The organism is Dryocola clanedunensis subsp. sulfonylureivorans, assembly GCF_016756775.1.
GTDB lineage: Bacteria > Pseudomonadota > Gammaproteobacteria > Enterobacterales > Enterobacteriaceae > Dryocola > Dryocola clanedunensis.
In genome coordinates, this window is record NZ_JAERMU010000015.1 from 1 (window position 1) to 56,780 (window position 56,780).

The 56,780-nt window shown below is 52.8% G+C and carries 55 protein-coding genes (1 of these 55 running past the window's edge); 30 read left to right on the forward strand and 25 right to left on the reverse strand.

Annotated features, from left to right (window positions below; translation table 11 throughout):
• Positions 1 to 251: 251 nt before the first annotated feature.
• The 4 genes from HYQ67_RS15795 to tusA form a co-directional block, all read right to left on the reverse strand.
• Complete coding sequence (locus HYQ67_RS15795) at positions 252 to 1,538, reverse strand: TRAP transporter large permease (RefSeq protein WP_202304957.1); 1,287 nt, start codon at positions 1,536 to 1,538, stop codon at positions 252 to 254.
• 17 nt (positions 1,539 to 1,555) lie between these two features.
• On the reverse strand, positions 1,556 to 2,065 hold the full coding sequence (locus tag HYQ67_RS15800) for a TRAP transporter small permease (RefSeq protein WP_202304958.1): 510 nt from the start codon (positions 2,063 to 2,065) through the stop codon (positions 1,556 to 1,558).
• A 31-nt stretch (positions 2,066 to 2,096) separates the two neighbouring features.
• Positions 2,097 to 3,080: a TRAP transporter substrate-binding protein gene (locus tag HYQ67_RS15805; RefSeq protein ID WP_202304959.1), complete on the reverse strand. Its 984-nt coding sequence runs from the start codon at positions 3,078 to 3,080 to the stop codon at positions 2,097 to 2,099.
• A 194-nt stretch (positions 3,081 to 3,274) separates the two neighbouring features.
• The gene (gene tusA / locus HYQ67_RS15810; protein WP_202304960.1) at positions 3,275 to 3,520 is read right to left on the reverse strand and encodes a sulfurtransferase TusA; all 246 of its coding nucleotides are present in this window, start codon (positions 3,518 to 3,520) and stop codon (positions 3,275 to 3,277) included.
• Between the two features lie 188 nt (positions 3,521 to 3,708).
• Between tusA and HYQ67_RS15815 the strand changes: the two genes are divergently transcribed.
• The 3 genes from HYQ67_RS15815 (at position 3,709) to HYQ67_RS15825 (ending at position 6,207) form a co-directional block, all read left to right on the forward strand.
• Positions 3,709 to 4,374, forward strand: coding sequence for a 7-cyano-7-deazaguanine/7-aminomethyl-7-deazaguanine transporter (locus HYQ67_RS15815; RefSeq protein WP_202304961.1), 666 nt, complete (start codon positions 3,709 to 3,711; stop codon positions 4,372 to 4,374).
• Positions 4,375 to 4,447: 73 nt separating this feature from the next.
• Complete coding sequence (locus HYQ67_RS15820) at positions 4,448 to 5,005, forward strand: DcrB family lipoprotein (RefSeq protein ID WP_202304968.1); 558 nt, start codon at positions 4,448 to 4,450, stop codon at positions 5,003 to 5,005.
• 152 nt (positions 5,006 to 5,157) lie between these two features.
• Positions 5,158 to 6,207, forward strand: coding sequence for an AI-2E family transporter (locus HYQ67_RS15825; RefSeq protein ID WP_202305190.1), 1,050 nt, complete (start codon positions 5,158 to 5,160; stop codon positions 6,205 to 6,207).
• 18 nt (positions 6,208 to 6,225) lie between these two features.
• Here the strand turns inward: HYQ67_RS15825 and HYQ67_RS15830 are convergent, their stop codons facing one another.
• Positions 6,226 to 6,729, reverse strand: a complete 504-nt coding sequence (locus HYQ67_RS15830; RefSeq protein WP_202304970.1) for a phenolic acid decarboxylase — start codon at positions 6,727 to 6,729, stop codon at positions 6,226 to 6,228.
• A 99-nt stretch (positions 6,730 to 6,828) separates the two neighbouring features.
• Here HYQ67_RS15830 and HYQ67_RS15835 point away from each other — a divergent pair, with 99 nt between their 5' ends.
• Positions 6,829 to 7,689: a LysR family transcriptional regulator gene (locus HYQ67_RS15835; RefSeq protein WP_202304972.1), complete on the forward strand. Its 861-nt coding sequence runs from the start codon at positions 6,829 to 6,831 to the stop codon at positions 7,687 to 7,689.
• A gap of 1 nt (position 7,690) precedes the next feature.
• On the opposite strand, the gene HYQ67_RS15840 is transcribed toward HYQ67_RS15835, so the two are convergent.
• Positions 7,691 to 8,308: an FMN-binding negative transcriptional regulator gene (locus HYQ67_RS15840; RefSeq protein ID WP_202304974.1), complete on the reverse strand. Its 618-nt coding sequence runs from the start codon at positions 8,306 to 8,308 to the stop codon at positions 7,691 to 7,693.
• A 95-nt stretch (positions 8,309 to 8,403) separates the two neighbouring features.
• On the opposite strand from HYQ67_RS15840, the gene pdxR reads away from it, so the two are divergent.
• The 14 genes from pdxR (at position 8,404) to HYQ67_RS15910 (ending at position 25,099) form a co-directional block, all read left to right on the forward strand.
• Positions 8,404 to 9,888, forward strand: coding sequence for a MocR-like pyridoxine biosynthesis transcription factor PdxR (gene pdxR, locus HYQ67_RS15845; protein WP_202304976.1), 1,485 nt, complete (start codon positions 8,404 to 8,406; stop codon positions 9,886 to 9,888).
• Positions 9,889 to 10,542: 654 nt separating this feature from the next.
• Positions 10,543 to 10,938, forward strand: coding sequence for a winged helix-turn-helix domain-containing protein (locus tag HYQ67_RS15850; RefSeq protein WP_202304978.1), 396 nt, complete (start codon positions 10,543 to 10,545; stop codon positions 10,936 to 10,938).
• A 27-nt stretch (positions 10,939 to 10,965) separates the two neighbouring features.
• On the forward strand, positions 10,966 to 11,520 hold the full coding sequence (locus HYQ67_RS15855; protein WP_202304980.1) for a response regulator transcription factor: 555 nt from the start codon (positions 10,966 to 10,968) through the stop codon (positions 11,518 to 11,520).
• Positions 11,521 to 11,699: 179 nt separating this feature from the next.
• Complete coding sequence (locus tag HYQ67_RS15860; protein ID WP_202304982.1) at positions 11,700 to 12,395, forward strand: DUF1120 domain-containing protein; 696 nt, start codon at positions 11,700 to 11,702, stop codon at positions 12,393 to 12,395.
• 163 nt (positions 12,396 to 12,558) lie between these two features.
• Positions 12,559 to 13,254, forward strand: coding sequence for a DUF1120 domain-containing protein (locus HYQ67_RS15865; RefSeq protein WP_237391282.1), 696 nt, complete (start codon positions 12,559 to 12,561; stop codon positions 13,252 to 13,254).
• A 157-nt stretch (positions 13,255 to 13,411) separates the two neighbouring features.
• Positions 13,412 to 14,116, forward strand: a complete 705-nt coding sequence (locus HYQ67_RS15870; RefSeq protein ID WP_202304984.1) for a DUF1120 domain-containing protein — start codon at positions 13,412 to 13,414, stop codon at positions 14,114 to 14,116.
• Between the two features lie 154 nt (positions 14,117 to 14,270).
• Entirely contained in the window at positions 14,271 to 14,966 is a 696-nt protein-coding gene (locus tag HYQ67_RS15875; RefSeq protein WP_202304986.1) for a DUF1120 domain-containing protein, read from the forward strand.
• Between the two features lie 117 nt (positions 14,967 to 15,083).
• On the forward strand, positions 15,084 to 15,782 hold the full coding sequence (locus HYQ67_RS15880; protein ID WP_202304988.1) for a fimbria/pilus chaperone family protein: 699 nt from the start codon (positions 15,084 to 15,086) through the stop codon (positions 15,780 to 15,782).
• 12 nt (positions 15,783 to 15,794) lie between these two features.
• Positions 15,795 to 18,230 (forward strand): fimbria/pilus outer membrane usher protein, encoded by a 2,436-nt coding sequence (locus HYQ67_RS15885; protein ID WP_348519217.1) that lies wholly within the window; start codon positions 15,795 to 15,797, stop codon positions 18,228 to 18,230.
• A 12-nt stretch (positions 18,231 to 18,242) separates the two neighbouring features.
• The gene (locus HYQ67_RS15890) at positions 18,243 to 18,848 is read left to right on the forward strand and encodes a DUF1120 domain-containing protein (RefSeq protein WP_202304990.1); all 606 of its coding nucleotides are present in this window, start codon (positions 18,243 to 18,245) and stop codon (positions 18,846 to 18,848) included.
• A gap of 73 nt (positions 18,849 to 18,921) precedes the next feature.
• Positions 18,922 to 21,954, forward strand: a complete 3,033-nt coding sequence (locus HYQ67_RS15895; protein WP_202304992.1) for an autotransporter outer membrane beta-barrel domain-containing protein — start codon at positions 18,922 to 18,924, stop codon at positions 21,952 to 21,954.
• Positions 21,955 to 22,394: 440 nt separating this feature from the next.
• Positions 22,395 to 22,865 carry a winged helix-turn-helix domain-containing protein gene (locus tag HYQ67_RS15900; protein WP_202304994.1) on the forward strand — a complete coding sequence of 157 codons (471 nt, stop codon included), beginning with the start codon at positions 22,395 to 22,397 and terminating at the stop codon, positions 22,863 to 22,865.
• A gap of 111 nt (positions 22,866 to 22,976) precedes the next feature.
• Positions 22,977 to 24,380, forward strand: a complete 1,404-nt coding sequence (locus tag HYQ67_RS15905; RefSeq protein WP_202304998.1) for a M24 family metallopeptidase — start codon at positions 22,977 to 22,979, stop codon at positions 24,378 to 24,380.
• Positions 24,377 to 25,099: a substrate-binding domain-containing protein gene (locus HYQ67_RS15910; RefSeq protein WP_202304999.1), complete on the forward strand. Its 723-nt coding sequence runs from the start codon at positions 24,377 to 24,379 to the stop codon at positions 25,097 to 25,099. Before HYQ67_RS15905 ends, HYQ67_RS15910 begins: the two co-directional genes overlap by 4 nt.
• Here HYQ67_RS15910 and HYQ67_RS15915 read toward each other — a convergent pair.
• The 4 genes from HYQ67_RS15915 to HYQ67_RS15930 form a co-directional block, all read right to left on the reverse strand.
• Complete coding sequence (locus tag HYQ67_RS15915) at positions 25,086 to 25,838, reverse strand: ABC transporter ATP-binding protein (RefSeq protein ID WP_202305001.1); 753 nt, start codon at positions 25,836 to 25,838, stop codon at positions 25,086 to 25,088. The genes HYQ67_RS15910 and HYQ67_RS15915 overlap by 14 nt on opposite strands.
• Positions 25,835 to 26,839, reverse strand: a complete 1,005-nt coding sequence (locus HYQ67_RS15920) for a FecCD family ABC transporter permease (RefSeq protein ID WP_202305002.1) — start codon at positions 26,837 to 26,839, stop codon at positions 25,835 to 25,837. The genes HYQ67_RS15915 and HYQ67_RS15920 overlap by 4 nt, the downstream gene beginning before the upstream one ends.
• Complete coding sequence (locus HYQ67_RS15925) at positions 26,826 to 27,881, reverse strand: ABC transporter substrate-binding protein (RefSeq protein ID WP_202305003.1); 1,056 nt, start codon at positions 27,879 to 27,881, stop codon at positions 26,826 to 26,828. Before HYQ67_RS15925 ends, HYQ67_RS15920 begins: the two co-directional genes overlap by 14 nt.
• Positions 27,882 to 27,947: 66 nt before the next feature.
• Positions 27,948 to 29,135 carry an aminoacetone oxidase family FAD-binding enzyme gene (locus HYQ67_RS15930; RefSeq protein ID WP_202305004.1) on the reverse strand — a complete coding sequence of 396 codons (1,188 nt, stop codon included), beginning with the start codon at positions 29,133 to 29,135 and terminating at the stop codon, positions 27,948 to 27,950.
• 229 nt (positions 29,136 to 29,364) lie between these two features.
• Here HYQ67_RS15930 and pitA point away from each other — a divergent pair, with 229 nt between their 5' ends.
• Positions 29,365 to 30,867: an inorganic phosphate transporter PitA gene (gene pitA / locus HYQ67_RS15935; RefSeq protein ID WP_202305008.1), complete on the forward strand. Its 1,503-nt coding sequence runs from the start codon at positions 29,365 to 29,367 to the stop codon at positions 30,865 to 30,867.
• Between the two features lie 138 nt (positions 30,868 to 31,005).
• Here the strand turns inward: pitA and uspB are convergent, their stop codons facing one another.
• The gene (gene uspB, locus HYQ67_RS15940; protein WP_202305010.1) at positions 31,006 to 31,341 is read right to left on the reverse strand and encodes a universal stress protein UspB; all 336 of its coding nucleotides are present in this window, start codon (positions 31,339 to 31,341) and stop codon (positions 31,006 to 31,008) included.
• 344 nt (positions 31,342 to 31,685) lie between these two features.
• Here uspB and uspA point away from each other — a divergent pair, with 344 nt between their 5' ends.
• Complete coding sequence (gene uspA, locus HYQ67_RS15945) at positions 31,686 to 32,123, forward strand: universal stress protein UspA (protein WP_202305012.1); 438 nt, start codon at positions 31,686 to 31,688, stop codon at positions 32,121 to 32,123.
• 87 nt (positions 32,124 to 32,210) lie between these two features.
• On the opposite strand, the gene rsmJ is transcribed toward uspA, so the two are convergent.
• Together rsmJ and prlC are read right to left on the reverse strand one after the other, a co-directional pair.
• A complete protein-coding gene (rsmJ, locus tag HYQ67_RS15950; RefSeq protein WP_202305014.1) occupies positions 32,211 to 32,969 on the reverse strand; it encodes a 16S rRNA (guanine(1516)-N(2))-methyltransferase RsmJ in 759 nt (252 codons plus the stop codon).
• Between the two features lie 25 nt (positions 32,970 to 32,994).
• A complete protein-coding gene (prlC, locus tag HYQ67_RS15955) occupies positions 32,995 to 35,037 on the reverse strand; it encodes an oligopeptidase A (protein WP_202305016.1) in 2,043 nt (680 codons plus the stop codon).
• Positions 35,038 to 35,207: 170 nt separating this feature from the next.
• On the opposite strand from prlC, the gene HYQ67_RS15960 reads away from it, so the two are divergent.
• Positions 35,208 to 36,050, forward strand: a complete 843-nt coding sequence (locus tag HYQ67_RS15960) for a 23S rRNA (adenine(2030)-N(6))-methyltransferase RlmJ (RefSeq protein ID WP_202305018.1) — start codon at positions 35,208 to 35,210, stop codon at positions 36,048 to 36,050.
• Positions 36,051 to 36,059: 9 nt separating this feature from the next.
• Here the strand turns inward: HYQ67_RS15960 and HYQ67_RS15965 are convergent, their stop codons facing one another.
• Positions 36,060 to 36,467, reverse strand: a complete 408-nt coding sequence (locus tag HYQ67_RS15965) for a polymer-forming cytoskeletal protein (RefSeq protein ID WP_202305019.1) — start codon at positions 36,465 to 36,467, stop codon at positions 36,060 to 36,062.
• A gap of 62 nt (positions 36,468 to 36,529) precedes the next feature.
• Complete coding sequence (locus tag HYQ67_RS15970) at positions 36,530 to 36,760, reverse strand: hypothetical protein (protein WP_202305020.1); 231 nt, start codon at positions 36,758 to 36,760, stop codon at positions 36,530 to 36,532.
• Positions 36,761 to 36,980: 220 nt separating this feature from the next.
• Between HYQ67_RS15970 and gorA the strand changes: the two genes are divergently transcribed.
• Together gorA and HYQ67_RS15980 are read left to right on the forward strand one after the other, a co-directional pair.
• The gene (gene gorA / locus HYQ67_RS15975) at positions 36,981 to 38,333 is read left to right on the forward strand and encodes a glutathione-disulfide reductase (protein WP_202305021.1); all 1,353 of its coding nucleotides are present in this window, start codon (positions 36,981 to 36,983) and stop codon (positions 38,331 to 38,333) included.
• Positions 38,334 to 38,503: 170 nt separating this feature from the next.
• A complete protein-coding gene (locus tag HYQ67_RS15980; RefSeq protein ID WP_202305022.1) occupies positions 38,504 to 38,836 on the forward strand; it encodes a glycine zipper family protein in 333 nt (110 codons plus the stop codon).
• A 43-nt stretch (positions 38,837 to 38,879) separates the two neighbouring features.
• Here HYQ67_RS15980 and HYQ67_RS15985 read toward each other — a convergent pair whose 3' ends face one another.
• The 6 genes from HYQ67_RS15985 to HYQ67_RS16010 form a co-directional block, all read right to left on the reverse strand.
• Complete coding sequence (locus HYQ67_RS15985) at positions 38,880 to 39,575, reverse strand: DUF1120 domain-containing protein (protein WP_202305023.1); 696 nt, start codon at positions 39,573 to 39,575, stop codon at positions 38,880 to 38,882.
• 150 nt (positions 39,576 to 39,725) lie between these two features.
• Complete coding sequence (locus HYQ67_RS15990) at positions 39,726 to 40,430, reverse strand: DUF1120 domain-containing protein (RefSeq protein WP_202305024.1); 705 nt, start codon at positions 40,428 to 40,430, stop codon at positions 39,726 to 39,728.
• Positions 40,431 to 40,530: 100 nt separating this feature from the next.
• Positions 40,531 to 41,226 (reverse strand): DUF1120 domain-containing protein, encoded by a 696-nt coding sequence (locus HYQ67_RS15995; protein ID WP_237391284.1) that lies wholly within the window; start codon positions 41,224 to 41,226, stop codon positions 40,531 to 40,533.
• A gap of 162 nt (positions 41,227 to 41,388) precedes the next feature.
• On the reverse strand, positions 41,389 to 42,075 hold the full coding sequence (locus HYQ67_RS16000) for a DUF1120 domain-containing protein (RefSeq protein ID WP_202305025.1): 687 nt from the start codon (positions 42,073 to 42,075) through the stop codon (positions 41,389 to 41,391).
• Between the two features lie 793 nt (positions 42,076 to 42,868).
• Complete coding sequence (locus HYQ67_RS16005) at positions 42,869 to 44,506, reverse strand: STY4199 family HEPN domain-containing protein (protein ID WP_202305026.1); 1,638 nt, start codon at positions 44,504 to 44,506, stop codon at positions 42,869 to 42,871.
• 115 nt (positions 44,507 to 44,621) lie between these two features.
• Complete coding sequence (locus tag HYQ67_RS16010; protein WP_202305028.1) at positions 44,622 to 46,040, reverse strand: aminotransferase-like domain-containing protein; 1,419 nt, start codon at positions 46,038 to 46,040, stop codon at positions 44,622 to 44,624.
• Between the two features lie 175 nt (positions 46,041 to 46,215).
• Between HYQ67_RS16010 and HYQ67_RS16015 the strand changes: the two genes are divergently transcribed.
• From HYQ67_RS16015 to HYQ67_RS16025, 3 genes are all read left to right on the forward strand, one after another.
• On the forward strand, positions 46,216 to 46,389 hold the full coding sequence (locus HYQ67_RS16015; RefSeq protein WP_202305030.1) for a DUF1127 domain-containing protein: 174 nt from the start codon (positions 46,216 to 46,218) through the stop codon (positions 46,387 to 46,389).
• Positions 46,390 to 46,476: 87 nt separating this feature from the next.
• Positions 46,477 to 46,806, forward strand: a complete 330-nt coding sequence (locus HYQ67_RS16020; RefSeq protein WP_202305031.1) for a DHCW motif cupin fold protein — start codon at positions 46,477 to 46,479, stop codon at positions 46,804 to 46,806.
• An 83-nt stretch (positions 46,807 to 46,889) separates the two neighbouring features.
• Positions 46,890 to 47,288 carry a YdeI family stress tolerance OB fold protein gene (locus tag HYQ67_RS16025; protein ID WP_202305033.1) on the forward strand — a complete coding sequence of 133 codons (399 nt, stop codon included), beginning with the start codon at positions 46,890 to 46,892 and terminating at the stop codon, positions 47,286 to 47,288.
• A gap of 216 nt (positions 47,289 to 47,504) precedes the next feature.
• On the opposite strand, the gene HYQ67_RS16030 is transcribed toward HYQ67_RS16025, so the two are convergent.
• Complete coding sequence (locus HYQ67_RS16030; protein ID WP_202305041.1) at positions 47,505 to 48,263, reverse strand: SDR family NAD(P)-dependent oxidoreductase; 759 nt, start codon at positions 48,261 to 48,263, stop codon at positions 47,505 to 47,507.
• Positions 48,264 to 48,382: 119 nt separating this feature from the next.
• On the opposite strand from HYQ67_RS16030, the gene HYQ67_RS16035 reads away from it, so the two are divergent.
• The 3 genes from HYQ67_RS16035 to HYQ67_RS16045 all read left to right on the forward strand — a co-directional run bounded on the left by HYQ67_RS16035 (position 48,383) and on the right by HYQ67_RS16045 (position 52,053).
• A complete protein-coding gene (locus tag HYQ67_RS16035) occupies positions 48,383 to 49,282 on the forward strand; it encodes a LysR substrate-binding domain-containing protein (protein ID WP_202305043.1) in 900 nt (299 codons plus the stop codon).
• A 52-nt stretch (positions 49,283 to 49,334) separates the two neighbouring features.
• Entirely contained in the window at positions 49,335 to 50,396 is a 1,062-nt protein-coding gene (yhjD, locus tag HYQ67_RS16040) for an inner membrane protein YhjD (RefSeq protein WP_431355448.1), read from the forward strand.
• A gap of 331 nt (positions 50,397 to 50,727) precedes the next feature.
• Complete coding sequence (locus tag HYQ67_RS16045) at positions 50,728 to 52,053, forward strand: MFS transporter (protein ID WP_202305056.1); 1,326 nt, start codon at positions 50,728 to 50,730, stop codon at positions 52,051 to 52,053.
• Positions 52,054 to 52,141: 88 nt separating this feature from the next.
• On the opposite strand, the gene HYQ67_RS16050 is transcribed toward HYQ67_RS16045, so the two are convergent.
• Together HYQ67_RS16050 and pdeH are read right to left on the reverse strand one after the other, a co-directional pair.
• Positions 52,142 to 54,208, reverse strand: a complete 2,067-nt coding sequence (locus HYQ67_RS16050; protein WP_202305058.1) for an AsmA family protein — start codon at positions 54,206 to 54,208, stop codon at positions 52,142 to 52,144.
• Between the two features lie 62 nt (positions 54,209 to 54,270).
• The gene (gene pdeH / locus HYQ67_RS16055; RefSeq protein WP_202305197.1) at positions 54,271 to 55,044 is read right to left on the reverse strand and encodes a cyclic-guanylate-specific phosphodiesterase; all 774 of its coding nucleotides are present in this window, start codon (positions 55,042 to 55,044) and stop codon (positions 54,271 to 54,273) included.
• A 222-nt stretch (positions 55,045 to 55,266) separates the two neighbouring features.
• Here pdeH and kdgK point away from each other — a divergent pair, with 222 nt between their 5' ends.
• Complete coding sequence (kdgK, locus tag HYQ67_RS16060; RefSeq protein ID WP_202305060.1) at positions 55,267 to 56,205, forward strand: 2-dehydro-3-deoxygluconokinase; 939 nt, start codon at positions 55,267 to 55,269, stop codon at positions 56,203 to 56,205.
• A 71-nt stretch (positions 56,206 to 56,276) separates the two neighbouring features.
• Here kdgK and HYQ67_RS16065 read toward each other — a convergent pair whose 3' ends face one another.
• On the reverse strand, positions 56,277 to 56,780 hold the 3' end of the coding sequence (locus HYQ67_RS16065; protein ID WP_202305062.1) for a M16 family metallopeptidase. It continues 981 nt past the right edge of the window; only the last 504 of its 1,485 coding nucleotides appear in the window; the start codon falls outside the window, past its right edge; its stop codon occupies positions 56,277 to 56,279.

A 56,780-nucleotide genomic window follows, 5' to 3' on the forward strand; every position in this document is an offset into this window, starting at 1 on the left:
AGAGTGAACATATTTTGTCTCCTTTCACCTGAGCCAACACGTCATTCCAGCCTTGTACATACGAAGTCAGAGCTTCTGGTTACCGTTCGGATTTTGAGTGACGTGAAAGGTGAAACGGAGGGCTTAAGCTACGAAGAAAGATCGGCGTCTTCAGGGCGGATACAAGCTTCCTCCGTTTCGTGTAACCGGTAGCTAACCAGCTACCGGTTCAAGATACAAGGGCGGATAAGCGCCAGCGTCATCCGCCGGGTTTAGTTCATCCCCAACGCATGGGGTAGCCACAGCGACACCCACGGGATGTAGGTCACCATCGCCAGCACCACCAGCAGCATGGCGTAGAACGGCAGCATGGCCTTCACCACCACTTCTATTTTCTGCTTGCTGACCGCGCTTGCCACGAACAGCACCGAACCCACCGGCGGGGTGATTAGCCCGATCCCCAGGTTCACCATCATGATCATCCCGAAATGCACCGGATCGATGCCCAGCGCGTTGGTCACCGGCAGCAATACCGGCGTCAGGATCAGGATGATTGGTGCCATATCCATCAGCGTACCGATCAACAGCAGCATGACGTTGAGATACATGAGGATCACGTACTTGTTGTCGGACAGCGACGTGAAGAACTCCGTGATGCGCGCGGGCAGCTGCATGTAGGTCATCACCGCGCCGAAGGCCGCGGCAAAGCCAATCAAAATCATGACGATCGAGACGGTTTTCACCGTGCGGAACATCAGCTTCGGCAGCTCGTTCCATTTGTAGTCACGGTAGATAAACATGGTGACGAAGAACGCCCAGACGCAGGCCACCGCCGCCGATTCCGTGGCGGTGAACACGCCGGTCAGAATGCCGCCGAGGATAATCACCACGGTCATCAGGCCCCACAGCGCATCAAAGAAGATTTTCAGCGCCTGCTTGAAAGGAATGCGATCGCCCTTCGGGTAGCCACGCTTGTGGGCAAAACCCAGGCACATCACCATCAGGCAGGAACCGAGCAACAATCCAGGCAGCACACCGGCAATAAACAGCGTGGCGATGGAAACCGTGCCCCCAGCCGCCAGCGAATAAATCACCGAGTTGTGGCTGGGCGGGATAAGTATCGCCTGCACCGATCCGCTCGCCGTCACCGCCGCCGCGTATTCCCGCGGATAGCCCTTTTTTTCCATTTCCGGGATCATCACGCTGCCGATGGAGGCGGTATCCGCCACCGAAGAGCCTGAAATCGCCCCAAAGAAGGTCGATGCCACAATGTTCACCAGCGACAGGCCACCGCGAATAAACCCGACGAAGATGTAGGCAAAGTTCACCAGACGGCGGGCAATCCCCCCTTCCGCCATAATTGCCCCTGCCAGAATAAAGAACGGAATCGCCAGCAGCGTGAATTTGTTCACCCCGCTGGTTATCTGGATCATGATTGCCTCAAGCGGTAAATCAATCCACAGCGCGCCGACCATGGCGCTAAGCCCCACGGCAAAGGCGACGGGCATGCCCACCGCCAGCAGCACGGCAAGGGTAGCTAATAATATGAATGCATCCATTTTGGATCCCCTTGCCGTTAACCGTGATTACCCAGCAGTACCACCGGCCGGTTCTCCTGAGAACCAAACAGCAATCGCTCGATAACAAATAACATCAGCAGCACCGCGCCAACCGGCAGCGGCAGGTAGGTTTGACCTGATGTCAGAATGGGAAACTCAGCCACCGGCTGCTCCCACAAATCTGCACACAGGAAATAGCTGTAATAAAACATCACGCCTGAAATCAACAGCATCAGCAGGTCAACAATACGCGCACAAAACGTCTGCGCCGCCGCAGGAAGCCGGTCGGTCAGCATGTTTACCGCGATATGAGAACCTGCGCGGTAGCTCACCGCTGCGCCGATAAACGTAAAGGTCACCATGCAGATAATCGCCACCGGCTCCGGCCAGGATTCCCCACGGTTGAGCACATAGCGTGAGAAAATCCCAATCGGAATAATGATGGTCATGACAAGCAAGGAGAAACCGGCGACGACCATCGCCGCCAGGTAGACTTTATCCATCCAGTTTGAGTAGCTTTGGGACATACGTCCTCCACGAAAGCGTTAGCGGCAGAGGTTACTGGACGTCAGCAATAGCTTTCATCAGTTCCTGATGCTTGTCGCCGTACTGTTTGCGCACCGGCTCGGTCGCCTTCACAAACCAGGCCTTGTCGATTTCATGGAACTGCACGCCGCCCGCTTTCATTTTTTCCAGCGCCTGCTTGTTATAGGCGTTCCACAGCTCACGCTGTTCCATCTGCGCTTCACGAGCGAGCTTGAGGATTTTCTGCTGGTCGTCAGCGCTCAGCTTGTCCCACTTCACTTTCGAGTAAAGCAGCATTTCCGGGGTGATAAAGTGGCCGCTTAAGGTGTAGTTTTTGGCGACCGGCATGTAGTTATGGGCGATGAACGTCGGCGGATTGTTTTCCGCGCCGTCGATAACACCGGTCTGCATACCGCTATAAACTTCGCTTACCCCCATCGCCACGGAGTTAGCCCCCATGTCCTTCAGCGTGGCCAGCGCAACCGGGCTGCCCTGCACGCGGATTTTCATTCCTTTCAGATCTTCCGGTTTAACCACTGGCTTCTTGGTGATGAGGTTGCGTGTGCCGGAGTCCATCCAGCCGAGGAATACCAGGCGGGATTTCGGGTTGGCGGTAAGCTTGTCGCCGATCTGCTTGCCAAGATCGCCGTCGATCACTTTGTGCATATGATCTTCATCGCGGAAGACGTACGGCAGGGTAAAGACCTCAACGTCGGGCAGAATAGCGGCAACCGGGGCCATAGAGACGCGAATCATGTCAATGGCGCCCATCTGCGCCTGCTCGATCATCTGCTTTTCATCGCCAAGCACGCCGCTTGGGAAAACCTTAATCTCCAGCTCGCCGTTGGTCTCTTTTTTCAGTTTTTCGCCCATGTGCTGAACGGCAACCACGTTCGGATACCCTTCCGGGTGGACGTCAGCGGCTTTAATGACTTGCGCGTAGCCCGCCTGCGCAAAGAGCAGCGTCGCGGTGGACAGGCACAGGCCGGCAAAAGCAGGCAGTAAAGTCTTCTTCATCTTGTCGCTCCAGCAGATATTGATAAGGTAGGTAAGAAGTAAAACAATGTTTTAGTTTGACGAATAAAAACTAGACTACGGCGGGAAACGCGGAGGTGAAGCAGTTCACAAAAGCGACAATATCTGAAACTGTAGTTCAGGAATGATGCAAAGAAGGTTCAAAACCCTGCGCTGGCGCACAGGGCTGAAAGAGATTACTGGCCTTTACGCAGCAGATAGCGATAAGGCAATGATTCAATGTGCTGCGCGAGCAATTCATGCTCCATAAAGCGGCAAAAACCGGGGATATCGCGAGTGGTGGCCGGATCGTCGGCGATAACCAGCAGCGTTTCACCCGTCTGCATATTGCGCACGGTTTTGCGCACCATCATTACCGGCTCGGGGCAGCGCAGGCCCAGGGCATCCAGCGTGTGGTCAGGGTTAGCAAACAAATCGGTCATGGTCTGTCTCACATTTTAAAAACCGCGCTAGTTTACGCCTGGTAAATTCCTGCGCAAGGGACGTTAACGATTGCGCTAAAATTAACCATTGCAAAGCGGGGCTAACGCAGTATCATGCCCGCCGTCCAGCTTGCTGGCAGACATTGATTACTGGGTTCCCTCACCCCATTCATTAAAAAGGCTAAAAAATGACGCAGTTCACTTCTTCTCAGCGCATGAAGGCGCTGTTCTGGCTATCGCTATTCCATTTGCTGGTGATCACCTCCAGCAACTATCTGGTGCAGCTTCCCGTTTCGGTGTTTGGCTTCCATACAACCTGGGGCGCGTTCAGCTTCCCGTTCATCTTCCTGGCAACCGACCTGACGGTGCGAATTTTCGGCGCTCCGCTGGCACGCCGCATTATCTTCGCGGTGATGATGCCCGCGCTGATTATCTCCTACGGCATTTCCGCCCTGTTCTATATGGGCAGCTGGCAAGGGTTTGAAGCGCTGACGCACTTTAACCTGTTCGTTGCCCGCATCGCCGCCGCAAGCTTTATGGCCTACGCGCTGGGTCAGATCCTCGACGTACACGTGTTTAACCGCCTGCGCCAGAGCCGCTACTGGTGGCTCGCCCCTACAGCCTCCACGCTGTTTGGTAACGTCAGCGACACGCTCTCCTTCTTTTTCATCGCCTTCTGGCGCAGCCCGGACGCGTTTATGGCCCAGCACTGGGTGGAAATCGCCGTTGTCGATTATTGCTTTAAGGTCTTCATCAGCATCGTGTTCTTCCTGCCGATGTACGGTGTGCTGCTCAATATGCTGATGAAACGTCTGGCGGACAAATCTGAAATGTCATCGTTACAGCCGGGTTGACCGAGACTGAATTATCTTGTGCTAAGATGCTGATATCGGCCTCAATGGCTTGTTAACATTAAAGGAAGATGTCATGCGTAACCTGGTTAAATATGTTGGTATCGGTCTGCTGGTGCTGGGTCTTGCCGCTTGCGACAATAACGACAGTAAAACCCCTGCCGAAGGGGCAGCAGCTGAAAGTAATGCCAGCGGCCAACCGGTAAGCCTGTTAGAGGGCAAACTGAGCTTTGCTCTGCCAGCGGATATGACTGACCAGAGCGGGAAATTGGGCACGCAGACGAACAATATGCATGTCTACTCTGACGCCACCGGTCAGAAAGCGGTGATCGTCATTATGGGCGACAGCAGCCCGGATGACCTGGCCGCGCTGGCAAAACGTCTGGAAGAACAACAGCGTGGCCGTGATCCGCAGCTTCAGGTTGTGACCAATAAATCCATCGAGATTAAAGGCCATACCCTGCAACAGCTCGACACCGTTATCTCTGCAAAAGGCCAGACCGCTTACTCTTCCGTGATTCTGGGCAAGGTAGACGAAAAACTGCTGACCATGCAGATCACCCTTCCGGCTGACGATCAGCAGAAAGCGCAGTCCGCCGCAGAGAACATCATCAATACCATCACCATCAAATAAGCTTTTGCGGGTGTAGCACGGCCTCCGGTTAACCATCGGGGGCCGTTTTTTTTGCCTGAAATCAGGAGATTCAGACACCCCCTCTGCGTGGGATACAAACGAACCGCTACACTATGAAGATCGATAACAGAAAGGAATCCTCCATGCGCACCCTGCCCACCCCGGAAGCAGATAAAGTCGGGCTACACATCCTCTTAAAACTCTCTGCCCTGGTGATTATTCTCGCGGGTATTCACGCGGCGGCAGATATCATCGTCCAGCTGCTGCTGGCGCTGTTTTTTGCCATCGTGCTCAACCCGCTGGTGACCTGGTTTATTCGCCGAGGGGTGAACCGCCCCCTGGCGATTTCCATCGTTGTTTTCGTGATGCTGATAGTGCTCACCATGCTGGTTGGCGTGCTGGCAGCGTCGATGAGCGACTTCATGGATATGCTGCCGAAGTACAACAAAGAGCTGACGCAAAAGGTACTGGAGATTGAAAGGATGGTGCCTTTCATGCATCTGCGCCTGTCGCCGGAACGCATGCTGCAGCGCATGGACTCGGAGAAAGTGATGGCCTTCGCCACCACGATGATGACGGGCTTTTCCGGCGCAATGGCCAGCATCCTGCTGCTGGTGATGACCGTCGTGTTCATGCTTTTTGAAGTGCGCCACGTCCCTTACAAGCTGCGCTTCGCGCTCTCCAATCCGCAAATTCATATCGCTGGTATGCATCGTGCGCTGAAAGGCGTTACGCACTATCTGGCGCTGAAGACGCTGATTAGCCTTTGGACAGGTGTGATCATCTGGGCCGGGCTTGCGCTGCTGGACGTGCAGTTTGCGCTGATGTGGGGCGTGCTGGGCTTTCTGCTTAATTACATCCCGAATATTGGTTCCGTCATTTCCGCTATCCCACCGATGATTCAGGCTTTCCTGTTCAACGGCACCTACGAAATGATCATGGTCGGTGTACTTTTCCTCGTTGTGCACATGGTGCTGGGCAATATCGTGGAGCCGCGCATGATGGGCCGCGGCCTCGGGATGTCCACCTTCGTGGTGTTTCTCTCGCTGCTGTTCTGGGGCTGGCTGCTCGGCCCGGTGGGCATGCTGCTCTCCGTGCCGCTCACCAGCGTCTGTAAGATCCTGATGGAAACCACCAAAGGCGGGGCTAAGCTGGCGATTCTGCTCGGCCCTGGGCGGCCCAGGAGCCGCTTACCGGGTTAATCCCCTCGTCCCTCAGGGTTACAGGCCCTGGGGGAATGTTTTCGGCAGCTCGCTTGCCGGGCAGGCAATCACGCTTTCATTGTTTTCGCCGCAGTCCCGCACGAAGGTAATGGTAGCGAATTCATCAATCACCTCAGTTGGGTAAGCCGGGCCAGCCTCGCGCAGCGCGGCCATCTCATCCAGATGCTCGTTCTGGAAGCAGACGGTTTTTTCAGGGCTGTTGATGACCCAGCGCGGGAAGAAAATGGTGCCGTGGAACAGCCTGTCGGCCAGGTTCACAATCAGGCTCACGTCGGTCCCCGTCGGCTCGGTCCAGGAAATTTTGTAGACGCTTTCGCCGACGCGAACGATGTACGCAAACTGATCTTTCACCCAGCGGTCTGCCACAATGCCGCTGTGGATCCGGTAGTCCAGCGTGGTGCCATTCTTCACGTAAATCTCGTAGTTCCAGCCGTTGTCGTAGGTATAGACAAGATGTTTACCAACGAATCCGCTCAGGTCGTGTTTATCAAATTTGCTCATTTTTGCTCTCCTCTGTTGTGATAAGGAGATCATAGGCCTTCATTTTTTAGATTAATAACGCTATGTTTGCATCAAATTCATCAGATTTTTAGATTAGTCATGCACAAGACAACCCTGGAGCAGTGGGCCCTGCTGGAGAAGGTCGTGGAGCTGGGAAGCTTCGCAAAAGCGGCACAGGCCACGCACCGCAGCCAGTCATCGGTCAGCTATAACCTGGCTTTGCTGCAGGAAAGATTAGGCGTGGCCTTGCTTCAGGCCGCCGGACGCAAGGCGATTTTGACGCCTGCGGGGGAATTGCTCCTCGCCCAGGCCAGGCCGCTGCTTAAGGCGTTTGAGCACGTTGAAACCCGCGCCGCGTCGCTGCAAAACGGGGTAAGAACGCGTCTGGATTTTGTCGTCGACAGCATTTTCCCGCGCGGAAAGCTGTTTGCGATTCTGCGGCAGTTTCAGCAATTGCATCCCCAGACGCAAGTTCACCTCACTGAAATTCTGGAAAATGACGAAACGGCAATTGCGAAGGCGGATGTGATGGTGCTGACGCGCCGCCAGGACATGACCGGGCGCGGCGAATGGCTGATGAACATAGACTTCGTGGCCGTGGCGCATCGCGATCACCCTCTGCACAGCCTGCCCGGCCCCGTCAGCGAGGACGAGCTGGCTCAATACCCGCCGATTCGTATCACCAACCGGGAAGCAAAGCCGCTACAGGATGAGCCAGTAGAGTCCTGGACCTTTTCCACCATCGAGGCCGCCATTGAGGCCATAGCGTATCAAGTCGGCTACGGCTGGCTACCGGAAGAGCGCATCAGCCGCCAGCTCGAAGAAGGCACGCTAAAAATTCTGCAGCTCAGCCACGGCACTCGCCGCGCCACGCCGCTGCACCTGGTGGTCAAAAAGGATATCCTTCCTCTTGATGAGCAGGTGCAGACGCTGCTGCGGCTAATCAAAGAGCAGCCATAGATTAAGGTTTATTCGCCGCCAGCATCGCCTCGCCAATTGCCGCTTCGCCGCGTTGAATCAGCTGTGTAGCGGCACCGGTCCGATCATCAACGCTTTCATTTTGTCCCAGCTTCATTATCCCTTTCAGCTCCGCCACCTCGATTTCAATCCCCACTACGGCTTTTAGCAGGGCGTCGATGTAGTCCTCTGGCGCATCCGACATCTGCCAGGGCTTCTGCATACCTGCTTCATGCTCTGCCGTCAGACGTGCCAGCAGGCCGCGCATATAGCGCTCATCGCCATGGACGACCAGCCGCCCGCGAGCGTGTACGGCCTGGTAGTTCCACGTCGGGACCTGGCGGTGATCCTCATGCTTGCTGGGATACCATTCCGGGGAGATATAACCCTGCGGGCCGTGAAAAATGACCAGCACGTTTTCATGCCCGCCAATATTGCGCCAGACGGGGTTACCGCGGGCAACGTGAGCATGCAGCGACCCAGTTTCATCCAGGTGAAAAGGCAGATGATAAGCATCCGGCCCCTGCGCGTTTTGTATAACCAAAGTTCCCAAAGGATGGGCCGCTATAAAGGCATTCAGGATTTCAGGGCTGGATTCCTGAAAAGGACGTGGTACGTACATGACTGACTCCAGTAACGCTAACAGAAGCATTACTCTACGCCCTAAGTGGTTTACTCTGTAGAACCAGTATTTGAATTATTCAACAGGCCATTATCATGTCCCGGAAAGCCAACGTGTTAGCCATTCCCGCCATCGGCAAGCTTGACCGCAAAGTCGGACAGCTTAGCCAGCAGCTCGCCCAGGCGCTGCGAAATGCCATTCACAAAGGCGAGCTTAAGGCGGGAGATATGCTGCCCTCAACGCGTAGCCTTGCGGCATCGCTGGAACTGGCAAGGGGTACGGTTCTGGAAGCATTCGAACAGCTGGTAGCAGAGGGCTTTCTGGAGTCAAAACGTGGTTCTGGTACGTGCGTGATCTTCTCCCCTCAAACAATTCCTTCACCAAAGGTAGAACCTACAGGCGATATTTTTCTTACTGAGAGTGCCCAGAAATTTGCCCGTGTGGCAGAAAGAATCAAGACGCTCTCTCCACGACCTTTCGCTGTCTCTGTCCCGGTCGGTGACACCGCCCCCGACGATATCTGGCGAAAGCTCGGCAATCGAATTCGTGCCCGTGGGCCGGGTGCCCCCTCAGGCTATGGCGAACCACAAGGAGTCAGACCGTTACGTGAAGCAATTTGCGAGTATGTTCGCAAATCCCGCTCCGTTCACTGCACGCCGGAACAGATCATTATTACTTCCGGCACCCAACAGGGACTTTATCTCGCCACACAAATCCTCCTCGACAGTGGCGACACGGCCTGGGTGGAAGATCCCGGCTACCCCGGAATGACAGATATCTTCGAAACAGCAACGCGCGACAGGAAAATGGTGCGCATTCCGGTAGATGCGGAGGGGCTGGACGTTGAGGCCGGCAAAGTGATCGCCCCCCACGCCAGAGCAGCCTTTGTCACGCCATCGCATCAGTATCCACTCGGCATGCCGCTAAGCATGTCCCGCAGGGCCGCGCTGCTTGCCTGGGCGAAAGCTAACCACGCGTGGATTATTGAGGACGACTACGACAGCGAGATGCGCTACGCCGGGCAGCCCTTCCCGGCCCTGCAGGGGATGGGGCCGGATAACGTGGTCTATCTGGGCACCTTCAGTAAAATCCTTTTTCCCTCGCTGCGGCTGGGCTACGTTATCGTCCCGCAGCCGCTGGTCAGCGCGTTCAACGGCGCGAGGATCCTCATGGATCGCCACCCGCCGAGCGCCGATCAGTACGTGCTGGCGAGCTTTATGAAAGAGGGCCATCTCGACCGTCACCTGCGCAAAATGCGCGGCGTGTACGCCGAAAAACGCCGGGTGCTGATGGAGGCGGTCACGGCGCTGATCTCCTCTGACCTCGCCACGCTACAGCCAACGGATCAGGGCATGCATATGGTGCTCTGGCTCAAGCAAGGGCTGGACGACCGCGAAGTGGTGCGCAAAGGCGTTGCCGCCGGGATCTCCCTGCGGGCCGTTTCCCATATGTATTCGCCGGGAAAAAGCCAGTCGGGCGTGCTGCTGGGGCTGGGAGGCTTCACGGACGAGGAGATTTATGCCGCCGTAGCCAAATTGGGGCAATTATTGGCAACAATGGCCAGAGATTTATCGCTATGAATGAGATGCTTAAAATCTGATGAAATTATTTCACTCATTTTCTAAACATTTTAACTATTACTTACAAACTTGATTCTGGCGTCGACGCGTAACTAAAAATAGTTATAAAATATTAATAACATCATGTTTTTATTATAAAAAACACTCAGTACCTGTTGTTGTATTTGCACTGTGCTTAGCGCAATCTATTGTGATCATCGCCCCAGGATTTATCCTAATCAAATCGACTCATTTCATTTACTTTTTGTTAACAACAATTTAGAGGGATTAGGTGAAATAAGCCATAAACTGGTGGTTCCTGACTCACCATCCCTAAGCAATTATGTTTTAATTTTGTAAATTAATTAATTTCCCAGCCAAAGAGATAGCATTTTCAACTATAAATACCTAAAAAAACACAATTATTGATTGATGATCGAACCACAAACCCTCGCAGTGGATCCTACTAACTAGGAATAATTCTTCAGAATTTTACCACACCCATAAAGATAAATTTAGGATATAACATCAAAATAAGGTTAGGAATATTCTTGCGCGGCTAAAAACCAACTGTATTGCCGCCATTGTTTGAGCAAGCATAGAATAGCTTCATTAGTAAACTAAGATATGAAAAATAACTTACAGGATTAGTGAGTTATATCTGAGGTTAAAAACATGGATAGCGATAACAAGGAATTGTTTGGCTACCTGATCGACAATAAAGTCCTGGTGGACATAAAAAATCATCGGCTAATTTCATTAAGCAGTGAAAAAGCCATCGATGAAAAAAAGATAGTCGGTTTACGTGCGACGATGATGCGTCTTTTGATTTATGTGTTGTCCGCGGAGCCTGAGCGCATTATTTCTAACGATGAAATAATGTTTTACGTTTGGGATAGCTATAAGCTTAGCTCTTCTAACCAGCGCTTATGGCAGGTGATGCAATCTCTGGAAAAAAAACTCATTCAATTTGGGATTGATGAAGAGTTTATTGTACGGGTGAAACCCAGCGGTTATTACATCAAGCACCAAATAGTCACGCCGCTATATTACTTCACTTCATCAATGTGAAAGAGTACAAGACAAAAGGAAAATGTCATGATTATTATTATTTCAGATGATGCTTATTTCGCGCTCGGCGCTGAAGCCATCCTTACATCTACAGGACACAGTGTAAGAGTAGAGGATGTTAATTCTGTAGTAAAGATTGGCCTGAGCAGTTTGCCTGCCGAAAAAGACATCATATTGCTGGCGATAGCCAATCGCAAGCTAGCGGTAACGCTGATGGAACTGGGACAAAAATATCATATCCCATTGGTGTCAATAATAGGTGTGCCTTATAAAGAGAAACAAACCCAGACGCTGGTATCGGGTGTCGCCACCAAGAGCATGCCGTGCCACTATCTGCCAGCAGTATTAGGCACGCCGCAATTAAACAGAAACAGCCATCAGATGAACAAATTAACGCTTCGTGAAATCGAAGTGATGAATTTTTTGGTCAGTGGTGAAAGCATTGATGAAATATCTTCAACGCTGTCCATCAGACCGAAAACCGTCAGCTCTCATAAATGTAGCGCCTTAAAAAAGATGGGTATGAACAGAATGAATAGTCATGCTGTTCTGGCCTATGAGAAATATCGCACATTATTATAAGATCAGTTTCTAACGGGCATGAAAAGACCGTTTAAAAGATAACAGTCATAAACCATGACCAGGCATCCGTGAATCAATTAAAATGCCGCATGATTATATTAATATTTATCTCACGGTTTGTTTGTCTTCATGGCTATGTGCGGCAGAAAACTGATTTTACTTAATATCAGGAATATATAATGCTTATTCGACCAGAAAAGAACGCTTGCACACTGGCTGTTATTGCTTTTATCTCATTTTCTGCAATAGCAACAGATAGCATTGAACTTAAAGTTATTGGTAACATTTCCCCATCAGCCTGTATACCCACGCTCACCAGCGGTGGAGTTGTGGATTATGGCACCATTAACGCGAACACTTTATCTGCTGACTCTTACAATGTGTTGAGCAGTAAGCAGTTGGATCTTTCAATCAGCTGTGATGCTCCAGCTAAGGTCGCGCTGAAATCAATTAATAACCGACCTAATACTGTTGCGGGCGCAACGGAAGGTGCTGGTGGAGCGGCAAGCGCCCCGGTGAACTTATTAGGAAACAGCAGGATGCCGGTCGTTGGGCTGGGCATGGCAGGGGATGCGAAAATAGGAGGTTATACGCTTACCCTCTCAGACTCGCAGGCCGACGGTGAATCCGCAGAGTTGCTCACTCAAACTAAAGGTGAAACAACCTGGATCAGCGACACGAACCAGACGTTATTCAGTGATAGCGCAGAAGTGCTAACCACCTGGGGCGCAGTAAGCACCACGGTTCCCTTTGCTTTTAAGACACTTAGCGCCAGATTAAATGTCCAGGCCTATCTGAATAAAAGTTCAGAACTGGATGTGACTCAACCCATTAATCTGGACGGCATGAGTACGCTTGAACTGTATTACTTGTAGTACCAGGAATTTATCTTACCGGGTAGAGCGGTAAAGATAATAACCGCCTTATGTAAGGCAAAGCGTCATTAACTCAAATGACACTGAGCCTCCTTCAGGGAGCGTTTGCGTTCAAGGTAGAGCGCCGGCCGGAAGAGGTTCATTTACTTTAAAGGAATAAATTATGTTTAAACAGATGCAAAAAACCGTTTGTGCGCTGGCTGTATTAGCTGTGACCGCAACATCCGCTATGGCAGCAGATAGCGTAGACGTCAAAGTCACAGGAACAATTTCTCCTACAGCCTGTACTCCTACCCTGACCAGTGGCGGCGTGGTTGATTACGGCACAATTAAAGCAAACACGCTGTCTGCAGATGCTTATAACGTACTGGCCAGCAAGCAGCTCGACCTGTCCATCAGCTGCGATGCCCCAGCCAAGGTTGCATTGAAGTCTATCAATAACCGTCCAAATACCGTTGCCGGTGCGACTGAAGGGGCTGGCGGTGCGGCGGTAGCGCCAGTGAGCTTGTTAAATGCAAGCAACATGCCGGTTGTGGGCCTGGGTATGGAAGGCGAAGCAAAAATTGGCGGCTATACCATGACCCTGAGCAACTCCAAAGTTGATGGATCCGAGGCAGCCCTGCTTACTCAGAACAGCGGTGAAACAACCTGGAACACCAGCACGAATTCAGCCCTGTTCAGCGACAGCGCCGCTGTTCTGACCAGCTGGGGTGCAGCAAGCACCACCGCACCAGTTGCGTTTGAAACGCTGAACGCGACGCTGAACGTTCAGGCTTATCTGAACAAAGGTTCCGAACTGGACCTGACTAAAGAAGTCACTCTGGACGGCATGAGCACCCTGGAGCTGTACTACCTGTAATACCTGGTTTTATTCCCACCGGGATAACCGGTGGGAATAAACAGTAGACCCAAAATAGATAGTTATTTTTATAAACGCCATGAATCTATTTCCAGGGATGGTCCGCGTTCAGGGTGAACGCGGACTGGAAAAGATTCTATATTTAAAGGAATAAATCGTGTTTAAACATATGCAAAAAACTGTTTGTGCCCTGGCCGTATTAGCTGCAACCGCAACTTCCGCTATGGCTGCAGAAAGTGTTGATGTCAAAGTCATCGGTACTATTACTCCGGCTGCCTGTACACCGACGCTGTCCGGTGGCGGTACTATTGATTATGGCGCAATTAAGGCAAATACCGTACAGACTGATGATTATACTGTGCTCGAAGATAAGTCAGTTAGCATGTCTATAGCTTGCGAAGCTCCAACAAAAGTTTCTATCAGCGCTGTCAATGGTCGTCCAGGTACGGCTGCAGGAGCCTCTACGCCGGATACCAGTGATATGGGAGCTCCTCCACCTGTTCGAATTTACGGTAGTAACTGGGTTGTCGGCCTTGGAACTGATAGTGATAAAAACATTGGTGGCTATGCATTATATTTAACTTCGCTGACTACTGATGGCGCCGCAGCACATTGTGTTTACAGGAATACTGACTGGGCAGCGGGCACCTGGGGTGATAGCTCCTCATGTTCAATATATGCAAACGCTAATATTGGAAGAAGCCTGTCGTGGGGAAATGCTGAAAGCAATGCGCCAGTATCCTTTACTAACGCCACTGCTGAAGTGCATGCAAAAGCTTATCTGAACAAAGGCTCAGAGCTTGATTTGAGCCACGACATCCAGCTTGACGGTCTGAGCACTATTGAATTGACTTACCTGTAATAGCCGGAATTTACCCTCACCGAGCTATTTACGGTGAGGGTAATAAATTAGTAAACCTATTGTTAATAGCTCATTGATTCTGCTTCCACGGATCGTTTGCATTCAGGATTGAATGTTAGCCGGAAAAGAATCATTTAATTTAAAGGAATAAATTATGTTTAAGAAAATGCAAAAAACCGTTTGTGCTCTGGCCGTATTAGCTGCAACCGCAACGTCCGTTATGGCTGCTGAAAGTGTTGATGTAAAAGTAACGGGTACTATTACTCCATCGGCCTGTACACCTACCCTTTCTGGCGGTGGTACAGTTGATTACGGCACGATCAAATCAACATCTTTAAGCGCGGATAGCTATACCGTACTGGCGATGAAATCTTTGGATTTCGGCGTCAGCTGCGATGCACCAGTTAAAATTTCTTTGAAAGCGGTAAATAATCGCCAGAATACTACTGCAGGCGCTGAAGAAGCAGCGGGTGGTGCAGCGAATTCTCCTGTCGCAATTATGGGGCGTAGCACATTCCCGGTTGTCGGACTTGGTATGGAAGATGATCATAAGATTGGTGGCTATGCCATGACAATCGGTTCTTCTGTGGCCGATGGAAATAACGTTACGCCGATTTATCAGATCGAAGGTTCTGATAGCTGGGCCAATAATAGTTATGAAACTTTGTACAACGCCGCGGCCCCTATTCTGTATTCCTGGAGCAACGCCACTGAAAACGTTCCGGTTGCCGTTAAAGATTTAACTGGAAAACTTTACGTACAAGCATATTTGAATAAAAGCTCCGAACTGGATTTAACAAAAGAAATCACTCTGGATGGTATGTCCACGATTGAAATCGTTTACCTGTAATTAGGCTACCTGTTAAGGGCAGGCCTTTACGGCTGCCCTTACGCATATCGCTAATTTTATTCACAGCAAAAGCAGCAGCCTATTTTTTATATTTATCACCAACAAGGAAACTACATTATGAAACTCTCTTCATTGATTAAAACGGGCGCAGCTGCCCTTTTGCTGACATCAACTTTCACACACGCTACAGGCATGGTGCCGGAAACTTCCGTTGTTATGGTTGAACAGCAAGATGGTGAAGGCAGCATCAGTATTAAAAATACGGATAGCTACCCAGTATTATTAATTACCGCCTTACAGCCTATTCCTGAAGATAAAGCTCCACAGCTTGCAATTACTCCGCCTGCTGCCCGCGTTGAACCGGGTAAATCACAGGTCGTACGTTTTATGCTGGCCGAGAAAACTCCGTTAACAACAGAACACCTGATGCGTGTCACCTTTGAAGGTGTCCCTCCGCAGCAGAAAAACCAGAACGTGGTACGCATGAGCGTACGTCAAAATCTGCCTGTGCTGATTCGTCCAGCAGGCCTTGCAAAGGATGCTGCGCCCTGGAAACGTCTGACCTGGAAGCAATCCGGCGATTCTCTGACAGTCAGCAACACCTCGCCTTACGTCGTACGTCTGGGCCAGGGTGTGCAAACGCTACCTGATAATAATAACTGGCTGCTGGCAACCCCTTATGTGCTGCCTGGCCAGACCCTGACATTAAAAATGGACGGCGCTAAAAAAGCTGGCACCGCAGCCAAAGTTCGCATTTCTCCTGCCACAAACTGGGGCTACACCGTCGACAATTACGACGCTGAGCTTGTCAAATAACAGGGGCAGTAAGTGAAAAGCCCCCACCCCGTTCACCGCAAAAAATGGCCAACGCGCTCGGCACTATCGCTGGCGTTAGCAACAGCCTTCACCCTTTCTGCCAGCGCAGCGGCTGATGAGGTGCAGAACAGTTCGGATGATATTGAATTTGATATTCAGGCGATGCAGGCCCGGGGGATCGATCCAAAGCTGGCGCAGGCTTTTAAGCAGGCGCCTCGCTTCATGACAGGTACCACGCAGGTAACACTGACCGTTAACGGCAGCGGCAAGGGGCGTGTTGCCGCACGTTTTAACGAACAAGGTCAACTTTGCGTCGATGCACCCTTCATTAAAGCAGCTGGCCTGGTAAAACCTGCCGGTTTTGATGCAAAGGCTCCCTGCTACGATCTTAAATCCGCCTGGCCACAGACCGAGCTGAACCTCGATCCGGGCGAGGTACGGGTCGATCTGGTTGTGCCGCCGCAGTATGTTGCGGATACAAGTGCGAGCAGCGGCAACTGGATCCACGGCGGCGCTGCCGCCATGCTCAATTACGATGCGCAATATATGGATTCTGCAGGCAGCAGCAGCGGGACGAATTTCATGCAGCTGAACTCTGAAGGTGGATTTAATGTCCATGACTGGATTGTGCGTAGCCGTCAGAACTTTTCTCGCCTTAATGGCAAAGATACTTTTCAGTATCAGTCCGCCTACGCACAGCGTAGCTTTGATGGCATTAAGAAAGTCTTACAGGCCGGGCAAATCAACCTGGCCAACTCGATGTTCGGTACCGGCCAGGTGCTGGGCGCCCAGCTTTTTCCGGAAACCGCGCTGACAAACACCCGTAAGGGCGCAGGCCTCGTCGACGGCATTGCCGACACGCAGTCTGTAGTAGAAGTGCGTCAGTCAGGCGTTCTGCTTTACAGCACAACGGTACCCGCAGGGCCCTTCCATCTACAGGGCTTTTCACTGCTGAATTCACGCACCGACCTTGCTGTGACCTTAACCGGGAATAACGGCGATATTCGTCAATTTACCGTTCCCGCCGCCTCCTTTGCGCTCAATGGCCCAGCCACGGTGCCTGGTCTCTCTTTTGGGGTAGGTAAGCTCGATCAGGATGGGAGCGATGAATCCCCGCTGCTTGGCACCGTGGCGACGGGCTGGCTGTTGACGCCAACCACGTCGCTGAACGCAGGCCTGCTCGGCTCATCTCTTTACAACGCAGGGGCGGCAAATTTAAACGCCCAACCGTTTAACTCAACGTCACTTTCGATTCAGACGACCGTCGCGCAGGACAGTAAACACAACGACAGCGGCGTTTCCGTTGATACATCGCTTAGCCACAACCTGATAGAGCGTCTCAGCCTCAGCCTTAATATGTCTCAGAACACTTCGGGGTATCGCGAGCTGAACGATGCGGTGCAGGATGACAATCAGGATACGAGTGGGCGCACCCATAACCAGTATGGCGCAGGGATTAGCTGGAGCCACGAATGGCTGGGCAATTTCTCCGTTTCCTGGGCGCGTTCCAGCACCTTTGACAATGAGAGCACAACCTATCTGCGCGGCGGCTGGAGCCGTCAGTTTGGCAGCGCTTATCTCGGTTTGTCTGTCGACCACGATAGCGGCACTGCTGACAACAAAGGTGACGATCGCATTTATCTCTCCCTTAGCATCCCGTTAGGCAACGGGAATATCAGCAGCTATATGAACAACGCCCACAACGGCACTCGTGCCGGGACACGGTTCAGCCAGCGCTCCTCTCAGGACAGAGGCTACAGTCTGTCTGCGGATCGGGATTATCGTAGCAATAAAAACTCGTACACCGGCAGCATGGATATGGTGACACCTGTCAGCCAGCTTAGCGGCAGCGTTAGCCAGGACTCTGACAATTTGACCAACTGGTCAGCGCGAGCCAGCGGCAGCCTGGTGGCTCACGCTCATGGCGTAACCCTCTCACCTTACCAGGTCAGTGACACCTTCGCTGTCGCCAAAGTTGGCGATGATGCAGGCGTACGCATCGATACCCCATCAGGACCAGCCTGGACAGATTTCCGCGGTTACGCCGTGTTGCCTTCATTACGGGGCTATCAGAAATCATCGGTTCAGGTGGATACCCGCTCGCTGGGTAAAAATGTGGATATAAGCAACGCATTGCAGGAAACCGAACTGGCACGCGGCGCCGTGAGCTATGTCAACTTCGACATTATTCACACCCGGCGCGTGCTGGCAACGGTACTGGATGCCACAGGAAAACCGGTTCCACACGGTGCCAGCGTTTTTGACGATAAAGATAATTTTGTCACCGTTGTGGGCGATAAAGGACAGGTATTCCTGCCGGATACCTGGCCTGGCATGAAGCTGGACGTTCAGGCTTCTGGTCAGACACTGTGCGCATTTACGCTCAAATTGCCTGAAACCCAGGAAGTACAAGAGCTATACGAAACCTACGACGCGGTTTGCCGCTAAGAGGATTAAAAAATGAGAATAACTCCCGCTTTGCTGATAGCAGGCTCGACATTTTTATGGCTAAGCCAGGCCGTTTGCGCAATGCCATCTTCTCCACGAGCTTTCGAGGATAATCAGCTACTGCCGCCCGCCACTGAGAAATGCCAGCTATCGGTCAGCACCCCCTTTGTGGACTATGGGAACAAATCCCGCTGGCAGCTACAGGACGTAGAAGGTAATAACCAACTGCTTACCCCGGGTAAACGCCAGCTCAGCTACAGCGTGGTGTGCACGTTTAGCCAGGTGATGCGTATTACCGTCCAGGGAGATAGCACCACGGGCGGCAACTTCCGCTACGGTGCAAACGACAAGCTGCGTGTCACTCTGAGCAATCCGCAGCTTGACGGCAATGATGTTCAAATCATGACCAGCACACCCGATGGGGTACTGATAGACGGACCATTTAATACTCTGACGCTTCAGGCCGGACAAAGCTTCACGCTGGTCAAAGGCCATCAGCCTGTGGAAGGTAAAAGCTTTAGCGCTCGTCTTGAGCTTGAGCCAGTTCTGACAGAGCGCAGCGCACGCGTTGCCTCTAAGCAAATTAGCGAAGCAAATTTTTCTCTTCAGCTGCGTTAACCAACACCGTAGTAAAGCGGAATGGCAAAGACTGCATCCGGTCATAATTATCAAACCACATCAAGGAATCGATATGGCGATGTTAAAAATATCTCTGCTTAGTCAACGTTGTTTACTTGCCCTGGTTGCAGGCAATGTTCCCTCTGTCGCATTAGCCGAATCCCCCTGGAAAGCAACGGGCGGAGCGCAGCTAAATGTGACTAGTGGCTATACCGCTTCTACTCCGCTGGATTATCCACTTATCTCTGACGGAGCAGGAAGCCTGCTGCATACCACGGTCCCCAGCCTTAATTTCCGAACGTTTGGCAATAATTTGTACGCCGCCAGTGCGACCAACGGCGGGACAATTCAGCTAAATGGATCAGAACTTGTTACCAGTGGTTCCTCTGCACATGGCGCCAATCTGAACAACGGGCACCTGGAGATGAGCGGCGGAAGTATTACCGTCTCAGGAGAAAACAGCTCCGGGATTTACGGCAAGCAGGGAGCAACGGCTGAACTTGCCAATCTTGCCATCGCGGCTGACGGTGCTTCCAGCAGCGGCGTCACAATGACGACCGGTACACTGACTATGGCCAACAGCAGCATTCTGGCCACGGGAGCAGAAAGTAACGGTATCGCACTAGCTTACTCCACGCCAGGGGAAGCCAGCGCAACGCTGGACAATGTCAAAATCCTGCTAACAGGCGAAGGGATGCAGGCCGGGATAAAACTCGGTAATGGTACGGTCGAAGGCAAAAATCTCACGATCTCATCTGCCAATAAAAACCAGGGCGTCAACGTTTATAACGCCAACGGCGGACACGGCAAACTAACCCTGAATGACAGCACCATTACAACCCAGGATGGCGATGCCGTATATAGCCTGATGGGAGATATCATTCTCAATAACACCACCATTAACACTAATAATGGTATGGGCATCAACGTTAACAACAACTCAACCGCAACGGTCAAAGGCGGCAGCGTGACTACCCAGGGTGACTATGCCGATGGTATCTGGATTGCCAATAAAACGGCCTCTGCAGCGGTAGACGGTACGGAATTCACCACACACGGTTCGAATGCTATAGCTTTTGACGCACAGTATGGTCCGGCAACCGTAAAGAACAGCAAGATGACCACCTCAGGCGCAAGTGCATATGGTTTATACAGTGAATCACAGGTAGAGGGTGAGGCGCTGGAGATCGTGACTTCTGGCAACAGCGCCATAGGTGTGCATGCCGCACGTGGTGGGAGTATCGATCTCGACAATGTGAAACTGGCCACCTCAGGCAGTAGCGCCGCGGGCCTGCTGGCTAACACAGGCTCCACCATCCAGGGTAAAAACATTCAGCTGGAGACCACCGGGGCCAATAGCCACGCGCTGTGGGCTCTCGAAGGGACAATCGAGCTGGCTGACAGCACATTGTCAGCATCCGGTACCTCAGCCGGGGGGTTGTTAGCGAGTGGGAATACCGGCGTGGGCAATCAGGTCACCCTGGATAATGTGGCATTAACGGCAACTCAGGGAAGCGCCATCATTACTAATGGTACCTCTCTCGATCTGACTCTGAGAAATGGCACTAGCCTGACCGGGGGCAACGGTATTTTGCTGGAGGATTCAGCCGTCGCTCCTGACAGCCAGGCGAATAATGGCGAAGTCAATATCACCGCTGAAAACAATGTTTCACTGGCAGGAGATATTCGCGCGGCAACAGAGAACAGAGTCACGGCGGACCTGCGGCAGAACTCAAGCCTGACCGGTGCGGTAAGCCAGCTTGATACCCTGAGCCTCGATAACAGCAGCCGTTGGGAGCTGACCGGCAACTCGGATATTGGGTCTTTCAGTAATAATGGCGCTGTTAACTTCCGCCATGCCGACGCCTCATTCCATACCCTGACGCTGGGGTCACTAAGCGGCAGCGGCAGTTTTGCAATGAATACCGACCTGGCAAGTCTGTCAGGGGATTTGCTCGTGGTGAACGGTAACGGCGCTGCAACGGGTAATCATTCGCTGTCTATTAAGAACAGCGGTCGTGAGCCGGGTAAAACCGATGAGGCCTTGACGGTTGTTGATACCCATGGCGGTAACGCTGCGTTCACCCTGAAAGGCGGAGTCGTTGATGCCGGGACATATCAGTATGAGCTGCAGCAGCGTGGCGATGACTGGGTGCTGGCACAAAAGCATGCAGATCCGAATCCCGACCCGGTACCAACGCCAACTACCGTTACGGCGTTAGGGTTGTTCAACGCAACGCCAACCGTCTGGTATGGGGAACTGACTACGCTGCGAACCCGTATGGGCGAGATGCGAGATGGCCATAAACAAGGGGGGACATGGGTACGGTTAATCGGCAACCGTTATGATGTTGATAATCGAGCCGGCGTGGGCTATCAGCAAAACCAGTCCGGGATATCTGTTGGCCTGGACAGCACGAAAGATATTGAGAATGGCGTACAGATAGGCGGCATTTTTAGTGGCTACAGCCATAGTGACCTGGACTTTGCCAGTGACAGCACCGGTTCCATCAACAGCTTCTTCGTCGGCGGTTACAGTACCTGGCTGCTAAACTCCGGCTGGTTTATTGACGCGGTTGCCAAAGCAAATAACTTTACCAGCACGGCTGATGTACGCATGAGTGATGGTAGCAAAGCGGACGGTGGCTACAGCGTGCCGGGCTTTGGTGCGTCATTAGAAGTGGGACGTCAGATCAATTTTGAAAACGGCTGGTTCCTTGAGCCGTCAGCGCAGCTCTCTGCGCTGTGGGTAAAAGGTGATTCTTACCGTTTCAGCAATGACCTGAAAGCCGACAGCCAACAAGCCACTTCAAAGCAAGCCGCGCTAAATGCCGTGGCGGGCCATAACCTGACGCTCAGCAACGGCATCACGCTGCAACCATGGCTGCGCGCCGCCGTTATTCAGGAGTTCTCAGATAACAATGCAGTCAGTATTAATGGTAATAATTTTACCAACGATATGTCTGGCTTACGCAGTGAATATGGTGCGGGTATGTCATCGCAGTTAAGTAAAGATGTTGAGGTATACCTTGATGCCCGTTACAGCAAAGGTGACAAGATCGAGTCGCCTTGGGGCGGAAATATTGGCATCAGGTGGAACTGGTAACTGCACTAATTATGTAATAAGTCTGGGCATAATTGCCCAGACCTTATCAATCCCAGCGGTACGAAACACAAAGAAGATGTTTGCTTAAAATTCTTTCAAGATGAAAGGCTAAACATGTCGAGATGTCCAAACGCCCGCGTTTTTTGCACGCATTCTTTTTTATATTCGAATCATCACCTTCAAAAAAAATTCAAATAATTTGTACCAGGTTAAAAGATTAGCCACATGATTAAAAAATAAAACAAAAACACATGTCATTGATATAAAGATAAAAAATATATTATTTTACATTTATTGCCTTTCGTTAGCCGTCTAAAGACCCCAGGATACATTTTAACATTCAAATAAGACACTTTAGTTTTATCTTAAGGCTATGATTGGATATCCTCTCATCAGACACTAACTTCACGCAATGCTTACGAATTTATTCGAGGTGTACGTTGTATAGCAATCAGGGATCGAAAAATAATCTTAATGGTAGCGAAGCCAGTTCGTGGCCTCCCGGTAGCACCAGCAATAAAGACAATCGTGATATGGTGTTATTTGGCTACAATCTTTACAATACAGCATTGGTTAATATAAAAGAGTCTACAATTACTTCTATCACCGTCCAGAACGTCGGTAAGACAATCATTCTCAAAACCACCATGATGCGTTTATTTATTTTTTTTCTGAACAGGGGCACCGATCGCTTAATCTCTGTCGATGAAATACTTAAAGAAGTTTGGGATAATTATCATCTTAGCTCATCCAGCCAGCGTCTGTGGCAGGTGTTACAATCGCTTAAGACAAAACTTGGCACGCTAGGGATACCGGATGACTTTATTGTTCGTACAGAGGCAGGCGGCTATCGCGTAAAAATCGAGTTTGTCATCCCTTTGTATTACCAACGCAAAAAGGTTTCATCATAGTTAAGCGACTTTATTTCTATGCCATCGGAAGTATGCTGCTCGTCCATTTTCAAACCAGAAGAAATGGTATGCTCGGGAAACAACTTCAATTGATTTATGGAAAAGTTTGTTATGCCGCTTTCTCCTTCATCCTTTCGCCTTACTTCCGTAGAGCAGCCAGCGAGCTATCCTGGTTTGCCGAGCATGACGCTGCACGCCCGGACAATTCAGGAACGGCACAGCAAAGTCCTCCAGCAAATGGCCAGCCAGCAGCTCGACACGCTTATTGTCTATGCCGATAAAGAACACGGCGGTAATTTTGAATACCTGACCGGGTTTATCCCACGCTTCGAGGAGGCGCTGCTGGTATTGCATCGTAATGGGAAAGCTGTCCTCGTCCTCGGTAATGAGAACCTCAAGCTGGCACAGCACTCTCGCATTCCCGCTGATGTCGTTCACGCCCCGTGGTTCTCCTTGCCAAACCAGCCAATGGACACCGATTTGACACTGAAAGAAGTTCTGCGCAGTGCGGGGCTCAACGATCAAAAGCGTGTGGGTATTGCTGGCTGGAAACTATTTACATCTAATAGTGAAGACAACAAGTCTCTGTTTGATATCCCAACTTTTATTTTTCAGGCAATTCAGTCGGCCCTGGGGGCTGATACCCTCCTGCTGAATGCGACAGATATCTTTATTTCACCGTGGTTTGGTGCAAGAACCGTCAACAACGCCAATGAAATTGCCCATTATGAATACGGAGCAAATCTGGCCTCGAGCGCCGCGTTAACTGCGCTAAATGCCGTGGAAGCAGGGAAAACGGAGAAAGAGATAGCGGCCCTGCTCGCAGCCGACGGGCAGCTGAACAATGTCGTCACCATAGCCGCAACGGGCGAGCGCTTCGAAAATGCCAATCTCTACCCATCCGATAAACAGATTCAGCGCGGCGATAAGTTTTCGTTAACCGTGAGCTATAAAGGCGGGCTGACCAGCCGGGCGGCATACGTAGTCAATAACGCCGATGAGCTTGAACCTGAAGTTCGGGACTATCTTGATGTGGTTGCCATCCCTTATTACCACGCGGTAGTCAGCTGGCTGGAATACATCAAAGTTGGCGTTAAGGGCCATGAAATCTACGATCTGATTGAGCGGGTTTTACCGAAAGCAGAATATCACTGGCACCTGAATCCGGGGCATCTGGTAGCTGATGAAGAGTGGCTATGTTCGCCCATTTCACCCGAGTCGGAGATCCTTCTTGCAAGCGGCATGCTGCTACAAATCGATATTATTCCGTCCCGTAAAGGCTATGCGGGAGCCAGTATAGAAGACACTATCGCACTGGCGGACGAAACTTTGCGGCAGGAAATCGCCACGCTATACCCGCCGCTCTGGCAACGTATTATGGCTCGCCGGAAATACCTTAAAAATGTGCTGAACATTCATCTGCATGAAGATGTTCTGCCGCTGTCGAATACTGTTGGCTATCTCCGGCCCTGGCTGCTGGATAAAACAACCGCACTGGTCAGGAGTGACAAATGACATCTCCTTTACCTGTCCTGGCAGCAGGCAGCCTGCGGCTGGCCTTCACTCCGCTGATGCAGCGCTTCACTCAGGCCACGGGCATCGCAGTAGACGTAAAGTATGGCCCGGCAGGGCTGCTAAAAGAGCGCATTGAGGCGGGCGAACCGTGCGCGCTTTTTGCTTCGGCTAATCGCGCTCATCCACAGGCCTTGCTAGCTGCGGACAAAGCATTCAGCACACAGACCTTTACCTGGAATCGCCTGAGCCTGACGGCTCGCCACAAAGCAAACTGGCTGGATTTGCTGCGCAACCCGGGTTTACGCATCGGAACCTCAACGCCAGGCTGCGACCCATCGGGGGATTACACCTGGGCGCTGTTCGACGGGCTTGAACGGCTCGAGCCGGGGCTGGGTGAAAAACTTAAGAAAAGAGCGTTTCAGCTGGTCGGCGGCAGGGATACCTTAAGTGTGCCGAAAGGCGAGCTGGCGAGCGCGTGGGTGATTCGCCGGGGGCTGGCAGACGTGTTTATCGGCTATGCCCACTACGGGCTGGCGCTGGCAGACCAGCCGGACGTGCAAAGCATTACTATTCCCGACGAGCACAATATTCTGTGCGAATACCAGCTAGGGCTGCTAAGCCAGTCAAAAGAAGCTCGCGCGCTGGCTCAGTTCATTACCGATCGCGAGGGACAGGATATTCTGACCGCAGCAGGCTTTTTGCCCGCTACTTATCGATAGTAAAAAGCGGCACCAGACAGGACGCTGAAGACCCTTCCAGGCTGACCCTGCGGAGCGGCAGGCCGTAAGCGCGCTGCATGTTCTCTTCGGTCAGAACGGCATCGGTTTCCCCCGCCAGCCATTTCCCTTCGGGCAGCAGGAGCAGCGTATGCGTCGCCACCTGCTGAGCGTGAACGGGATCGTGGGTGCTGAACACCACGCAGCGGTTTTGCCGGTGGGCCAGATCGCTTATCAGCTGCAAAACCACCTGCTGATTGGCCAGGTCCAGCGCCGAGCAGGGTTCATCCAGCAGCAGAGTCTGGCTGGCGGTAACAAGCGCTCTGGCAATCATCACCAGCTGCTGTTGGCCGCCGGAGAGCGCCGTGAATGTCTGCGAAGCCAGATGACCGATATTGAGCTGTTCGAGTGCCTCGGAGACTCGCCTACCGTCTCTGCGTCCCGGCAGGGAAAACAGCCCGACGTGGCGCGCCCGCCCCATTAGCACGACATCGCGCACGGTATAGGGAAACGGCAGGTGAAAATGCTGTGCCACAATGCCCACGCCCCCTTCGCTGCTGAAACTCCCGCCCAGCGGCTTTAGCACGCCGCTCAGCGTGTCGAGTAGGGTGCTTTTTCCCAACCCGTTGCGTCCAAGTACGGCCCAGATTTCTCCACGCTTACAGCTGAAAGTTAACGGCTCGAAGAGCGCTTCTCTGTGCCCATACTGAAGTTGCTGAACGCTCAGCGTTGTGGATGTCATTGGCGGGCCTTACGGCTGGAGCGGATTAACAGGAAGGTGAACAGCGGCGCGCCGAGCAGCGCGGTGATGATGCCCAGCGGGATCTCCGCCTGCGTCAGGGTGCGGGCCAGGTCATCCACAACAATCATAAAGCAGCCGCCGAGCCAGAACGACGCGGGCAGCAGGCGGCGATGGTCGACCCCGACCAGCAGGCGGGCCAGATGCGGAATAACCAGCCCAACCCAGGCAATGCTGCCGCTCACGGCGACCTGGGCCGCAACCAGAATCGCGCAGCAAACTAACACCGTCCGCCGCAGCGGCACCACCCTCACGCCCAGCGCCCTGGCGTCCTTATCATTAAGCGAGAGCAAATTTATGCGCCAGCGCAGCTGGAACAACAGCGCTGTAGCAAGCGCCACCGGGACGGCAAGCATCGCGACTTTGTGCCAGTTCGCCGTCGCAAAGCTGCCCAGCAGCCAGAAGACGATATTGGGCAGCGTCTCTTCGGTATCGGCCTGGTACTGGATCAGGCTCACCAGCGCGGCAAAAAAGCCGCTCAGAATAATGCCGGAGAGGATCAGAATCAGCGCGTTTTCCCGCCCCTGTAACGCGGCAATCGCGTAAACCAGAATCAGCGCGGTGAGGCCAAAAGCAAAGGTTGAGCCCATCATCGCAATCGGCGGCAGGCCAAGCAGAATCGCCAGCGCGCCGCCAAAAGCGGAGCCGGAAGTGACGCCGATAATATGCGGATCCACCAGCGGATTATGAAACACCCCCTGCAACGTAGCGCCGCATAAGCCAAGCGCACCACCCGCCAGCAGCGCAATCAGCACGCGCGGCAGCCGGACGGACCAGACAATCTGGCTCGCCATGCCTTCAGGATGGGAGAAGTGGATGAGCTGGTGGAAAACGTCGCTCAGGGCCAGCGGATACTGCCCCAGGCACAATGAGCCAATACCCAGCACCAGCGCCGAAACGATCAGCGCCGGCTGCAGAAACAGGTCTGATTTACGGCTTAGCATCGGACTGCCAGGTTACCCGGTAGAAACGCTGATAGTAGTCCTGTGCCAGGGCATCAACGTCCACGTTTGTATAGGCTTTCGGATAGAGCTTTTTCGCCATCCACAGTTCGCCAACCGCCAGCGCTTCCGGCATCGGGTAGCCCCAGGCCTTAGCGTACTCAGGCATCAGCCACACGCGATGGTTTTTCACCGCATCAACGGCCTGCCAGTTGGGATCGTTCATGATCTGCGTCACCACCTGTGGGTAGCGATCCTGCACGAAGATCACCTGCGGATCCCACTGTAAAACCTGCTCCAGCGAAACCTGCCGCGCGCCCTTCACGCTTGCGGCGGCCACGTTCAGCGCCCCGGCGTGCCTCATCATCAGGCCCGTGTATTTACCCGATCCGTAAGTATTCAGATCGGGGTTCGCCATATAAACGCGAACTCTTTTGCTATCCGGAATACCGCTCACCGGCGCGTTGTATTTTGCCCGCGCGTCGAAGGCGTATTTAATCAGCGCCTCGCCCTGGGTATTGCGGTCAACCACGTCGGCAATCAGGCGGATCCCCTGCTTCAGCCCTTCGTTGTAGGACTGCTCTTCGTCCTTCATCGTGGGGTTCATTTTGTTCTGCTGCCCCGCCGCATCTTTACGCAGCGAAATCGCCACCACCGGAATGCCCGCAGTTTGAATCTGCTGGATCATCTCCGCAGGCGCGTAGTTGGCGACAAACACCACCTGCGGATGGAGCGCCAGCAGACTTTCAATATTAGCCTGAGTAAGGTCGCCGGGCATCGGCAGAGAATTTATGGCGGGCATGAAACGAGCGAAGCCAGGGCCGAGCTGTTTCTTCCAGCTCTTCAGCACGCCAACAATGTCTTTATCAGCATCAAGCTGAACCAGAAGGTTTAGCGTCTGGTGCTGCAGGACAACAACCCGGTCAACATGGTCGGGCAACGTAACCTGACGGCCCAGCTGGTCGGTGATAACGCGATCCGCATGGGCAGAAAAAGCGAGGAAAAGCGTGGCGCAAGCGAGCGCGATACTGCGAATGGTTTGCATAGGGAGCTTCAGGGCAAGGAGTGGATTCGCTATATAGCTTATTATATAGCGAATCGAGGGGCAATCTTAGCGCAGCGCCTCAGCGCAGGCCCAGGCCGAACTCCACGCCCACTGGAAGTTATAGCCTCCCAGCCAGCCGGTGACGTCCATCACTTCGCCGATAAAGTACAGGCCCGGCACTTTTTTGGCTTCCATGGTGCGGGATGACAGCTCGTTGGTATCCACCCCGCCGAGGGTCACTTCTGCGGTGCGATAGCCTTCCGTGCCGTTGGGCTGTACCTGCCAGTTTTGCAGTTTATCGCAAAGCTCTTCCTGCTGGCGAACGTTAAGCTGTTTTAGCGTGACGTCCGGGATTTGCTCCAGCTGCTGCAGGCACTCCACCAGGCGTTTTGGCAGCTGCATCGCGAGGGTATTTTTCAGGCTCTGATTCGGGTGGTCGTTGCGCTGCTCGCTGAGGAACGCCTCCAGATCGGTGTCGGGAAGTAAGTTAACGCTCACATACTCACCAGGTTCCCAGTAGCTGGACAGCTGCAGCACCGCCGGACCGGAGAGGCCACGGTGAGTGAAAAGCAGGCTTTCGCGGAAGCTCACGCCATTTTCAGCGGTGATAACCGACGGCACGGAGACGCCGGACAGCACCTGAAGCTGTTCAAGCAGCTGCTTATGCAGCGTGAACGGCACCAGGCCCGCGCGGGTGGGCAGCACCTTCAGGCCAAACTGCTCGGCCACTTTATAGCCGAATGGCGTTGCGCCCAGGCCCGGCATCGACAGCCCGCCGGAAGCAATCACTAACTTGCCGGTCCGCACGCTGTCCCCATTAAGCTGGAGGGTAAAACCCTGCTCATCGCGCTCAATGCCCAGCACTTCGCTGCGCAGGCGCGTGGTAACCTTACCTTTTTCGCACTCCGCCACCAGCATCTCGACGATCTGCTGTGCGGAGTCGTCGCAGAACAGCTGGCCGAGGGTTTTCTCGTGCCAGGCGATGCCGTGTTTATCCACCATGCCGATGAAATCCCACTGGGTATAGCGCGCCAGGGCAGATTTACAAAAATGCGGGTTCTGGCTCAGATAAGCCGCCGGCTCGGTATAAAGATTAGTAAAGTTGCAGCGACCCCCGCCAGACATGAGGATTTTACGGCCCGGTTTTTTACCATTATCGATAAGTAACACGCGGCTGCCCGCCTGCCCGGCCATTGCCGCACAGAACATTCCAGCTGCACCCGCACCAATAATAATGGCATCAAACTTTTCCACGACCGACTCCCGTCTATGCTTAAGGGGTGGAATTGTAAAGATCTGCGGCTGGTCGCACCAGCCTAAAGCGTGTTAACAATTGCAGGTCACTGAAAAACAAAATGTAAATATTTTCGTTGTTTAACTCTGACAGGACGAACATCAAGAAAAGTCTATATTTCTCTTGGCGCATCTGGTCGTTGTCTTACATAATGCGCCGCGTTCATGTCCTCAAAATGGCGTAACGTCTATGCTACATTTGTTTGCTGGCCTCGATATGCATACGGGCCTTTTATTATTGTTAGCTCTGGCATTTGTTCTCTTCTATGAAGCGATCAACGGCTTTCATGACACTGCAAACGCAGTGGCAACCGTCATCTATACCCGCGCAATGCGATCGCAACTTGCGGTGGCAATGGCTGCGGTATTTAACTTCCTCGGCGTTCTGCTCGGTGGGCTAAGCGTGGCGTATGCGATTGTGCATATGTTGCCAACAGACCTGCTGTTGAACGTAGGGTCCGCACATGGCCTCGCCATGGTGTTCTCTATGTTACTGGCCGCTATTATCTGGAACCTCGGCACCTGGTACTTTGGTCTGCCGGCCTCCAGCTCCCATACGCTTATCGGTGCCATCATCGGTATCGGTTTGACCAACGCACTGATGACCGGCTCCTCGGTGGTCGATGCGCTTAATATCCCGAAAGTTATCGGGATTTTCATGTCGTTAATCCTCTCCCCGATCGTGGGTCTGGTGATTGCGGGCGGACTCATCTTCTTGCTGCGTCGCTACTGGAGCGGCACGAAGAAAAAACGCCGTATCCACCTCACACCGGCCGAGCGTGAGAAGCAGGACGGCAAGAAAAAACCGCCATTCTGGACCCGTATTGCCCTGATTATTTCCGCTATTGGCGTAAGTTTCTCTCACGGTGCAAACGACGGTCAGAAAGGCATTGGTCTGATCATGCTGGTGTTGATCGGCGTGGCCCCTGCGGGCTTCGTGGTCAATATGAACGCCTCTGGTTACGATATTGCCCGTACCCGTGACGCTATCACCCACCTTGAGCAGTATTACGCTCAACACGGTGATGCTATCCAGCACGTGGTGGATCTGAATCCGGCCATTCCAACGCCTGAAGAAGCAAAGGATGCCAGCAAACCTGCTGAATTCCACTGCGACGCAAGCCGTGCGCTGGGTGCAGTACAACGCGCCAAAACGTTGCTGGGTAACATCGACAGCTATGACAAACTAAGCGTCGAGCAGCGTAGCCATATGCGCCGCCTGCTGCTGTGTATCTCTGATACCGCTGAGAAAGCCGCTGCGCTGCCGGAAACCAAGCCGGAAGACAAACGCTTCCTGAAAGAGCTGAAAACTGACCTGCTGCATACCATCGAGTACGCCCCTATCTGGATTATCATGGCGGTCGCTCTGGCGCTCGGCTGTGGCACCATGATTGGCTGGCGTCGTGTGGCCACCACTATCGGTGAGAAGATTGGTAAGAAAGGCATGACGTATGCGCAGGGTATGTCCGCGCAGATGACGGCCGCCGTCTCCATCGGTATTGCGAGCTACACCGGGATGCCGGTTTCCACCACCCACGTGCTCTCTTCCTCCGTTGCGGGGACGATGCTGGTTGACGGTGGGGGTCTGCAGCGTAAAACGGTCACGAATATCCTGATGGCCTGGGTGTTCACCCTGCCGGTCTCGATTTTATTGTCGGGCACGCTGTACTGGATTTCGCTGCACTTCGTGTAGGTTGTTGCGGTGTCGGATGACGCTTCGCTTATCCGACCTACAAAATCTGCATTTCGTGTAGCGTCAGGCAAAAAAACAAAAAGCGGGTCAGTTTACTGTCCCGCTTTTTTTTATGTGCTGTTTAAGCATTCGTTATCCCTAGTGCCAAATCATTAAGCCAATCAGGCTTATCACCACCAGGCCGCAAAGCGCGCTGGTCAGCATAAACTGGCGACGAAGCCGTTCACAGCGGCGAATAAACTCATCATCATGATGGTCCAGATAGCGCTGGGCGTAGATATAACGCACCAGACGAATCTGCTTGCTGGGCTGACCGTGGGATGTAAAAAAGCCGCCGCCGTCGACGTACTGATAAAGCAACGGATCGCATCCACGAAGCACCACTAACAAAGCGCGCAGTGAAGAGTAATAACGCGCCATATTCACCAGACAAACTACGCAAAGCGCCCAAAAGAGCGCAACGGTGCTGATCATGTTTCCCCCTCGGCGTAGCCACGGAGCAGCGCTCCGGGACAACCGCTCACCCCGAATACCTCGACAGACAGTTCAGCAATCAGAAAGCCACCGGCTCACATAACGCTTCCGGAACGGCTTCTTTAATAGTGTAGGAGATCCCCTAATTTTTTCGCCATAAGGTTAACCATAATCAAGACGGTAAACGCTATTTTTGGCTTGAATGTTTAAAAGGGTGGCGCATTGACGGGTTTTATCATTAGGGATAGGGTAGAAATAGCATCTACAATTGAAGTCCTTACGCCGGAATTTGTTCTGCGTGGGTTCCAGGCAGGTCTGTGACAACTTATGGAAGGAGTATAATTATGGCTTACAAACACATTCTGATCGCGGTAGACCTCTCCCCGGAGAGCAAAGTCCTGGTGGAAAAGGCCGTGTCTATGGCTCGTCCATACAACGCGAAGGTTTCCCTGATTCATGTCGATGTAAATTACTCCGATCTCTACACCGGCTTGATCGACGTAAACCTGGGGGATATGCAAAAGCGTATTTCTGAAGAGACGCACAATGCGCTGAGCGAGCTGTCTACCGGCGCAGGCTACCCGATTACCGAGACCTTAAGCGGCAGCGGTGACCTGGGCCAGGTACTGGTCGACGCCATTAAGAAATACGATATGGATCTGGTGGTCTGCGGCCACCATCAGGATTTCTGGAGCAAATTGATGTCCTCAGCGCGCCAGCTGATCAACACCGTACACATCGATATGTTGATTGTCCCGCTGCGTGACGAAGACGAAGATTAATCGTTCTTAACCGTAGGGCGGATAAGCGAGAGCGCCATCCGCCAGTTTCAACAGAGGGCGGATGGCGCAAGCTTATCCGCCCTGGTTTCAGGCTAATTCCGCGGTTCCAGAGTAAATATCAAACCGGTGTCCCTTAGTCACCACTGCATTCTTTGTTTCAACTCCCCCGAGCGGCGGCGCGTAATCCGGGCGCTTCACCACCACGCGTTTAGTTGCTAACAGGCGCGCTGGGGCAAGCAGGCCATCGGCATCTTCGTCCGGCCCCACCAGCGACTGAAACACCCGCATCTCTTTTTTCACCAGCGCGCTTTTCTGCTTGTGTGGGAACATCGGATCCAGATAAACCACCTCCGGGCGCGGCGTGATATCGCTTAACGCCGTCAGGCTTGAAGCATGGATCAGCTGCAGTCGCTCCTGCAGCCAGCCGCCGATCTCCGCGTCCTGATAACCACGGCGCAGGCCGTCATCCAGCAGCGCGGCAACCACCGGGTTACGCTCCAGCATCCGCACGCGGCAGCCCACGGACGCCAGCACAAAGGCATCCCGACCCAACCCCGCCGTGGCGTCCACCACGTCTGGCAGATAGCCGCTTTTGATACCAACGGCCTTCGCAACCGCCTCACCTCTGCCACCGCCAAACTTACGGCGATGCGCCATCGCACCAGAGACAAAATCGACGAAAATGCCGCCGAGCTTTGGCTCATCGCGCTTGCGCAGTTCGAGGCGTTCCGGAGTAAGTACCAGCGCCATCGGGGCGTCTTCGTCGTGGGTAAGCCCCCAGCGCTCGCTCAAAAGCGATAAGGCGCCGGAGTCGGCGCCTGATTCAGTCAATAAACAGATTTTCACGAAATGGTTCAGCCCTTGATGCCCATTATCCCTTGATACCATAGTGGTCGAGCATGGCATCCAGCTGCGGCTCGCGGCCACGGAAGCGTTTGAACAGCTCCATCGGCTCTTCGGAACCGCCGCGGGTCAGGATGTTATCGAGGAAAGACTGCCCTGTTTCGCGGTTAAAGATCCCCTCTTCTTCGAAGCGGGAGAACGCATCCGCTGCCAGCACGTCGGCCCACAGGTAGCTGTAGTAGCCCGCCGCGTAGCCACCGGCAAAGATGTGGCTGAAGGCGTGCGGGAAACGGCCCCACTTCGGTGATGGCACCACGGCAACCAGCTTCTTAATCTCTGCCAGGGTTTCCAGCACTTTCGCGCCGTGCTGCGGGTTAAACTCCGCGTGCAGACGGAAGTCGAACAGGCCGAACTCCAGCTGGCGCAGGATAAACAGCGCCGCCTGATAGTTCTTGGCCGCCAGCATTTTCTCTAACAGCGCCTGCGGCAGCGGTTCGCCGGTTTCGAAGTGGCCGGAGATAAACGCCAGCGCCTCCGGCTCCCAGCACCAGTTTTCCATAAACTGGCTCGGCAGCTCGACCGCATCCCACGGCACGCCGTTGATGCCGGAAACGCCCGCCGTTTCGACTTTAGTCAGCATGTGGTGCAGACCGTGGCCGAACTCATGGAACAGGGTGATCACTTCGTCATGGGTGAACAGCGCGGGCTTGCCGCTGACCGGACGGTTGAAATTGCAGGTCAGGTAGGCGACCGGCTTTTGCAGTGAGCCGTCTGCCAGGCGCATCTGGCCAACGCAGTCGTCCATCCACGCCCCGCCGCGCTTGTTTTCGCGGGCGTACAGGTCGAGGTAGAAGCTGCCGCGCAGCTCGTTTTTCTCGTCGTACAGCTCGAAGAAACGGACGTCTTTGTGCCAGACGTCAATGTCCTTACGCTCTTTGGCAGTGATGCCATAGATGCGCTTCACGACTTCGAACAGGCCAGCTACGGCGCGGTCTTCCGGGAAGTACGGGCGTAGCTGTTCGTCGCTGATGCTGTACAAATGCTGCTTCTGCTTTTCGCTGTAGTAGGTGATATCCCACGGCTCCAGCTCATCAACGGTAAACTCTTTCTTCGCGAAGGCACGCAGCTGCGCCAGTTCGGCTTCGCCCTGCGGACGCGCGCGTTTGGCGAGATCGGTCAGAAACTCCAGCACCTGCTGCGGATTTTCCGCCATCTTGGTCGCCAGTGATTTTTCAGCGTAGTTGCCAAAGCCCAGCAGCTCCGCCAGCTCGTGGCGCAGTGCCAGAATTTCTTCCATGACCGGGGTGTTATCCCACTTGCCCGCATTTGGCCCCTGGTCGGAGGCGCGAGTGGCATAGGCACGGTACATTTCTTCACGCAGGGCACGGTTGTCGCAGTAAGTGAGCACTGGCAAATAGCTTGGAATATCCAGCGTCAGCAGCCAGCCGTCCTGCTCTTTCGCTTCCGCCTGGGCGCGGGCCGCCGCCAGCGCGCTTTCCGGCATCCCGGACAGTTCGGCTTCGTCAGTAATCAGCTTCGACCAGCCCATGGTCGCATCAAGCACGTTGTTGCTGTAGGTAGAGCCCAGCTCGGAAAGACGGGCGGCGATTTCACCGTAGCGCGTCTGTTTTTCCTTCGGCAGGCCGATGCCGGACAGTTCGAAATCACGCAGCGCGTTATCAACGGCTTTTTTCTCCGCCACGCTCAGTGCGGCATAGTTGGCACCGTCACGCAGATCGCGATAGGCCTGATACAGCCCTTCGTGCTGACCGACCCAGGTGCTGTATTCGGACAGCAGCGGCAGCGTCTGCTCGTAGGCTTCACGCAGCTCCGGGCTGTTCTGCACGGAATTCAGATGGCTGACCGGCGAGAAAATACGCCCCAGACGATCGTCCACTTCCGCCAGCGGCTGGCAAAGGTTCTGCCAGCTGTACGGCGCGCCCTGCGCCACCACGTTTTCCACCGCAGCACGGCAGTCGTCCAGCGCCTTTGTCACGGCCGGGACAACATGTTCAGGTTTGAGGGAAGAAAACGGAGGAAGCTCGAAAGGGGTCAACAATGGATTAGTCATAAGCGCGGTTCCTGTAATTGGGCAAGTTGAGCGCTCATCTGGCGCTCTCAAAGGCAATCTCTTTAACATGAGGCTTAGTGTAGTTAATTTCAATGCCGGGCGAAGGGCATAAGGCTGTATACTGTGCAGATTAGTTGTTCTTCTTTTGTCTTTTGGAAACCCTGCAAGCCATGCTCAGTTATCGCCACAGCTTTCACGCCGGCAACCACGCCGACGTACTGAAACACACCGTTCAAAGCCTGATTATTGAATCCTTAAAAGAGAAAGAGAAGCCGTTTCTTTATCTCGATACCCATGCAGGCGCTGGCCGGTACAAGCTGAGCAGCGAACATGCCGAACGCACCGGCGAGTATATGGAAGGCATCGCCCGTATCTGGCAGCAGGACAGCCTGCCGGAAGAGCTGGAGCCGTACATCAGCGCCGTTAAAGCGCTTAACCACAGCGGCAATTTGCGCTATTACCCTGGCTCCCCGCTGATTGCGCGCCACCTGCTGCGCGAGCAGGACAGCCTGCAGCTGACCGAGCTACACCCGTCGGATTTCCCGCTGCTGCGTTCTGAATTCCAGAAGGATAACCGTGCCCGCGTAGAGCGCGCCGATGGTTACACGCAGCTGAAGGCTAAGCTGCCGCCGGTATCCCGTCGCGGCCTGATTCTGATCGACCCGCCTTACGAAATTAAAACCGACTATCACGACGTGGTGAAGGGCATCAGCGAAGGCTACAAACGCTTTGCGACCGGCACCTACGCGCTGTGGTATCCGGTGGTTCTGCGTCAGCAGATAAAACGCATGCTGCGCGAGCTGGAAGAGACCGGCATTCGCCGCATTCTGCAAATCGAACTGGCCGTGCGCCCTGACAGCGACCAGCGCGGCATGACCGCTTCGGGAATGATCGTGATTAACCCGCCGTGGAAGCTTGAGCAGCAGATGACAAACGTGCTGCCGTGGCTGCACAAAACGCTGGTCCCGGCGGGTACGGGTTCAACGACCCTGAGCTGGGTCGTGCCAGAGTAATCAGGCGCTTCACTCGCCCTGCGCTAAAGAAAGAACCGCTGCATCCTCAGCGGTTTTTTCATTCTGCTTTTTATCAATTTTCACGACACGTTCAGGCTCCGGCGCTTTATTCTGAATCTGCATGCGCTCTGATGATCCGATAAATGAACCTCCCGGACGGATTGACAAAGCACTGGTGCGAATTATCCCCTCCATTTCACCATGCTCAAGGATTTCGATCTTCTCGCTGATACAGGTGCCCAATACGCGCCCGTTAATAATAATATTTGGCGCGGTAAAATCCCCTTCAATAAAGCCGTTACGCATAACGTGAAGAATGCCATCTTTAAGCATAACCGTTCCCGTTAATTTGCCATAAATGTGAATATCTCCATCAATCTCCAGTGAGCCTGTGAACACAGATTCCGAAGCAATCACCGTGCAGCGCCGCGCGGGCTGTACGGCAGTGCTAGCCTCCTCAGGTACAGATGGCATAGTAGTCAGAGTGGATACCCCGGAGGCTGCTTTATTTTCAACGGCCTCTTGCTCTCTTTTTTAAACATTTTAAATCCATTTTTTATTATATTAAAATTTAGAAGGGCTAATACAAGCCCACCGACAGTCAGAAATATCATTACGGGATAATGTAATACATAACAGGCGAGGGCAATAATCCAGCCCAACCAGACAAACCAGAGGCTGGCATTTTTCTTTTTTTGGTCAACAATCATTGTTGATCCGGAAATTAGTCATCATCGTCCTTTCCAGCGGGTCATCATCCTGAGGAAGAGTTTATATAAAAAGTAATTATCCATGCTATGAATACTTATTTAACCGTAGGTAAAACATGAAAGATGCGCCCTATCACAGCCATAGAAGCACCCTTTGCGGGTTTGTGAACGAAAGCGTTACAATCCGACTATTCGATTTTCACCTTATGGAAACCTGCAGATGACCAAACATTATGATTACCTCGCCATCGGCGGCGGCAGCGGCGGCATCGCCTCCATTAACCGTGCGGCAATGCATGGGCAGAAATGCGCGCTGATTGAAGCAAAAGATCTGGGCGGTACTTGCGTGAACGTAGGTTGTGTCCCCAAAAAAGTGATGTGGCATGCGGCGCAAATCGCCGAGGCGATTCACAACTACGGCCCAGACTATGGTTTTGATACCACGCTAAATAAGTTCGACTGGGACAAACTGATTGCCGCCCGTACTGCTTACATCGACCGTATCCACACTTCCTACGACAATGTTTTGGGTAAAAACAACGTGGATGTGATTCGCGGCTTTGCTAAGTTCGTGGATGCGCATACCGTAGAAGTTAACGGTGAAACCATCACCGCAGACCATATCCTGATTGCTACCGGCGGCCGCCCAAGCCACCCGAACATCCCTGGTGTAGAGCACGGTATTGATTCCGATGGCTTCTTCGCGCTGCCAGCGTTGCCTAAACGCGTTGCCGTTGTGGGCGCAGGCTATATTGCGGTGGAAATCGCAGGTGTGATTAACGCTCTGGGTTCTGAAACACACCTGTTCGTGCGTAAACACGCGCCGCTGCGCACCTTCGACCCGCTGATCGTGGAAACGCTGCTGGAAGTCATCAACACCGAAGGCCCAACGCTGCACACCCAGGCCGTGCCAAAAGCGGTAGTGAAGAATGCCGACGGCAGCCTGACGCTGGAGCTTGAAGATGGCCGCAGCGAAACCGTAGATTGCCTGATTTGGGCAATTGGCCGTGAACCGGCAACGGACAGCTTCAACCTGGCCGTGACGGGCGTGAAAACCAACGCCAAAGGCTATATCGAAGTCGATAAATTCCAGAATACCAGCGTGCCGGGCATTTATGCCGTAGGGGATAACACCGGCGCTGTAGAACTGACGCCGGTTGCCGTTGCTGCTGGCCGCCGACTGTCCGAGCGCTTGTTTAACAACAAGCCGGATGAGCACCTGGATTTCAGCAATGTTCCTACCGTTGTGTTTAGCCATCCCCCTATTGGCACCGTAGGCTTAACTGAGCCGCAGGCGCGTGAGCAATATGGCGATGACAACGTGAAAGTCTATAAATCCTCCTTCACCGCGATGTATACCGCCGTCACCTCTCATCGCCAGCCGTGCCGCATGAAGCTGGTCTGCGCGGGTGCGGATGAGAAGATCGTGGGTATTCACGGTATCGGTTACGGCATGGACGAAATGCTGCAAGGCTTCGCCGTGGCGCTGAAAATGGGTGCCACGAAGAAAGACTTCGACAACACTGTCGCGATTCACCCGACAGGCTCGGAAGAGTTTGTGACTATGCGTTAATTCGCATTTCTGCTGGCTTAGACGGGTTTGGGGGTTACCCCTGGCCCGTTTTTTTATTTCCAGAGATGTCACCTGAAAAACTGTTTAAATTTAAATAAAAGATCCGTAACTCATAAAATGAACAACGCTATCATGACGATGTTCATTTTATGATCCCCTGAGAGAAGTTCATGAAAAATTACATTCCTGCATTATTAGTTTGTGCACTTGCATTTTCTGGCCAGGCACTGGCTATGGACAGATCTGCGGGCGGTGCGCTGGCAGGTGCTGCCGTAGGTGCAGCAACGGGCAAAAGCGTGAAAAGTACCGTTAGCGGCGCCGTTGTTGGCGGCGGTACCGGGGCGATGTTTAAACATGGCGATACAGGCAAGGCCGCGCGTAAAGGTGGTGCCATTGGTGCAGCCGTAGGCGGTGTTGCGGCAGCCACAACGGGTAACAGCGTACTGAAAGGTGCAGCCGTTGGTGCGGGGACTGGCGGCCTGGTAGGTCAGGCAACGCATTAATCCACTATGGCGGCCGTCAGGCCGCCATGCATTATGCAGTAGATTACTGGTAGTACAGTTCCAGCGTGCTCAGACCGTCGAGCTGAATATCATGTGTCAAATCTAACTCTGAGCCTTTATTTAAATAAGCCTCAACCTGAATTTTCCCCTGCAGATTTTCAAATGCCAGAGGAATGGTGCTGCCCTGCTCTGACCACGAAGTTAATGTATCAGAGTCATGCGCATAAAGGCTTGAACTGGGTTTCGGATGCCAGCCTGGAATATAAGGAATCATATAGATTGAAGAGACATCTTTGCTATCCGCGCTGACATCAGCCAGTGCAAGGCCATATCCGCCAATATTAACAGTACCGTCGACACCTAACCCAACGGCAGGATAGTTCGCTATATTAAATAGCGGCGTTGGCGCATAAGCGGCGCCACCGGCACCTTCGTCAGCGCCTGCGGTAGTGCCTGGTCGCCCATTCATCGTATGAATAGATACTTTCGTCGGCGCTCTGCAGCTAATAGAAAAATTCAGCGTCTTTTGTTCGAGTGCAGTATAGCTATCAGCGCTAAGGGTATGCGCTTTAATCATACCATAATCAATAATCCCGCCTCCGGAGATGGCTGGCATACAGGCAGCAGGAGATATAGTCCCAGAAACTTTAACATCAACGCTTTCAACTGCCAGCGCAGATGTCGCTGTTAACGTCAGGAATACTAACAGAGATTTTTTTTGGGGTATTGATATAAACATGCTTCATTCCTTTTAAAAAGAATCTATTCCGGCATGCATTCACCCTTAAACGTAAACACCTTCGCGAAGTAGACTCCTGATGTTTAAGATAATAGCCATTAGAATATTTTTTTGCCTTGCCGCTTTAACGGCAAGGCTAATTTTAGCTCATTACAGATAAACCAGTTCAATAGTTGTCAGGCCATCGAGCTGGATGTCGTGCGTCAGATCCAGTTCTGAAGCTTTGTTGATAAACCCTTTAATGGAAACAGTACCACTCAGGTTTTTAAGCGATGCTGGCGTGTTATCACCGGTACCTACTTTCCATGAGACATTAGAGACACTGTTAACATCATAAGCGGAATTCATATAGTTATTGGACCAGGTAGGATTACCCTCTCTCTGGATGATAGATGTCGTATCACTGCTGCTATCAATAGTTACGTCGCTGAATAACACCGAATAGCCGCCAATTTTACGCTCACCGTCTAACCCCAGGCCGACAGCAGGATAAAACTCAGAAGTCGTACCGTAGCTTATTGGAGAGCGTCCTGCCCCTGCAGCACCTTCAGTAGCTCCAGCCAGTGAATTTAAACGGCCATCAATTGCTTTCACGGCAACTTTTGTCGGTGCATCACAGGAGATTGTTAGATTCAGTTTTTTCTCATCCAGAATGGTGTAATTATCGCTAGATAAGACATTTGCTTTGATCGTGCCATAATCTGCAACACCACCGCCTGAAATTGTCGCAGAGCATGCATCTGGCGTAATGGTACCAATAACCTTAACATCAACGCTTTCGGTCGCCATTGCGGATGTTGCGGTTACTGCCAGTACCGCCAGTGCACAAGCTGATTTTTGCATTACTTTAAACATGATTTATTCCTTTATATAAAGAACCCGTCCCGGCCTGTATTCAGTCCTGAATGCAAACTATCCCTGGGAGCAGGTTCATAAGATTTAATTTAATGAAAGATTACAGATAAACCAGTTCGATAGTTGTCAGGCCATCGAGCTGGATGTCGTGCGTCAGATCCAGTTCTGAAGCTTTGTTAAGATATGGTTTTACCGCAATGTCACCAGTAAGCGTGGTGAAAGCCATTGGTACGACAGCACCTTTTTCGGCCCAGGAGACATTTCTCACTGAAGTGGTATCGTAAATATCCCCATCAACGTCTATATCCCAGTTGATGGCGCTGTTACGATAAATGGTATCCACGGCAGCATTATCAGCAAGTACGGTTGAGGTCAGGACGCGAACGCTGTAACCGCCAATTTTTGATGTACCATCAAGCCCTAACCCTACGGCGTTCGCAGCGCTGATATCAATACCCGATGGCCGACGTCCGGCCCCACCAGCGCCCTCGGTTGCACCAGCAAGGGTATTTGGACGGTCGTTAACTGCTTTAATAGCGACTTTAGCCGGAGCACTGCAGCTAATACCAAAGGTCAGCGTCTTCTCTGACAGCACGGTATAAGCATCGGCAGAAAGAGTATTGGCACGAATAGTACCGAAATCAACGACGCCACCACCAGAAATAGTCGGAGTACAGGCACCCGGTGTAACGGTACCAATAACCTTCACGTCAACGCTTTCGGTTGCCATTGCGGATGTTGCGGTTACTGCCAGTACCGCCAGTGCACAAGCTGATTTTTGCATTACTTTAAACATGATTTCTTCCTTTTATGTAAAGAGTCTGTTCCGGTTTATATTCAGCCCTGAATACAAACTGTCCATGGATAGCAGACTCATGATGGTTAATTTAACAATATCATTGCCTTAAAAAGGCCATCATTTTTCCACCAGATCCCTGGAGGAAATAAAATCCTTACCTTACAGATAGTAGAGTTCCAGCGTACTCATGCCATCCAGCATAATTGGCCTGGTTCTATCCAGCGCCGAACCTTTATTAAGATATGACTGAACGTTCAAAGTGGCGCTTAGCATCTCAAAAGCTTTTGGCGTCGTGGTATTTTTAGTTCCCCAGGTCGTCAATAGCTCGGTATTATTATTAACAATGGCCTTACTTTCATTGACGTGCCAGGTTGACTCACCAATGTTATGCATAAGAAGAGTGGCTTTTTCTCCATCGACCAGAGAATCAGACAGTGACAACGTATAGCCACCTATTTCTTCACCTCCTTCATCGTCCTGTATAATGAAAGGAATATTGCTTGCCTTAACAAAGGGGATCTTAGAAACGACCTCCTCGCCTGAAGCAGACACTTGACCAGCCTGCTTAGTAGGCCGGCTATTAACGGATTTCAGCGCAACCATAGTGGGTGCAGCGCAATTGATGGAGAGATCCAGCTTCTTGCCTGCCAGTACATTAAAATCATCTTCCGACAGCGTTTCCGGTTTAATCGCACCATAATCGACAACACCACCGCCGGTTAGCATCAGGACGCAGGCCGAGGGAGCAATAGTACCGATAACTCTGACATCGACGCTTTCTGTCGCTAATGCATTATTGATACTGAAGGCTAAAAACAAACCTACATATTTAAACTGCTTGTGCATAAAAATCCTTTTAATTCAATTCACTACCCCGACGAATACCACCCTGTACGCGTTCGGTTAAAAAATGCAAAGAAAATGAGTTAGTCTCCTCTTTGCTATCGCTATCTGTTACTCATAAATTTATAACTATCTGTTTTATAGTTTTTTTATGGCGTAATTAGATTTATTTGGCTAGCTTGCCCGCTATTCTATGCCCGGGAGAGGAGCAGCGGCAATACAGTTCATTTTTTCGTATGTAAGAACTGAAAGCCACATTTTTAAGATTTATAAGCCATGAATAATTTGAAACGCAGGATATAACACCACCTGAACGTATTTTTTCAAGATTATTTATTTGCACAGTTATTGGCATGCACATCAACCGAAAATTGCATTTTTTGCATTTAATCCAGCAAAAAATGCTGATTAATTATCTACGGCAACAATTGAGAAACCATTTTGCGGGACTCATTTCATATCATCAAAATTACTCCCTTAAAAAACATAAAGTTAAAAACAGGAGAAATAAAAATGTTAAAATATGGTAAAACAAAACCAAATTTAAAGTGAGATAATCCCTGGAAGAACCGCAGAGTTCATTAGTGCAGCAACAAATAAAACGCTAAGTTGTTAAATAACAAATATCCAATAACATCATCATGTTATATGCGAAGCGTCGTACTAATTAAGCGACAAGGTGTTGAAGGCATGCCGTTGAATCAGTTTTCGTGAAATTGCCTGTTCCACCCCGGCACATAACCAGGGGCAGCCCTCATAATCGGAAAGAAAACGTCAATGAGTGACCAGTCGGGTTTTACCGAATCGCTTTATAGACTGCCCGCTGAATATCTACCTCATCGCTTTTTACTGGCTCGGGCTGCCGCCCCTGCGCTTTGGCTTCTGCATACTGCTTTTTCGCCACCGCCTGCCGCTGCACTGCTCGTTCGAGATCTTCTTTCTGTCGCCTCACCGTTCCCGGCTTGCTGCAAAATGCTTTCAGAAACTCTTTACGCTTCGCGGTCAGGCTTTGCCCATCTTTCATTGCCTGCGTCATGGTATTAATCATTCTTCGGCAAGGACGGACTTCATCCATTTGCGAGCGATACTGGAGCAAAGTGGTCAGAGCGTCATCGCTATCTGCCGCAAGAGCCGGTTCAGCGAATGAAACCTTCCAGCTCATGCCCCCCTGCATAAATAGCCGGATAACAGGTGAGTCTCCGCGTTCGATGGCTGAACGCAGGTTAAATTCATCCCAGGTGATCCCCATATTCGCCAGCTTATCCCGCGGGCTGACCTTTTCCGGCGCTTGCTCTGCCGCCTGAACCGTCGTCGCGACTTCCGGTGCCGGGGGATCCTGCTGCTTATTCATATCGTTAACGATAGTAAGCACAAAAATCACCATGCCAATGACGCCAACACCGACCATCGCCCACAGCGCAACGGAGGCGGTATCGGCGACATCGCGCTTTTTACCGCTGTCAGCCTTATCCACCCGTTCGATGGAGTCCTTTATCTCACCCGTATCTCTGCCCGTCGCTTCATATAGCCTGTACGCACGGTCCATATAATCTTCCAGCTCAGCCTCGTCGCAAGAGAGCAGAATCCGTGGATTCACCTTCTTACGTCCTTCATCGCAGGCTTTCTGGATGGCATCGCTTATTTCGTCATAATAATTGTCGAGTAAAGCCGCCTGGGCACTGGAAAGCGAACGGTTCTCCATAAGGGCATTACGGAGCACGCGAACGTCATCCAGGAAAGTTTGCAGCGTTTTACGCTGATCGATAAACAGGCTTAATTGTGACGTACTTTGATAAAGGGTGGCGTAGTGGCAGGCAAATTCTTTTTTATCCACCAGCAGCTGTGCCAGTTCGCTAAAACGCATGCCGCTGAGAATATCGCCCCGCTCGGCATTTTTAAGCCAGCCTTTGACTTTGTCGGTGCCGAACTGCGCTTTCAGCTGGCTAACCAGCTGGGTCTGATTTACCCAGGCGCTGTTAATGATACCGCGCAGCATCAGCTCAATGCCGCGGATCTGCCTGCGGGCCGTGTTATTCACCCTCTCGTCAGCATCGTTTACGTCGGTCGAGTAATTCAGCAAAGGCTGTTTACTGCGAACCAGCTCGAGAAAACTGATAAAGCGTAGCGCGGCAATCAGCTGATTATCACTGACCTCCTGCCCACTTTCATACTGGGGTACAAGCTGCTGAAGGTGGCGTAGCGATAGCGTAAACTGCGACATCTCCGCGTCATTCAGGTTAAGGCGACGAGCCACTGCCGCCCAGCTTCCCATCCCCTGTCGAGCCATTTCAAGCTGCTGGAAAAACCATTGCGGGTCTTTGCCCCCGGCAACGCGAATTCTTAATAGTGGCAGGATCTGTAACGAGGCCTGACGTATCACACCCAGGCAAGTTTCAAACTTATCCCGTATCAGCAGCTGTGCGGTGCTGGTCATGGTTTTCCTTTATCAGTAAACGGCGTAAAAACGCCTGATGCGGTCATTGCGCATCAATCCATCGACGATGGTATTTTTATGGTTGCAGGTTTGAGTGGAGTAACTAATTAAAAAGCTAAGTATTTTCCAGTACATGCCCCAGCGCCTCACCTGTCTTACGCAGAGCAGCTTCAAGCGCTGCATCAACCGGCAAAGCATAGTTCAGGCGAAGACAATTGCGATATTTTCCGGAAGCCGATAAGAGCGACCCCGCCACCAGATGGATCCCCTCTTCACGTAGCGCACAACAGATGGGGACAAGATCGATATTCTCAGGAAGTTCGACCCACATAATAAACCCGCCCTGAGGGCGGCTAACGCAGATACCACATGGGAAATATTGCCGAACCCGGCAGGTGAACACTTCGAGATTACGCTGGTAAATCTGCCGCATACGACGCAGATGACGATGATAGTGGCCGTTACGAATAAACTCAGCCACGGCATATTGAGCCAGCGTGCCCGTGCTGCCCGTGCCGATGTATTTCATATGCAGGGCCCGGTCGAGATAACGTCCGGGAATAATCCAGCCCACCCGTAATCCTGGGGCAAGCGTTTTAGAAAATGAACTGCAAAGCAGTACGCGCCCATCGATATCCAGAGACTTGATCGCCATCGGGCGCGGATATTCGTAGGCCATTTCGCCGTAAACATCATCTTCAATAATCGCAATATCAAAGCGCTGGGCAAGGCAGAAAACCGCTCTTTTCCGCTCTTCAGGCATGATAAACCCAAGCGGGTTGTTGCAGCTGGGCACCAGAATCACCGCTTTGATCGGCCACTGTTCCAGCGCCAGCTCTAATGCCTCCACGCTGATGCCCGTCACGGAATCGGTCGGGATCTCAACAACTTTGATGCCGAAAGCACGCAGCATCTGCATGGTGCCGTGAAAAGAAGGGGACTCCACCGCCACGATATCACCCGGCTCGCACACGGCACGAATGGCAATCGAGAGCGCTTCGTGACAGCCATTAGTAATTAAGATGTCGTCGCTGCTAACCACACAGCCGCTGTCGAGCATCAAACGTGAAATCTGCTGGCGCAGGGCGCGCATGCCGTAAACGCTGTCATAGCCGAGCAGCTCGGGCTCCTGATACTGAGCGATGCGCCCAAGCTCCCGCCATAAAGGTTTGATGGTCGGCTGGGTCACATCAGCATTTCCACTGCCCAGCGCCACCATCTCCCGCTCTTCACGAGCGGTCAGCTGTTCAAGTACCGCATCCCACTGGGTAATCTCCACGGGGCGCTGCACCGGACGAGTCAGCTGGGGAACCGGAGGCTGCGCTTTGCGCTGGGTAACGAAATAGCCGGAACGCGGCTGCGGGGAAATAAGCTGCCGATCTTCAAGAAGATGGTAAGCCTGCTGAACGGTACTGATACTGACGCCATGTTCGCTACTCAGGCTTCGTACCGAAGGCAACCGCTCGCCGCTGCGATACAGCCCCTGTTCGATACGTTCCGCCAGTAAAGAGGCGAGATGTTGATAACGCGTCATGCTGTATCCTCTCGATTAACAATACAGACCCCGAAACCAGTACAGATTCTCAGGAAAAACACCATTCAGTTCATGTTTTAGCGCGTCTGTATGTTAAATAAAAGTAATATTTGAGCCTGCCTGTAAATTGTATGGCGGCGCATGATGATCCCCTGACCAACAGAGGAGAAACATCATGGGCTTTGAAGAAAATCGTGCTCGCAAACCGTTTTATGGCTTCATCATGATCTACCATTATTTTCGGCAGAAAAGGCTGCACCGTCAGGCTTCACGAGCTTTAAAGGTACTGAGCAAGGAACAATTACGAGACATAGGGCTGACGTCTGATGATTTATCCCGCTGGAAATAAATTCACCTGACGGCGCGGCTAACTGGCGCCGTTCTTTTTTGCTGCTATCAATAAATATCTACAATCCATTAACAAAAAGGCATGACAATGCACATCGCAGATTTACCCTTCGTCACCACAGACTGGGCGAGCCTGCCCGCCACTGAACATCCCGGTACCACCGGCAAAGCTTACTGGCGAACGCAGCACTTTGGGCCGATGCGGGTACGCATGGTGGAATACACTGCGGATTATCTGGCCGACCACTGGTGCCAGAAAGGCCATGTCCTGCTGTGTGTTAAGGGAGAGCTGCAAACGGAACTGGAAGATGGCCGGCAGTTTACGCTCAGCCCGGGCATGAGCTATCAGGTTGCCGATAACGCCGAGCCACACCGCTCCTCAACCAGGACTGGCGCAACGCTGTTTATTGTCGATTAATCTCACTTTCAGGAAGACTCACCGACGTTATGCCATGCTTACAGGGTGTACCCGAAGCTCAACAATAAGCTTAAGGAGAACCTATGAAGAGAGTTCTGGTTATTGCAGGGTTAAGCACCCTCATCAGCTTTTCTGTCCTCGCCGACGATCGGGGAGGATTCAAAAACGATGCCGCCCCGCCGCCGCCGCATGCGATGGATAAAGGTTATCGTGGAATGGAGGATGCCCAGGGGATGACCATTGTGCAGGCAAAAGCGATGCATGACGGTGCCAGCGTCTCGCTGACCGGCAACCTGATTAAGAAAACGGGCGAGGACAGATATCAGTTCAGGGACAAAACCGGCACGCTGGATGTCACTATTCCCCTGGCGGTATTCGATGGTCGAAGCGTACAGCCCGATCAGCTGATAGCCATTAACGGCACGCTGGATAAAAAGCAGAAGCCCGCCGTGATGAAAGTGGATCACCTGCAGAAGCAGTAGCGAGCTTTATCCTCTCCCCGTAGGGTGCTGCAGCTTACTCACATCTCACTCTGGTTACATATCAGGGTGAGATCTGTAAACCCGCAGGTATTCCGTTCCCCCGTACGTCTGGTTATCTCTGCGACCGTTGCGAACGGTGAACGGAACCTTCTCGATCTCGCCCATAACATTTTCAGAGGTCCGTACAAGACAGCCCCACAGGCGAGAGGAAAAAACCTACAGCATCATCCCGCCGGAAACCTCAATCCGCTGTGCGTTAGCCCAGCCCATTTCATCGCTCAAAATTGCAGCAATCGCATCGCCGATATCATCCGGTTGACCGACGCGGCCCAGAGCGGTGTGCTCGGAAACCGCCTTGTTAACCTGCTCATTATCCCGCACGACGCCGCCGCCAAAATCTGTCGCAATCGCCCCCGGCGCGATGATATTCACCGAGATACCGCGCTCGCCCAGCTCTTTAGCCTGATACTTCGTCAGCACTTCCATGGCCCCTTTCATGGTGGCGTATGCTGCCTTGCCGGGAAATGCGAAGCGAGTTAGCCCTGTAGAGACGTTCAAAATGCGCCCGCCGTTTTTCATCAGCGGCAGTAGGTGCTGGGTCAGGAAGAACGGCCCCTTCAGGTGGATGTTCATTAATTCATCAAACTGCGCCTCCGTCGTTTTTTCGTACGACGCGTCCAGCCCGATACCGGCGTTGTTTACTAAATAATCAAACGAGTCGCGCTGCCACACGTCGTGCAGCTGCTGTTTTACTTCCGCCGTAAAGGCCGCGAAGCTGGCGCTTTCGCCGACGTTCAGCTGAATTGCTACCGCTTTCACGCCTTTCAGCTCAAGTTCACGCACAACGTCCTGCGCTTCCTGCTGCTTACTGTTATAGGTGAGGATGATACCGACGCCCCTGGCCGCCAGCTTCAGCGCGGCGTTTTTTCCTAATCCACGGCTGCCGCCGGTCACTATTGCGATGGTTTGTTTCATATTTTGCCTCGTTGATTGCCGTACGGTGATTGAGAGACAGCTTATTAGATGCTACAAAATCAATAAAGATGGCAATATGCACATCACTGTTTCATTTCAAACAACAATGGCGGTTTTTAGTGGATAAAATACAGGCAATGCAGCTGTTCATTCGGGTAGCTGAACTGGAGAGTTTTACCCGGGCCGCCGACACCCTTGGACTTCCTAAAGGTAGCGTATCCCGACAGATCCAGGCGCTGGAAAGCGCGCTGGGTACGCGTTTGTTGTATCGCACCACGCGCCGGGTACAGTTAACCCAGGACGGAATGGTCTATTACGAACGCTGCCGGGATTTACTCGCTAACCTCGATGAGCTGGATGGTCTTTTTTTGCACGATCCATCCACCATCAGCGGACGCTTGCGGGTAGATATGCCCGTATCGCTGGCCAGGAATCTTGTCATGACCAAACTACCGGCCTTCTTACAGCAATATCCGGGCATTGAGCTGGAGTTAAGTAGCAGTGACAGACTGGTTGATGTGGTACGCGAAGGGTTCGACTGCGTGGTACGCGTGGGGTATCTGAAAGATTCCGGGCTTATCGCACGTTCCGTGGGCAAGCTTACTCAGATCAACTGCGCCAGCCCCGATTACCTGGCGCGGTTTGGCTATCCTGAATCCCTGGAAGATCTGGCATCCCACGCCGTAGTGCATTATGCCGTTAACCTTGGTACTCGCCCTCAGGGCTTTGAAGTCTGTGTGGATAAAGCAACGCAGTGGGTGAAAACCGGCGGGGTCATCACCGTTAACAGTACGGAAACTTATCAGGCAGCGTGCCTTGCGGGACTGGGTATTATTCAGGCACCCCGCATCGGCCTGAGGGAGCCTCTCAAAAACAAGAAACTCCTTGAGATTCTGCCGCAGTACCGCGCAGCGCCTCTGCCCGTTTCGCTGCTTTACCCGCATCGTCGCAACCTGTCGCGACGGGTGCATTTGTTTATGGAATGGCTCACTGATGCAATGAAAACGTATGTAGATTAGCGTTCGGGCTATAATTTCCTTAACATCAAAGCCAAAGATAAGGAAAAAATTGATGCCGGATAATCAGGAAAAACGCCCTACGGACTCGCTCGAATACGAGCCGGTCGCCCCCTTTCAGACCGATCCGAAACCGGAGGTCGTACCCGCAGAGCGCCCGGCTGACCCGGATCCACTGCTAAAAATGAAGACCGGGAACGCAACGGTCAATCACACCATCGATACCGTAAACAGGACGGTGAAACGCCCTATGGTGGCGCACCTGATACGCGCCGCTGAACGTTTTAACGATCGTCTCGGCAACCAGTTTGGTGCGGCTATCACCTACTTCTCGTTCCTGTCGCTCATTCCGATCATGATGGTGGCCTTCGCCGCCGGCGGCTATGTTCTCGCCTCCCACCCGACGTTGCTACAGGATATCTTCAATAAAATCTTTGCCAACGTCAGCGACCCAACGCTTGCCGCTACGCTTAAAAACATCATTAACACCGCCGTGCAGCAGCGCACCACGGTTGGTCTGGTGGGTTTATTAATAGCGCTGTATTCGGGTATCAACTGGATGGGGAATTTGCGTGAAGCGGTACGCGCGCAGTCCCGGGACAAATGGGAACGCAATCCGCAGGATAACGAGAAATTTTGGGTAAAATATTTGCGCGACTTTATCTCGCTGATTGGCCTGCTGGTGGCGCTTATCGTGACGCTTTCTATTACCTCCATTGCAGGTTCGGCGCAGGCGACCATTATTCACTTCCTGCATCTGGATAACATCGATTGGCTGAAACCTGCCTGGCATTTGATTGGCCTCGCGATTTCTATTTCCGCCAACTACCTGCTGTTCTTCTGGATTTTCTGGCGTCTGCCGCGCCACCGCCCACGTAAAAAGGCGCTGATCCGCGGCACGTTTATCGCCGCCATCGGCTTCGAGGTGATTAAAATCATCATGACCTACAGCCTGCCAAAACTGGTCAGCTCGCCGTCCGGCGCGGCCTTTGGCTCCGTGCTGGGGCTGATGGCTTTCTTCTATTTCTTCGCCCGCTTAACGCTGTTCTGCGCAGCGTGGATTGCCACGGCGGAGTACAAAGACGACCCGAGGATGCCGGGAAAAACCCATAAATAACGCAGTTAAAACATGTCGGTGGATGGCGCTTGCGCTTATCCCCCCTACGAATCGCGATGTTATGTAGGGTGACGTCATCCACCAAAATAGTGTTTAACGCACCCCACCTCCAGAACATAAATCCAGCCTGTAACTTTTATTTAACTAAAATCCAGTTTTATTATCTGCCTTATTACTAAATATAAGAATATCTAAGCTGCTTCTGTCTCGGGATGAAAATTATTCGCTTTATGAACGATTTTCGAACAAGCCCGGCCCGCCTGCCGCGTTGAAATCAGGCTTTTGCTGTGCGTAATATGGCCCTTCGTCGCCATATAAATAAGAAAAAATTATGCAAGCATCCATTGCCACAACTATCGATACCGAGACCGAGAGCACGCCGGTCAACTCACGGGGAAAAGTTGTCGTTGCCTCTCTGGTCGGCACGGCCATTGAGTTCTTCGACTTTTATATCTATGCCACCGCAGCGGTGATTGTCTTCCCGCACATCTTCTTTCCGCAGGGTGATCCTACGGCCGCCACCCTACAGTCGCTGGCGACCTTTGCCATTGCCTTCGTGGCCCGTCCGATTGGCTCCGCGCTGTTTGGGCACTTCGGCGACCGCGTGGGCCGCAAGGTGACGCTGGTTGCTTCGCTGCTGACCATGGGCGTCTCCACGGTGATTATCGGCCTGCTGCCGGGCTATGAAACGATCGGCGTGCTGGCCCCGATGCTGCTGGCGCTGGCGCGTTTTGGCCAGGGGCTTGGCCTGGGCGGGGAATGGGGCGGTGCCGCGTTGCTGGCAACGGAGAACGCGCCAAAGGGTAAGCGTGCGCTCTATGGCTCCTTCCCGCAGCTCGGCGCGCCAATCGGCTTCTTCTTTGCCAACGGCACCTTCCTGCTGCTCTCCTGGCTGCTGACCGACGAACAGTTCATGTCATGGGGCTGGCGCGTACCGTTTATCCTCTCTGCGGTGCTGGTGATTATCGGTCTGTACGTTCGCGTCTCGCTGCATGAAACGCCGGTATTTGCCAAAATCGCCAAAGCGGGCAAGCAGGTTAAAGTGCCGATGGGCACGCTGCTGAGCAAACACATGAAGGCGACAGTTCTGGGCACGTTTATCATGCTCGCCACCTACACGCTGTTCTACATCATGACCGTCTACTCCATGACCTACAGCACCGCCGCTGTCCCGGTAGGCCTGGGTTTCTCACGCAATGACGTGCTGTGGATGCTGATGATGGCGGTGATTGGTTTTGGCGTGATGGTGCCGATTGCAGGCTACCTGGCGGATGCCTTTGGCCGCCGCAAGTGCATGATTGTGATTACCAGCCTGATGATTATCTTCGCGCTGTTCCTGTTCCAGCCGCTGCTGGGCTCGGGGAGCGAGGCGCTGGTGATGGCGTTCCTGCTGATTGGCCTGAGCCTGATGGGCCTGACGTTCGGCCCGATGGGCGCGCTGCTGCCGGAGCTTTTCCCGACGGAAGTGCGCTACACCGGAGCATCGTTCTCTTATAACGTAGCGTCGATTCTGGGCGCATCCGTCGCGCCGTATATCGCCACCTGGCTGCAGTCCAACTACGGCCTGTTCTACGTCGGTGTCTATCTGGCGGGCATGTCCGTTCTGACGCTGATTGCGCTGCTGCTGACCAAAGAGACTCGTCACCAGTCGCTGTAACCTTTTGGTGGAAGGCGCCAGCGCTTTTGCACCCTACACTTATCTTTGCGGCGGGTAGCGTTTAACGTTACCCGCCGTTTCTTTTATATCACTTCTTCATCTGCCCAAGTATATTACGGCACTGGTTTTCATCCCCTTCAGACGGTGAGATCAGCGCCAGCAGCGCGGCGGCCGGAGTCACCAGCGTTGCCAGCGCGGCAGCTACTGCACCACGTGCAATTAGCGGCCCGGCTTTCACACCCGCATCCGGGTTTTTGAACGTGCCGCGCACGTAGAGCGGCGAGCGCAGGGTCATGATACGGATCCCTTTGCTCTCCGGGTCGATGGTCAGATCGAGCCGTTCACTGGCGAAGTTCGTTGTTCCCGTCACGTTAATCAGCGCGTTCTCGGTATCGAACGCAAAGATGCGCGGCGTGGCCACCCCGCCCCGTAAATCCAGGTTCGCAGCGGCGCAGTTAATACGCACTTCATCATCGCCAAAGATCGCCCCGACGATGTAGTTCCCGACGTTAAGACCGACAATTTCCATCAGGTTGCGGCTGATCAGGCCGTCGTTCATCAGCAGCTTAAGGTTACCGTCGCTGCTGCCTAGCAGCGCAGCTACCGAGTTACCGCTCCCCCGAAGATCCGCATCGCCGTTCAGCTCGCCGAGCGTTTTCTGCATGGATTCAACTTTCGGCATCAGTTGTTTAAGCTGCAAACGGCGCGCCTGAATATCTGCCCGCCCCTGCATCGGTTTTTTGTCACCTTCCAGATGGATATTGGCGCTGATGGTGCCGCCCGCCATGCCAAACTTCAGCGGCTGGAGGCGCAGGTCAGCGTTTTTGAGGATCACGTGAGTGGAGAGATCGCTCAGCGGCAACGTGCCGCTGTGTTCGATACGCCCGCCTTTGAAGCGCACGTCCGCGTCCATCACGTCCCATTTGTCCGTTTCGAAACGGTCATACGGCAGAACTTTGTCCGCAGGCTGAACCGTTTTCTCGCCCTTCTTCTCTTCGGATTTCTTGCTCTGCTGCGCGCCCTTGCCGGAATCCACGCCAATCAGCGGCCCTAAATCCGCCAGCCGCAGCTGTTTCGACTCCAGATCGCCTTCCAGTTTAGGCCGAGGTTTGCCCTGCGAATAGGTCAGCGAGCCATGAATATCGCTGTCGCCAATGCGGCCGTTGAAGTTCAGATAGCGGAAGACCGAGCCCTTTTCGGTATCGATTTTCGCCAGCAGGTGGCCGTCCGTTTCAAACGGCGGCGTATCCGGCAGCAGCACGCCGGTCAGATCGTAGAGGTTGCCCAGCGAGTCGCCGGAGAACTTCAGCCTCAGGTCCACGCCGCCCATTTTCATCGGATCGTTGATGGTGCCTATCAGCGCAACGCGAGAGTTACCGGAACGAACGTCGGCCTGCACCGGGAAGGCCGTGTCGCCTTCGCTGCGCAGCGCCAGCATGCCGCCGATTTTCCCCGTCCCTTCGATTGGTTCGCCGTTGTAGCGTCCATTAACCTTCAGGCCAAACACATAATCACCCGCTTTGGCGGCATCTTTCCCGGTAGGTTTCGCACCAGAGACTTCTTTAAACGGCAGAGGCTTACCGAGGGGATCGACAATGATCACCATATCCGCTTTGCTGACTTTGTCATCAACGGAGATACGCCCTTTGTCGAACAGGATATTGTCCATGCGGAAAGACCAGGCAGACGGCTGCGCGTTCGGGTCTTTTTTGTCATCCCCCGCCAGCTTAAACGTCCAGTTATTGTTCTTTTCAGACAGACGAATAATTCGTGCGTCAGGCTGCACCAGCTTGATCCACGGGATATAAACGGTTTTGGTGAGCAGCGCCAGCGGCGCCAGCGTGGCATCTACACGGGGCAGATGCACCATGGTAACGTCGGGGATCTCGGGAGGGTTGCCCAGAATAATATCTTCGGCATGAACGTGCGGCCAGGGCACCCAGCTACGCCAGCCGGTCTCCTCTTTATTGCGCTCCCAGGCGACCCCTAAATCCCCGCGAATGGCGAAGGGGCGATTGAGCTCCGTCGAGACTTTTTGGTTGATGGTCGGTTTGAGCCGGTTCCAGTCAAACGTCGCAATCACGATAATTGCCACCACAACCAACAACAATAAAACCCCAACGACTGCGCTACTGATTTTGCCGGTTCTTGTCATGTGTTTCACCTTCCTGTGTGACTTGCCTTAACTAAAGATAGTGTAGCGTCACCAAAAGGGCATCAGGGAAGGCGAATCAAAACGTTTTCAAGGTTTTCAAAAGGAACGGGTCGTGACAGGAAATAACCCTGGGCGGCAACGGCCGGCGATGATTGTACGTCTCGCCATTCGTCTATTGTTTCTACCCCCTCCACAATCACGCCTTTGCAGTAGCGATTCATCAGCTGCAGCAGCATGGTAAACAATGTGCGGCCCTCTTCGCTCTTACGCAGCATGATAAACAGATCGCGGGCAACCTTGATGTAGTCATAGCGTACTTCGCTCAGCGCCGAGAAATTCGCCATGCCAGTACCGAAATCATCCAGCCACAACGGGCCGAACTCATGCATGCTCGCAAGCGTGGCAGCCTGAGGCTGGGTGATATGCTCTACCAGCTCAAACCGTACCCACGGCAGCCGATCGATAAGCAGCAGAATCGGCTGGTAATGCTTCATCGCCACAAGCGTAGGACCGTCGACGTTGACTGACGCAAGAATACCGTGAGCGACAAATACAGATTCCCAGTCGCTCAGCAGATGCAGCTGCTCTTCAATCACCTTCAGGCGGCTGGTGGTTGAAATCGAAGCAAAATAACGATCGGGAGGAATGCGCATCCCTTCCTCGCTCGGATGCATCACTACCGTCAGCAGCTCTACTGCCATCAACGTGCCATCAACTCTATAAATAGGCTGGAAGGTATATTGCCGCTGGCACTGCAACCAGAAGCGTCGCTCCTGCAAACTTTCGATACTCGCTTCAGCCGTATTAAGCCGGTGAGTGATCTGCTTCAACTTCATCATGCATGTCCTGTTTGACTTGATAACTCAGATGGCCCGTCGAAAGGTTATCGGCCCGGCGATCGATAACTTTATGTCGATCGTCCCGTGCGCAGGGATTCTTCGCTCTTTCAGGAAACTGGTCTGGCTCAAAGTTTTTCAAAACGCCGTTTTAAATCGTTTGACTCCTTTTTGGTCGCCCCCCAAACTAGCCATAATGTCAAAAAATCAGGTAACCGATTTATGCCAACCCGGAAAATTGCCATCATTGGCGAATGCATGATTGAACTGTCGCAAAAAGGTGCGGAAGTCAGCCGCGGCTTTGGCGGCGATACCCTTAACACCTCCGTCTATATTGCCCGTCAGGTAGATGCAGCAAACCTTGAGGTGCACTACGTGACGGCGCTGGGCGAGGACAACTTCAGCCAGCAAATGCTTGACGCCTGGCACGACGAGAACGTCCGTACCGATCTCACCCAGCGCCTGGAACACCGCCTGCCGGGTTTGTACTACATCGAGACGGATGCCAGCGGCGAGCGTACGTTTTATTACTGGCGCAACGAAGCGGCAGCCCGCTTCTGGCTGGAAAGCGACCAGGCACAGGCGATTTGCGCAGAACTTGCGCAGTTTGACTACCTCTATCTGAGCGGCATCAGCCTTGCGATCCTCAACCCAGCCAGCCGCGAGAAGCTTATGGCGCTGCTGAAGCAGGCCCGTGCTAAAGGCTGCAAGGTCATTTTTGATAACAACTATCGCCCGCGCCTGTGGGCAAGCAAAGAAGAGACGCAGAAGGTGTATCAGCAGATGCTGAACCATACCGATATCGCCTTCCTGACGCTGGATGACGAAGATCTGCTGTGGGGTGAAAAGCCGGTAGAAGAGGTCATCGCCCGTACCCAGGCGGCGGGAGTGCAGGAAGTGGTCATTAAGCGGGGAGCCGAGTCTTGCCTGGTCGCCATTCAGGATGAAGCCGTACTGGAAGTCCCTGCGGTGAAACTGTCGAAAGAAAAAGTGATTGATACAACGGCTGCCGGCGATTCATTCAGCGCCGGCTATCTGTCCGTGCGTCTGACCGGTGGCAATGCAGAAGATGCAGCAAAACGCGGGCATTTAACCGCCAGCACCGTAATTCAGTATCGCGGGGCTATTATTCCTAAAAGTGCAATGCCACACGGCGGATGACACTGCGTTTATCCGCCCTACGATCGCAAAACCGTAGGGTGGATAAGCATTAGCGTCATCCACCGCAGTAGCTACTGGGCAGGAGGTATATCCGACACATCCTGTTTAGGATTGTCCGTCAGCGGTTGCACGGCAGCAGGCGTCATGACTTTTTCCCACGTCGCCTGTAGCTCCTTCATATTGAACTCCGGCTCACCTTTCGGCTGCAACAGCACCAGAGACATATCCTGCGACAGCTGCTGGCGCACATCCTGATTCAGCATCGTTAACGTCAGGCTATTCAGGAAGTCCTGACGCAGCTTCTGATACTGCTCCGGCGCAATATCCACCACCTGATTTTGCAGCGAACGTAAACGTTGATTGGTCAGCACGTCGGTGTCGGTGCGGGCATAGGTCGCAAACAGCTTGGCCAGCTCATCGTTCTTCTGGGCTATCAGCGCATCAAACTCTTCCTGCGAGAGTCCTTTGTCACGTACGCGCACCAGTTCACGACCCACGGTAGTCAGATTGGCATTCAGATTTTCATTCGGCGAACCGATGTTAATCCCGCACTGGGCGCGCTGATACAGCACGCG

What these genes read in the sequence shown, in the direction of transcription:
- HYQ67_RS15795 (WP_202304957.1), bottom strand. Translation starts at nt 1,538, where the DNA reads ATGGATGCATTCATATTATTAGCTACCCTTGCCGTGCTGCTGGCGGTG.
- HYQ67_RS15800 (WP_202304958.1), bottom strand. Translation starts at nt 2,065, where the DNA reads ATGTCCCAAAGCTACTCAAACTGGATGGATAAAGTCTACCTGGCGGCG.
- HYQ67_RS15805 (WP_202304959.1), bottom strand. Translation starts at nt 3,080, where the DNA reads ATGAAGAAGACTTTACTGCCTGCTTTTGCCGGCCTGTGCCTGTCCACC.
- tusA (WP_202304960.1), bottom strand. Translation starts at nt 3,520, where the DNA reads ATGACCGATTTGTTTGCTAACCCTGACCACACGCTGGATGCCCTGGGC.
- HYQ67_RS15815 (WP_202304961.1), top strand. Translation starts at nt 3,709, where the DNA reads ATGACGCAGTTCACTTCTTCTCAGCGCATGAAGGCGCTGTTCTGGCTA.
- HYQ67_RS15820 (WP_202304968.1), top strand. Translation starts at nt 4,448, where the DNA reads ATGCGTAACCTGGTTAAATATGTTGGTATCGGTCTGCTGGTGCTGGGT.
- HYQ67_RS15830 (WP_202304970.1), bottom strand. Translation starts at nt 6,729, where the DNA reads ATGAGCAAATTTGATAAACACGACCTGAGCGGATTCGTTGGTAAACAT.
- HYQ67_RS15835 (WP_202304972.1), top strand. Translation starts at nt 6,829, where the DNA reads ATGCACAAGACAACCCTGGAGCAGTGGGCCCTGCTGGAGAAGGTCGTG.
- HYQ67_RS15840 (WP_202304974.1), bottom strand. Translation starts at nt 8,308, where the DNA reads ATGTACGTACCACGTCCTTTTCAGGAATCCAGCCCTGAAATCCTGAAT.
- pdxR (WP_202304976.1), top strand. Translation starts at nt 8,404, where the DNA reads ATGTCCCGGAAAGCCAACGTGTTAGCCATTCCCGCCATCGGCAAGCTT.
- HYQ67_RS15850 (WP_202304978.1), top strand. Translation starts at nt 10,543, where the DNA reads ATGGATAGCGATAACAAGGAATTGTTTGGCTACCTGATCGACAATAAA.
- HYQ67_RS15855 (WP_202304980.1), top strand. Translation starts at nt 10,966, where the DNA reads ATGATTATTATTATTTCAGATGATGCTTATTTCGCGCTCGGCGCTGAA.
- HYQ67_RS15860 (WP_202304982.1), top strand. Translation starts at nt 11,700, where the DNA reads ATGCTTATTCGACCAGAAAAGAACGCTTGCACACTGGCTGTTATTGCT.
- HYQ67_RS15865 (WP_237391282.1), top strand. Translation starts at nt 12,559, where the DNA reads ATGTTTAAACAGATGCAAAAAACCGTTTGTGCGCTGGCTGTATTAGCT.
- HYQ67_RS15875 (WP_202304986.1), top strand. Translation starts at nt 14,271, where the DNA reads ATGTTTAAGAAAATGCAAAAAACCGTTTGTGCTCTGGCCGTATTAGCT.
- HYQ67_RS15880 (WP_202304988.1), top strand. Translation starts at nt 15,084, where the DNA reads ATGAAACTCTCTTCATTGATTAAAACGGGCGCAGCTGCCCTTTTGCTG.
- HYQ67_RS15890 (WP_202304990.1), top strand. Translation starts at nt 18,243, where the DNA reads ATGAGAATAACTCCCGCTTTGCTGATAGCAGGCTCGACATTTTTATGG.
- HYQ67_RS15895 (WP_202304992.1), top strand. Translation starts at nt 18,922, where the DNA reads ATGGCGATGTTAAAAATATCTCTGCTTAGTCAACGTTGTTTACTTGCC.
- HYQ67_RS15905 (WP_202304998.1), top strand. Translation starts at nt 22,977, where the DNA reads ATGCCGCTTTCTCCTTCATCCTTTCGCCTTACTTCCGTAGAGCAGCCA.
- HYQ67_RS15910 (WP_202304999.1), top strand. Translation starts at nt 24,377, where the DNA reads ATGACATCTCCTTTACCTGTCCTGGCAGCAGGCAGCCTGCGGCTGGCC.
- HYQ67_RS15915 (WP_202305001.1), bottom strand. Translation starts at nt 25,838, where the DNA reads ATGACATCCACAACGCTGAGCGTTCAGCAACTTCAGTATGGGCACAGA.
- HYQ67_RS15920 (WP_202305002.1), bottom strand. Translation starts at nt 26,839, where the DNA reads ATGCTAAGCCGTAAATCAGACCTGTTTCTGCAGCCGGCGCTGATCGTT.
- HYQ67_RS15925 (WP_202305003.1), bottom strand. Translation starts at nt 27,881, where the DNA reads ATGCAAACCATTCGCAGTATCGCGCTCGCTTGCGCCACGCTTTTCCTC.
- pitA (WP_202305008.1), top strand. Translation starts at nt 29,365, where the DNA reads ATGCTACATTTGTTTGCTGGCCTCGATATGCATACGGGCCTTTTATTA.
- uspB (WP_202305010.1), bottom strand. Translation starts at nt 31,341, where the DNA reads ATGATCAGCACCGTTGCGCTCTTTTGGGCGCTTTGCGTAGTTTGTCTG.
- uspA (WP_202305012.1), top strand. Translation starts at nt 31,686, where the DNA reads ATGGCTTACAAACACATTCTGATCGCGGTAGACCTCTCCCCGGAGAGC.
- prlC (WP_202305016.1), bottom strand. Translation starts at nt 35,037, where the DNA reads ATGACTAATCCATTGTTGACCCCTTTCGAGCTTCCTCCGTTTTCTTCC.
- HYQ67_RS15960 (WP_202305018.1), top strand. Translation starts at nt 35,208, where the DNA reads ATGCTCAGTTATCGCCACAGCTTTCACGCCGGCAACCACGCCGACGTA.
- HYQ67_RS15970 (WP_202305020.1), bottom strand. Translation starts at nt 36,760, where the DNA reads ATGATTGTTGACCAAAAAAAGAAAAATGCCAGCCTCTGGTTTGTCTGG.
- gorA (WP_202305021.1), top strand. Translation starts at nt 36,981, where the DNA reads ATGACCAAACATTATGATTACCTCGCCATCGGCGGCGGCAGCGGCGGC.
- HYQ67_RS15980 (WP_202305022.1), top strand. Translation starts at nt 38,504, where the DNA reads ATGAAAAATTACATTCCTGCATTATTAGTTTGTGCACTTGCATTTTCT.
- HYQ67_RS15985 (WP_202305023.1), bottom strand. Translation starts at nt 39,575, where the DNA reads ATGTTTATATCAATACCCCAAAAAAAATCTCTGTTAGTATTCCTGACG.
- HYQ67_RS15990 (WP_202305024.1), bottom strand. Translation starts at nt 40,430, where the DNA reads ATGTTTAAAGTAATGCAAAAATCAGCTTGTGCACTGGCGGTACTGGCA.
- HYQ67_RS15995 (WP_237391284.1), bottom strand. Translation starts at nt 41,226, where the DNA reads ATGTTTAAAGTAATGCAAAAATCAGCTTGTGCACTGGCGGTACTGGCA.
- HYQ67_RS16000 (WP_202305025.1), bottom strand. Translation starts at nt 42,075, where the DNA reads ATGCACAAGCAGTTTAAATATGTAGGTTTGTTTTTAGCCTTCAGTATC.
- HYQ67_RS16005 (WP_202305026.1), bottom strand. Translation starts at nt 44,506, where the DNA reads ATGACCAGCACCGCACAGCTGCTGATACGGGATAAGTTTGAAACTTGC.
- HYQ67_RS16010 (WP_202305028.1), bottom strand. Translation starts at nt 46,040, where the DNA reads ATGACGCGTTATCAACATCTCGCCTCTTTACTGGCGGAACGTATCGAA.
- HYQ67_RS16015 (WP_202305030.1), top strand. Translation starts at nt 46,216, where the DNA reads ATGGGCTTTGAAGAAAATCGTGCTCGCAAACCGTTTTATGGCTTCATC.
- HYQ67_RS16020 (WP_202305031.1), top strand. Translation starts at nt 46,477, where the DNA reads ATGCACATCGCAGATTTACCCTTCGTCACCACAGACTGGGCGAGCCTG.
- HYQ67_RS16025 (WP_202305033.1), top strand. Translation starts at nt 46,890, where the DNA reads ATGAAGAGAGTTCTGGTTATTGCAGGGTTAAGCACCCTCATCAGCTTT.
- HYQ67_RS16030 (WP_202305041.1), bottom strand. Translation starts at nt 48,263, where the DNA reads ATGAAACAAACCATCGCAATAGTGACCGGCGGCAGCCGTGGATTAGGA.
- yhjD (WP_431355448.1), top strand. Translation starts at nt 49,335, where the DNA reads ATGCCGGATAATCAGGAAAAACGCCCTACGGACTCGCTCGAATACGAG.
- HYQ67_RS16045 (WP_202305056.1), top strand. Translation starts at nt 50,728, where the DNA reads ATGCAAGCATCCATTGCCACAACTATCGATACCGAGACCGAGAGCACG.
- HYQ67_RS16050 (WP_202305058.1), bottom strand. Translation starts at nt 54,208, where the DNA reads ATGACAAGAACCGGCAAAATCAGTAGCGCAGTCGTTGGGGTTTTATTG.
- pdeH (WP_202305197.1), bottom strand. Translation starts at nt 55,044, where the DNA reads ATGAAGTTGAAGCAGATCACTCACCGGCTTAATACGGCTGAAGCGAGT.
- kdgK (WP_202305060.1), top strand. Translation starts at nt 55,267, where the DNA reads ATGCCAACCCGGAAAATTGCCATCATTGGCGAATGCATGATTGAACTG.